This is a genomic window from Methylobacter svalbardensis (assembly GCF_037671525.1).
GTDB classification, from domain to species: Bacteria; Pseudomonadota; Gammaproteobacteria; order Methylococcales; family Methylomonadaceae; genus Methylobacter_A; species Methylobacter_A svalbardensis.
Genome location: NZ_JAWPOH010000013.1, coordinates 1 through 57671 on the forward strand (window position 1 = coordinate 1; position 57671 = coordinate 57671).

Below are 57671 nucleotides of genomic sequence, written 5' to 3' on the forward strand. Positions count from 1 at the left end.
ATTTTGGCGGTAGCCTTTTCCGCGTCAATGGTTTTCTTGGCGAAGTAAAAGCGAAAATCTAAAAACAAACAGGCCCAACGACCTTTAACTTGCTTCAGTAAGCCGACCGCGACAAAGTTTTGTGCCCACGGATACTGGCTTTGATTGGCTTTGGCGGCATGATCAAAGATTGTCTCGCAACCGAAGATGTTTTTTCCTATCTTTGGATTGATGCAGTCGTCTAGCGCCACTAACAGCCGGCCTTCTGTTTCAGGCGAGGGTATCAATCCCCAAACAGTCTGCCAAAGCTTTTGCCAAGGCAATGTCGAAGACGCCATAAACGTGTAAAAGCGCTTCTTTTTTATCTCAATACCGAACAAAGCTACCAGGGAACGCAGTAAGTTGGAGGTCATGGAGGAGGTGAACGGGACGATGACCGCCAGTAAGGTGTAGGCCAATAATGAGGCCCGCTCACGTCCTAGGTCGGTATCGGAAAAATGGGCTTGGAGTGGACGTAAAAGATCGCGTAGGATGAACATAAATGAGGTCGTTTTATTCGTATAATCAGTGGCTTATAGGCTAGCATTATACAGTAAAACAAGGCTTCGTTCGACAATAAGTTATTGTTTTTTAATGGGTAAATGAATTATTTGGGGATGCATTGACGTGTATTAAGAGTTGCTAAAAATTTTCGAAATTTTTTCCACTTTCTAAAATTCTTGCTCCTGAAAAACTGGGAAACTTCAGTTACTCAGAATACTAAACGTAACCGGCCCAGCCATTTCTCGGGCACCCTTGATAGCCGCCTGCATTGGCGACATACCTTGTTGGCGATAGTGGTAGAAATGTTCCCCCACTACGATTGCGTCATCGACCACGATCCCTAACGCAATAATGAACGCGAACAGGGAAATCATATTCAGCGATACGCCCAGCAGCGGCAGGAACAGGAATGAACCGAGAAATGCGGTAGGGATGCCCATCATTACCCAAAATGCCAGGCGTAACTCCAGAAACAGAGCCAGGACAATAAACACCAGCACCAGTCCTTGGGCGCTGTTACGCATCAGCAGGTCGATGCGTTGTTGATAGGCTTTTGAAGCATCGTAACGAATTTCGGCTTTTATGCCTTGCGGCAATTCTGCGTTAACGCGCGCTAACTGGCGCTTCACTGCATCGGAAATCTGTGTCGGTATTTGTTTGCCGACACGGTAAATTTGCAGCATGACCGCCGGTTGCCCATCAAAGGTGGCGGAATAATCGGTATCTGCATAACCGTCATCAATGGTGGCTATGTCGCCCAGCAAAACGACACTGCCGTTGGCGGCGGTAATAATGGGGATATTGGCGAATTGTCGGCCGTAATCCTTGCGTTCTTTCATGCGGATCAATATTTCACCGGTACTGGTTTTTACACTGCCGCCGGGCAAATCAACGCTGGCATTTTGAATGCGTTGGGCGATGTCCGCTAACGACAAGCGATAACGGCGCAAGTTTTCCTGGGAAACTTCAACGCTGATTTCCAGAGGTCTAATACCTTCCAGTTCGATTTGGGTAATATTGGGATCCTGCAACAGCTGATCGCGAAATTGTTCAGCCAATTCATGTAAAACCTGTTCCTTGGCATTACCGTACAGCACCAGCGACATATTCCGACGTTTTCTGGACAGCATTTTTACGTCGGGTTCTTCTGCATCCGCCGGAAAGGTGGTAATGCGATCGATCTCCTGTTGCACATCCTGAACCAGTTGCTGTATATCCGCATCGCTCTGAGCCTCAATAATGACCAGTCCCACACCCTCTTTAGCGTTAGCATTAACCTCGTCGATGCCGTCAATTCCGCTGATAGCGTCTTCAATAACCAGCAAAATGCCGTTTTCGACTTCTTCGGGACTGGCTCCCGGATAAATAACGCTGACGGTGACGGTCTCGGTTTCAAATTCAGGGAAAACCTCCTGCTTGATCGAGAACATAAACAGCAGGCCGCCTAAAATACAAGCGGCCATCAATAGGTTGGCTGCCACGCCGTGACCGGCCATCCAGCTTATCGGACCTTGATTTTCTTGGTTTTCTGTAGATTGCATAAATAATAAGGTTCAGGGCGAAAGATGAAAGGCTAAGGGCTAACTTTTTTGTCCTTCGTCTTAATACTCATACCTTGCACCGGTGCAGGTAAGTCGCTGCTGATAATTTCGGCATTATCGGGTAACTGGTCTTTACTCAGATAGATATGGCCTCGCTCAGACCAGAGCGGATTGATTTCCCTGATATCCAGTGTTTGTTTATCGGTCATCAGCCAGATTTGATGCCCGTCATGGACGATGGTTTCCGGGAGTTCGATCACATCGTCAAGACTGTTTCCCGCCAGTTCGACATGCACATAACTACCCAGCATTAAGGGCGGCGCATGTTTGTTGGACGCTTTTTGGCTGAGCGGGTCGTCGACTTCAATAATCACCTTTGCCATACGGCCTTCCGGTTCAATTTCCGCTTGCAGGCGTTTAATGATTCCGGATCGGTAAGTGTTTTTACCCCAAGCGGTTTCGTAAGTTATTTTGACTGGCGAACCTTTGTCGCTATTGATGTCGGGGATTTCAAGCCAGTGCAATTTATCCACGGAGACGGACGCATTGATCCAGAAACTGTCGGTTCCGACCAGTTTTGCCAACGGTGTCCCGGTTGAGAAGGCAGGCATCCACGCACCGATATTGGCATTTCGCGTGGTGATGATCGCGTTAAACGGCGCGAACGGACGGGTGCGTTCCAGATTCAGCTGCGCCTGTTTCAGCGAGGCCTCTGCCGCCGCCAGTGCGGCTTTGGCCGCATTCAAATGCGGTTTTCGCAACACCAGTTCCTGTTCCTGGGCGGTCAGCTCCGTGCCCAATAATTGAAACTCCCGTTTGACGATAGCTTGTTGTCCTTGTTCCAGTTTCAGGTTGAATTGCGCCTTGGCAAGCTCGTTTTCGCTTTGTTTGATGGTCAGCAGATAATCGGTAGGATCGAGCTGAACCAGTTGCTCGCCTTTTTTCAGCATACCGCCTTCAATAAAGTTGGGGCTGATACTGACGACCAAGCCGCTGATACGCGGGGTCAAATTGACGCTTTGTGAAGGAATCACTGTCCCCATTGCGTAAACAGCCGTTTGATGGTTAATGACGTCCGGTTTGATGGTCTCTACCAGCGGCGCACTGGCCTTGGGCGGGACGCGGTCGGCTCTCGGTTTGTGGGTCATCCAATAATAAGACAATCCGCTTACCGCAAGAATAATCAGCAGCGCAGGTAGCAGTTTTATCAGTTTTTTAAGCATGGGGAAGGGATAAGATAAAAAAATTAAGGATCAAGGTTCAGTTCCTGCCGCTCGCCAGGGCCCGGTAAAGATTGATCCGATAGTCGATGAGCTGTTGTTGTGCCAGTAAGCTGTTGCGTTCAAGGCTTTGCTGGCTGAGCAACGCCGATAACACCCGCAAAAAATCCATGGCGCCGTAAATATAACGCGAGCGGATCTGGGCGCTGGCCTGTTGGGATAATTGCACCTGTCTGTCGAGATTAAGCGCAAGCTGATATTGCTGGTGTTCCTGGATCAGCGCGTTTTCGACTTCCTTAACCGCATTGAGCAGGGCGGTTGCGTAATTATTCACCGCTTCGGCCGCAACGGCTTGATTGCGTTCAACTTCGGCGATACGGCGGCCGCCGTCTATTAACGGCATGACCAGATTGCCGGCAATCGTCGCCATCCAGTTATTGAACAGCGATTGCAAATCAGGGGAACTGGTGTCGATTCCTGCGGATAAACTGAGCTTTGGAAACCGGTCGGCAATCGCCGAAGCTATCCGTTGGTCGGCCGCCTGAATGCGAAAATAGGCCTTACGAAGATCAGGTCTGCGCTGCATCAAATCGGCGCTTAAACCGGTTTCGGGAATAGGCGGCAACGCCGGGAAGTTACCCTGTTCAGGTATAACAACGGTACCGGGCGATTTGCCGATTAAAATAGCCAGTTGGTTTTCCAAAACCCTAATGTTGGCGATAACGCTTAGCTGACTGCCGATCACAAATTCCAGTAACTGGCTTTGTTGGAAAACATCGGCAGCGGTCGCTTGTCCGAGCCGGAAGCGGGTGGTTACCATCGAAACGTTATCGCGGTTAACCTTTATCTGGCTGTCAAGCAGCTTTAATTGCTGGCGTTGTTCGACCAGCTTATACCAGCTACTGGCTATTTCCGCCGACACCGAAATGGCGGCGCTGGCAACGTCTTCTTCGGCGACTTGGGAGTCCAATTCGGTTGCATGAATATTGGCGCGAATACGACCCCATAAATCCAATTCATAGCTGGCAGCCAGTCCCAAAGTGAAATTATTGAGTGCGGGGGTGTTGGTATTTTTTTGTGCGGCGCCAAAACTGCCGTTGATCTCGGGGATCAGTTCGGCGCCGCTTTTTTTGGCAACGGCCCGAGCCTGTTCCAAGCGGTTAAATGCCGCAAGCAGCGTGAAATTTTCATTCAGCGCCTGATCGATTAAGCGATTAAGTTCCGCATCATTAAACGCCAGCCACCATTGATTGGGGGTTTTGGTCTGTCCGGTGACGGAAAATTTTTCCGGTAAATTAACCGGCGTCGGAACATCTTTAACATCGACGGAACAGGCAGTCGTTAAAGGCAGTAACAACAGCAGGATTAGTTTTGTGTAGGTCACTATGTTAATGCCGGTTGTCATGTCTAATCGCGGCCATACCGGCCAGTGAGAATTTCACCACATGCTCGGCAAAAGCTTCTGCGTCGCTTAAGTCCATGACATAGCGACGGGTTTCATCGTTCAACTTCATGTTTTTAACTTTCAGCAAGTGAAAACATTGCCCGATGATGCTGGCATGACAAAACTGGAGTTGTTTGTCGGTCGCATTATCTCCCAGTACTTCCTTGATTAGCGCCATCAAGGCTTGACGTTCCGGGTTGATTTCCTGCTCCATGATTTTTTGCAACAGGCTGGTTTGTTGCGCCATTTCCTTGTGGACGATCGCAAAAAAACTGGAGTTGGGGTCGGCAATCCGGGCAATCAATGATTTGATTCGTCCGGCCAGACGCACTTCAGCGGAGGTCTCGGGATCAATGCCGCCGTCAGAGGAATGGTTGCGCAAGTCTTCCTGAAAAGCATAGCGCCAGGCTTCCAGGTACAGGTTTTCCTTGTCGCCGAAATGATAATTGACCGAGGCGATATTGGTTTCGGCTTGCTCGCAAATTTCCGCGATAGTGGCATCCTGATAACCTTTTTCGGCAAAAATCCGGCTAGCAGTGACCAGCAAGCGCTGGCGAGTTTTTAGCGGCGGAATCATTTTAGTGGGCATGGATAAAATCTAATGTACATTTCAAATAGACGATTGAAATATACATTAGAAAAAATGTTTTAACAACAGCCGTTGAATATTCAACCGGCAGTTTGTAACCAGCAGGTTGTCCGAGAATAGAAGCCGTAGCTATGGAAAATCGTTTTGAGAATACAGGCGGTAGAGCAAGGTATGGAGTAGTTGCCGGGTAGGATCTCTATTCTCGGACAGCCTCCTGACCTGATCATTCCAGGCTGTGCTACCCAATCAGTTTATTAAAGCTTTAAGGCTTTTTTGATGGCGCTAGGCCAAAGGGGGAGGTGAATGCTTGTGTTTTCAATGGCGCTTTTCACGACCAAATAAGCCAAAGACCAATATTGCGGCAACTACGATGCCCGTTAATATCATATTTTGTCTGGAGGCACCGAATATATAAGCAATGGCAGCACCCACGCCCATTCCCAGTCCGGTAAATGCCAAACTACGCATGACTCGGCATAATGAACAATCTTGATGGTAAGATTTCATTGATTTTTTATCTCGTCGTTGGTTTCAATCGGGTAAAGTCATTTTAAATTATCGATATCAATGTTTGGTAACATCTTTATTTCTTGTTATCGTATAAATGATCAGGTATACGATAATTTTTTAAAGAAATTGCAGAGGATGTGGCCACATTAAGTTTATTCACACAATGTGAACCTGAGTGTCTTTGTTGCCTAAGTTATCCAGCCAACTGATGGTGATTTTATCGCCGACCTTGCCGCCTTTCAGCATAAAAGCAAAAAAAGGGTCTTTGGAAATATTGGCACCCGTTTTGGCGGTAATAATAAGGTTTTTATTCAGTTTTACCGTGAGTTCCTGAATAAAATGTGCGGGAATTAATGTGTTGGTTTTGGCGTCGCGATTACGGCCATGTTCCATCGGATGGGCTATCAGTATCCTGATTTGGGTTTTGCCGTCCTTGCGCTTAGTGCGTATTTTGATGCTCGACATCTGAATTCTAGCAACCGCCCAGAGTGACGATGACTTTTTCTCCGGCGCTGTAAAATCCTTCGCTGGTCTCTACGATGACCAGAACCGCAGATGATTCGGCTATTTTTAAGCGGGTCGATACAAAAGGATCGAGGTCTGGCGATAATTCAAATTTGGCGGCCAAGGGTGTCGGGTTTTTTTCGACCAGTATCGCAATGCTTTCAACCTCTTTCAGGGTACTGGTGACCGTAATGGGGACGGCTGCGCCATTGACCGCTATCTTGGGAAGCAGGATGTCGATTTTATCGGATGCGATGATTTCTTGGTCTTTGAATAGACGCTTTAGGGTCTGCTGTAGGCTAGGGGTCGATGTGGTATCGGGGAGCCATTTTGCCGTTGCCTCGGGTGAGAATAGCAGTCCGCTGGTTGCGATAATTGAATAAGCACTTAAGGCAACAGACTTCTTGATGAATGCTCTGCGATTGTCGGTCATGATCTATTATTCCGGCTTGATTTAAAGCATTTAATCGCTAAATAAGACCTGGTAAGCCCTAGCCGATTGTTCCGGTTGATCGTCGAATAGTCCACCGATAACGGCTAATAAATCGGCTCCTGCGGCAAGTAATTGTCCGCCATTTTCCGGCAAAATGCCGCCTATGGCGACGATCGGAATAGTCAGCGCCAATTTTGCCTGCCGTAATGTTTCAATATGGGCCGGCGCGGCCAGTGGCTTAGAGTTGGACGGAAAAAAACGCCCGAAAGCCACATAAGTGGCGCCTTGTGTTTGCGCTGTTATGGCTTGCTCGACAAAGTCATAGCAGGACACGCCGATAATGGCATCTTTGCCCAACCGTTTTCTTGCCTGCGCAATCGCGCCGTCTTCTTTGCCGAGGTGAACGCCGTCAGCGCCTGCCAGTATCGCCAGTTCGACGTTATCATTGATCAGCAACGGGACGTTATATTGATGGCAGACTTTAACCAGTTTACGGGCAAGAAATGGCGCATCAACAGGATTTTTGTCCCGATATTGCACGACGGCGGCGCCGCCCTTAATAGCCGCTGCAACTTCGTTGATAATGGTGTCGCCGGATTTGTTTTCGGTCTGGGTGATTGCGTAAAGCCCGCGAGTAGGAAATTTCATTGCCCGCACCCTTTCGGGCGCTTTGCGTGCCAATCCGCTCCCGGAGGTTTTGTCATGCATCTTCATCCATCCAGAAAAATCGGTTGGGAATGTGCTGGCCTCTGCCCGGTTGGTAAGCGGTATTTAATGAATTCCAGGTGTATTCCTGCGCTTCGATGACCGCTTGCAACGGCTCCAGGCCGTGTGCGATCAAAGCGGCAATGCCGGAAGCCAGCGTGCAGCCGGAGCCATGATAGCTGAACGGCAATCTATCCCAGGTGTAGGTTTCCCAGCTGCGCCGGTCATGGAACAGCCGGTTACTGACCGACGGCGTAGCTTCATGGCTGCCGGTAATCAGCACATAGTCGCAGCCTTTTTCCAGCAAGGCCAAGCCGCAGTCATTAAGGTCGGTCAATCCGGTCAGTTTGCGAGCCTCTTCGCTGTTGGGCGTTAACACAGTAGTGCAGGGCAGTAGTAAATCGACGAGGGTTGTTATCAGTCGATTGTTGGACAATTCAGCGCCGCCGCCTGCCGCCAATACCGGATCCAAGATAACCGGAATATGCGGGTGCTGTTTGACTATCGCATGAATGGCGACTGCGGTTTCATGGTGGCCGATCAAGCCGATTTTAAACGCCTTAACCGGCAGGTCGTCCAGTAAGGTGTTGGCCTGACTGATAATGGCTTCCGGGCTTTGCGGAATAAGTTTTTTGACATTCCGGGTGTCCTGTTCGGTTAAGGCGGTGATAACGCTGGCGGCGTGACAGCGATGGCTGACCAAAGTCTCAATATCCGCCTGAACCCCGGCGCCTCCGCTGGGGTCATGGCCGGAAAATGAAAGTACAACGGGGCGGTTTACGCTCATGCTACTTATTGAGTATAGTTATATGGCTGTTGCGGGTAACCTTGTTGTTGAGGATAGCCCTGCTGCTGCGGGTAACCTTGTTGTTGAGGATAGCCTTGCTGCTGCGGGTAACCTTGTTGTTGAGGATAGCCTTGCTGCTGCGGGTAACCCTGTTGTTGAGGATAGCCCTGCTGCTGCGGGTAACCCTGTTGTTGAGGATAGCCCTGCTGCTGCGGGTAACCTTGTTGTTGAGGCTGTTGCTGTTGTTGTTGAGTAGCACCGGCATTTGTATTGGCGACAATAGCCAACTCTACCCTGCGGTTTTGCGCCCGGTTTGCCTCATTCACATTGGACACTTTCGGCATTCTCTCTCCCATACCCTGTTGGGTGAGACGGGATAAGTTGACGCTATGTTGAGCCAAATAACCCGCAACACTGGCGGCGCGTCGTTCAGATAAGGCCTGATTATAACTATCCGTGCCTACATCATCGGTATGCCCGGTTACATTAATGGTTGACTCGGGATATTGATTTAATACCTTGGCGACAGAATCTAAAGCACCTTGTGCTTCCGGCGTTAAATTTGCCGAATCGAACGCAAAAGTAACATTGCTCGGCATGGTCAAATTAAGCGTATTTTCTGCTGTTCTTTGCACCTCGATACCGGTACCTTGCAACGATTTTTGCAGCTCTTGTTGCTGGTGATCCATATAGGCTCCTACAGCCGCGCCAACGAGGCCACCGGCTACAGCACCCAATCCGGCATTTTTAAGATCGTTGCCACCGAACAGTGTTCCCGCGCCTGCGCCGACTGCCGCGCCCAATCCGCCGCCCATAGCTGTTTTGCCGAGACTGGATTGCCCTGTATAAGGATCAGTGACGCAAGCCGTCAAAAGAACCGAACTTATACCTACCATCAATAATTTTTTTTTCATAAGAATATAACCTTGGGTTAGTTTGGGGATTTTAGTGGATTATTTTGACGGCAAAGTCAAAAGCACATTGGCATCAGGCCTCTAAAGTAAAGTGTATTTCGTGCGCATTAACAAAGTTATTCTATCAGTCCTTTCATGATTGATGCGATAATTTTTCAGTAAAACCCGTAAAGCCCCTTCCTTCAGGTCATAAGTATCTACACAAGTTTAATGACTTATAAAACAATTGGTTAAATTCGATTATTCATGATTTCTGGTTAACAACTGACTGCATTGAGTGTCAAAACTCACCTCGTAAAGGTGATTATCTTTATGAAAAACCGACTATATTTCCCTAACCAACTGATTATATATATTTAAAGTTGTGTAGATACCTATGCCTTCAGGTAGGGGATATTGAATTCTTTTACATTTTCTATAGCAATTTATAGCAAAAAATAACCATTTTTTTCAGCTTAAATCGTTTCATTTCACAACAAATACTTGCCAAGAATTTAGATTTCATTAAACTTTGGCTCACTTTCAACCTAATCGTGAAAGGAGCATTGAGAGTTGGCAATGCTATACGAACGCAGAGCTTATGTAAGACTAATCCGAATCTATCGGGGCAGCAGTTAGTGTTGAAGCGTTTAGATGAACATAAATACTTTTCTATGGAATTCACAACTATAAGGGCGCTTTTGATGCGTTGCTCACGGATTGCAATGGGCGGAGATCGTCCGATCATTGCAGTGCATGCAGCTTTTTTTGTAAGTCTAAGACATCTTGCAAGCGCGGTTCTAACTCATGCTGCAATAAATGCAATAATTGTTTATGCTGTTCAATACAAAATGGCTTTAACTCGCATATCTTATATTTCATGGCGATAGCTTCGCTAAGCTGCTGTTGTTGCATATAGATGAAATGTAATGTTTCATATCCGGCCGTTAAATAGGGATAAGTTTGAACGCCGTCAAGCGCAACCTGTTCCGCTTCATCATATCGCTCTACAGCAATTAAATTTTTCACATGAATATAGTAATTTATAGGCTTGTACGGATCAGTATCGAGTAGTTTTTTGGTGAAATTAATTATATAGTTATAGTTGGTTTTGCTTATGTTCTTGCTAATTTCCTTCGCAAAACTGTGCATTCCAGTACTAATATACTCAGGATAATGCTCTTTAAAATGACAGGATATTTTATTAAAAATACTAATTGCTTTTGAATAATTCCTTTTATGCACATAGGCTAAACCAAGATAGGATAATGATAAATAGTCTGTATGATTATTTTTTAAAGCGTCCCTGGCATGAATGATAGTTTGTTCAAAATCTTCTAAAGCGAAATAATTTTCAGCAAGATTCTGATAAACTTGCGCTCTTTCTTTGTTAGTAGAGCATTTTATTAATGCGCGTTTATTAATAATAAGAGCATCTTGTGCGCCTCTTGCATATCGAGTTATCTCGGCTAACTTAATTAAAATAGTAGCTGAATTATGTTCACAAGTATGCAAATATTGATGATAATACTGTATGGCCTGAGTCAGGTTTCCCTGCTCTTCCAGTTGATCGATATTAGCCAAATCAAGTGCAGGGGAATCGTAGCTGTGAATATCCCTGGTTATAATGATATTGCAGCCGGTTTCAAACCAAGTTCCGAACTTATCAACGACACAAAACCTTAAGATAGCCTCGGCTGATTCGTTTAGTTTATTTACATGATAAAAAGTGCTGCATTTTTGACCCGGCTTTAAAGCAATATCAAGAGTTACTTTATTTTCAGCATATAAAATAGCCCTGCCTAAATTGGATAACCAATGATGTGTTATCGATAGTTGTCCCGCAGGCCATAAAATTTGACTGCAATTGGTTATCTCGACCATAAAAATAATTTTTTGGACGCTTTGCTCATGTAATTCAGCCTGAATATTACATTGTTTAGCAAGATCAGGTAGTGGCTCAACCCTCTCGTTTTCCAATATATTTTTAATGCGAGACTCAATGCGTTCGGCCACAATCATTGCTGATATATAATATAATTCTGGATAATGTTGACTCTCTATGATGTCCAATGTCCAACCGCCAGGATAATATTGTTTTAAAATATCTGATTGATCCAGTCGTGATAATTCGTTAATTAGACCATTTTCATGAAAAAGTAAAAAAGCAATATTACCTGAATAGGTACAAGGTAAGCTTTGATCGACCATAATCAATAAAGGCACAGACTTTTGTTTTGCCAACAGTCGAGTGGCTATTTCAAAAGCCAATAAACCGCCTGAACAATATCCGCCTAACAGGTAAGGGCCGGAAGGGTTTAATTTAAGTATTTCACCGGCATAATAATCCGCTAATGACGAAAAATTATTTTCATTTAATTGAATGATATTGAATCCTGAAATTAAATCATAAAATGGCCTGTTTTTTATATGTGCGCCGAGATACTTTCCTCCATTAACAAAATATAATGGAATACCGGATAAATGCTCATTGTAAGGAAATATCAGCGGATGGTCAGGGTGCTGTTTTTCTTTTTTTCCGTTAGCATAAGTCAATAGACGTTTAAAATCATTATCAGCCATCCCATATTGATTTTTTTGCTGTGATTGAGCTGAGTTTGTTATGGACTGAAGATGAATGGCCTGCTCTTCGATAGTGTAACTTTGCAACAAACCATTAGCCGGAAAAGAGATGGCCAATTCTTTTTCTATGAATACGGTTAACTGGAAAAACAGAAAAGAATAACCGCCCAGATCAAAAAAATTGTCATGCCTGCCAACGGAAGGGATGCGTAGTATCTTTTTCCATATACGAGCCAACTGCCGCTCCAATTTTCCTTGGGGGGCGGTAAAGGTGTCTTCAGACGTTTGCGGCGTTTGTTCCGGTTTGGGTAATGCGTGTCGATCCAGCTTACCGTTCGGCAGTAACGGTATGCTTTCCACGATGACAAAGGCAGATGGCAGCATATAGCTCGGCAACTTCTCTTTGAGAAATTGACGCATGACAGCTGCATCCGGGGGATTATCTTGCATCTCGGGCACCAGATAGGCAGTCAACCGTTGGTCACCCGGCTGATCTTCCCTCATGATAACCGCTGCCCCGGCTATTCCGGAATACTGTAGTAACACAGCTTCAATTTCACCTAACTCGATGCGGTGACCGTGCAGCTTAATCTGCTGGTCAATACGCCCCAAAAATTCGACGGTGCCATCGGGCAGATAACGCGCCAGATCACCGGTTTTATACAAGCGCTCCTGAATGTCATTGCTGAAAGGATTGGCAATAAACTTTTCAGCGCTTAATTCGGGGCGATTAAGATAACCTCGCGCCAATCCATCGCCACCGATATGCAACTCGCCCGCCACACCCACCGGAACCGGTTGCAAGTGTCTGTCCAGTATATAAAATTGGGTATTGGCAATGGGACGCCCAATAGGCGTGACGCCGGTCAAGAAAGTGTTGCCAGATAAACGCTGCACCGATGACCAGACGGTTGTCTCGGTCGGGCCGTAGAGATTCCATAACGCTTTGGATTTCTTTCGTAAACGTAAGGCCAAATCATGAGGCAGCGCTTCGCCGCCGCATAAAATTTTCAGTTGCGGATTGCCTGCCCAACCTGCCGCCAGCAATAAATGCCAAGCCGCCGGTGTGGCTTGCATGAGGGTAATAGCGTCAGTTTGCTGCAATGTTTTGGTTAAACCTGACCAACCCTCGGCAGTGAAAAGATCATGGCTGACAATGACGGTTTTTGCGCCGCAGATAAGCGGCAGATAAATTTCCAAGCCGGCTATATCAAAAGACGGTGTTGTAAGGCCCAGTAAAACATCTTGGCCGTTTATATCAAGCAGCTTGGCCATTGCCGTTAAAAAATTGACCATCGATCGATGATTAATTTGTACGCCTTTGGGCTTTCCGGTGGAGCCTGAGGTATAGATGACATACGCCAGGTTTGCACAATCAAGGTCAACTTCCGGCAAAATGGGCAGGCTTTCCGGTAACGCTGAGTCCAGATAAATCGGTTGTATTCCGTTATTTAACGTCAATGCATTCGTGACCGAAGCAAATTTTTTCTGGGTTAACAACAGCGACGCTTTTGAATCGTCCAACATAAAAGCCAGACGTTCCAATGGATAAGCCGGATCAAGCGGCAAATAGGCGCCGCCCGCCTTCAATATGGCCAGCAGGCCAATCACCAGGTCAATACTGCGCTCCAGACAAATCGCCACCAGACTATCCGCTTGCACGCCCAGTGTTCGCAGGTAATACGCCAAGTGGTTGGCTTTGTCGTTCAGCGCCTGATAACTCAGTTGTCGGCCTTCAAAAACCAGCGCGATGGCATCCGGTGTTCTGGCTACTTGTTGTTCAAAAAGTTGATGAATACAGCTGTCTTTCGGATAGTCGGATTGGGTGGCATTCCATTCGACCAATAACTGCTGACGTTCAGCGGCAGTCAGTAGCGGCAATTTGGCAATGCTGGTTTCCGGGGCTTCAACAATGGCTTCCAGCAAGGTCTGAAAATGACCTATCAGCTGGTTAATGGTCCCGGCATTGAATAAATCCGTGCTGTATTCAATCGTCCCCGTTAAGCCATCGGGATACTCCCTCAATGACATCAATATATCAAACTTGGCTGTTGAATGGGGTACAGCAAGCCTGCTGATGGTCAATCCGGGCAATTGCAAGTCTTGGGTAGCGGGTTGCAAAATCAGCATGACCTGAAACAACGGATGTCGGCTGGCATCTCGCGGCACATTCAATTCAGCCACCAGCTTTTCAAAGGGCAAATCCTGATGGCTGTAAGCGTCCGAGCAGGTTTTGCGTACCCGGCTTAATAGCTCATTAAAACCGGGCGCGCCGGATAAATCAGTTCGTAGTACCAGCGTATTGACAAAAAAACCGATCAGATTTTCAAGTTCCTGCCGGTTACGTCCGGCAATCGCAGTACCGAGCACAATATCGTCCTGGCCGCTGTAACGATGTAACAGTACTTGCAGGGCTGCCGACAAGGTTATGAATAAGGTCACGTGTTGCTGTCGGCTCAGAGTTTTCAAACGCCGGGTCAATGCTGCTGACAATTGAATGTCTGCTTGCGCACCCCGATAAGTCAGCTGTTTTGGGCGGGGCTTATCAGTCGGCAATTCCAATACGGCCAGACCGGTCAACTGGGATTTCCAATAGCTGAGTTGTCTTTCCAGTACCTCGCCCTGCAGCCATTCGCGTTGCCAGACTGCGTAGTCGGCATACTGAATGGGTAGTTCAGGTAAATCGGCAGACTGGCCTTGGCTAAAAGCCCGATAAAAACTAGCCAATTCTTGCCTGAACACGCCCATAGACCAGCCATCAGAAATACTATGATGCAGGGTGACCATCAGGATATGTTCCTGTTCGGATAATCTGAGCAACAAGGCGCGTATTAATGGGGCTTGTTTAAGATCGAACGGTTTATTGGCTTCTGTCTGGAGTCGGCGTTGGATTTCGCTAGCCCTATTTTCTTGAGGCAATTCTATCAAGGCGCAGGCAAAGGGTATTGACGTTCTGATGACCTGAACCGGTTCGCCGTTTTGTTCGACAAAACAAGTCCGCAGGCTTTCATGGCGAGCGACAATTGCCTTGAGGCTCTGTTGCAAGGCAGGAACATCCAGTTTGCCATTGAGTCGAACAGCCCAAGAAATATTATAAAGACCGCCGATGCCGAGTAAGCGGTCTAAAAGCCAAAGTCGTTGCTGGGCATAGGAGACGGGAAAAATGTCATCATTTTCAACAGGGTCTTGTAAACAGGGAGTGTGATTGTGTTCTTGAAGATGGCTCATGTTTTTTTATGGATTAATGCTTACGGGGCAATACTTTGATAGGAATGATTACCTGGGGGTTTTGTTGTTTTAGCAGAGCTTCCAAGTGTGCCGACAACTCAGCAACGGTGGCGGCTTCAAACAATAGCTGCAGTGGAAAATCGACTTGAAATTGTGTATTAACCTGCGCGATAAATTGCATCGCTAACAAAGAATTCCCGCCTAAGGCTAAAAAATTGTCATCAATACCGACGCTTTCAATATTGAGCAGCTCTTGCCAGATGGCAAGCAACTGTTTTTGCACTTGGGTTGGCGGTAATGTGCCGTGTTGTTGGCTGGATTTGCTGTCTTGCGGGCATAATTGCGTTGCAAAGTAGGTCGCCATCTTATGCCGTTGCACCTTGCCGGTAGGGCCTTTGGGCAAATGGTCGCTGATTACAATACGGTAAGGCACTTTAAATTCAGCCAATTTTTGCCGGATATAATGCCTGAGCGCTTCGGCTTCTACTTGGCTTTTTTCAGTTAGGACAACAGCGGCAGCGACATTTTCACCTAAGGTCGCATGAGCTACCGAAAAAGTAACCGCTTCTTTAATGGCAGGATGCGCTAATAGGACTTGGTCAACTTCGTAAGGCGATATTTTCTCGCCACCGCGATTGATGATTTCTTTAATACGACCGGTAATGAATAAATAGCCGTCTTCATCGAGATAGCCTAAATCCCCGGTACGAAAACCCTGTGCACAAAATGAATCCCGATTAGCCGAGTCATTATCAATATATGCGCCGATGACCGTTGGCCCTTGAACGGCTACTTCGCCCTCAATCATTGAAGGCAGGCTTTGTCCAAGATCATCAATGACACTGATTTTACAAAGGCCGTAACTGATGCCCACTGAACCTTGTTTGCGAATACCGGGAGGCATGGGGTTACTGCTAATATGCACCACTTCAGTCATACCGTAAGCTTCAATAACGGGAACTCCCAGGATATTTTCCAATTCATTGATTAAAGAAACTGCTAACGGCGCTGAACCTGAGCGAATGAAGCGTAATGATGGGTTTGTCTGAAAGCCCGGCGTTTTTTTAACTTGATCTAAAACAGCCAGATGTATCGTCGGTGAGACGGAATACCAGCTCGGGTCGTAGGCTTGCAAATAAGCGACGAAAGTTTCGGCTCGAAACTCTGAGATATACACACAACAGCCGCCCGTTGCCAAAGGCACTAAAACACTCGAAATTAAGCCATGTGTATGAAATAAAGGCAGTGCATTTAAACAGCAATCCTGCTCAGTGAGTCCCATAAACTCGGCAACACTAATGCAAGTTTGGCAAATAGCCTGTTGCAAAATAGGAACCAATTTGGCTTTAGCGGTTGAGCCTGATGTATATAACATCAGGGCAATATCTGTGGCACTGGCAAAACCAGAGTTCATAGCAGGCAATCCGGTATCGCCGCGCAATGAAAAACTACCCGCTCCTTGAGAAAGCTCTGGAATAAGTTCAATAACCGGTATATGCAAACGTTGTGCAATTAAGATTCTCATTGCAGAGTTTGAGTTAGATAAAATAATCAGTGCGTTGGGTTTAAGGTCAGATAAATAGCGTTCCAATTCTGCGTCGGTACAACTCGGATTCAACGGCGCAAATGACGCACAGGAACTCACGGCAAGAAAAGCAACCGCAGCTTCCGGGCTATTGGGCAAAATGGAGGCAATGCGGCTTCCGGAGCCTAAACCCAATAAGTTTAATTGTTCGCGGATATGCTGGGTTAGAGTTAATAAATTCTTATAGGTTAATGGTAGACGCGCTGGCGCTATAATCGCCTCTTTATTAGGTGCGCAGGTTGCCCAGTAAGAGAACAATTGAATTAAACTTTGGGGTTCGGTAGCTGGAAACATTGATGTGTATTTTAAATTTAGGCTGAACAGAGAGGCTGATTATTGAATCACGTATCGGCTCGTTCTGGGACAAGCGATGGTGTTATCACTTCTATCACAAAAGGCTGATGAATAGTTTGAACATATTTTAAAGCTTGCTCTAAATCGCTATGCTGATTGACTTTTATGCCGTTTATGCCAATGGCGGCCGCAAAACCCACCCAATCTATTGTGGGCAATTGCACCATGGAATAATTTTGAGGCCCTAAATTAGGGCCAATAGTGGCATAAGCTGCATTGTTGCAGATAATAAAAAGGACGGGGATTTGATAACGCGCTACAGTCGCTAACTCCATGCCGTGCATTCTCATGCAGCCATCACCGGTTATAGCCACGACCTGTTGTTCTTTATTGGCAAGTTGTATACCTATTGCCGCAGCAAGACCCCAGCCCATTGGCGCGGTAGTTGCCGGATTAAAGAAGGTATTGGGTTGTTTGACCTGCCAGTAACGCCCTGATAATTTCCGGTGCATGCCTGCATCGGCAACCAAAATGCTATCGCCAGGGAGCCGTTGTTGTAGTGTTTGAATGAGGGGAATGAGCAGAATAACGGGGTTTGAGAAAGAGACGATAGGTGTCTCTTCAACGGGTTTATTCGCTGTTAAGGTGTTAAGCCAATCCATGCGATAAGCTGCTGAATCGCTTAACGGTTGTAAAGCGGTATCTGCATTAATCAGTGCGACTAATGCAGAAAAGCTATCTGTAATTAATTCTATATCAGGTTGATAAGGGTGCGATGCCGGGGTTGATACCGTATCGATACGGACTAATACTCGACCGGGGGCATTGAGCCGTTTATCCCATCCAAGCGTATCCCGTTCATTTAAATCTGTACCTAAAATCAATAATAAATCAATTTTTTCGGTAAAAATAATGGCATCGGCACAGGTATTTCCGCCATAGCCGAAATTACCCAAGTTAAAGGGAGAGGTCTCCGCGATGACACCTTTAGCGCCTAATGTCGTAACCATAGGCAAGGCATAGGTTTTTGCAAGAAGCATCAGTAATTGTGCAGATTCTTGCGTATATAAGCGCTGGCCAACCACAATCAGGATTTTTTTGGCTTTATTTAAAGCGGCTATAACCTTATGCAGTTTAGCCACTGATATGTCTGGATGCGGTTGATCGGAAATGACACAGGGAAAAGCCGAATGTTGTGCAAGGATGTTTTTGGGTATGGATAAATGGGCAGGAGCCGTGTGCAACAATATGGCATCCCAGGCTTGGTTCAACTGGGTGATTAATTCCTCTGCTGTTGTTACGTTAGCGGCGTGATGCAATGCCGCAGAGAATAACGCACTGTCTCGACAAGCGCTGGAGCCGCCATCCTGAAATGCGCCAATGCCTTGTAAATCAACAGGTACGTTTCCGGTAATAAATAATACACGGCTGTTGTCCATGCGTGCAGTGATGGCCGCTGTTAGCATATTGCTGGCACCGGGACCACCTATGCTGATGCAAACAGCGATTTTTTTTGTTGCGCGGGCATATCCATCCGCCATATAGGCAGCCCCAAGCTCATGATTGGCGACGATAACCTGGATTTGATCTGTAGACGCTAACGCATCCAATAACGCTGCAATCTGGCTGCCAGGCACCAAAAATACCAAGCGGATTTGTCGTTGTTTCAACCACTCCACAACTAATGAGGCGCCATTATCCGTTGGTAGTCGTTCAGCTGTCATTTTCATGCCATGTAGCTGCCGCCGTTTACATCCAAACTTACACCGGTGATATAGGAGGCTTCGTCAGAAATAAGAAAAACAATCGCACCAGCCATTTCTTCGGGTTGCGCCAGTCGATGTAAAGGGATAGTCGCTAAAATATGTTCGCGTTCCTGAGCGGATAGCGCCTCCCATTTGCCTTTTGCCCGTTCCGTTAGTGCTATGCCCGGAGCGACAGCGTTGACGGTTATACCGAAGCCGCCCACTTCCGAAGCAAGATGTCGGGTAAGCCCGAGTAAACCGGCTTTAGCACTGGCATATTGCAAACCGCCCAGTCGGCTTTTATCCCGACCAGCCAATGAGGAAACGTTAACAACGCGGCCGTAACGTTGCGTTTTCATGATCGGAATCACCTGCTTACATAACAAGAATGCGCTTTTCAAATTAAAGTTATGCGTGTGGTCCCAATCCTCATCGGTAATGTCTTCCAAATAGCGTAAATGAGAAGCCCCACCTATGTTATTAACCAAGCCATCAATTCGACCGAACTGTTTTAAGGTTTTGTTGGCTAGGCATTCGGCAGTGGCGGGAAGCGTGGCATCGCCTGCTACCACAAGCGGCGTGTGTCCAAATTCACTGAGTTCTTCTTTTAACTGGTCTAAACGTTCGATGCCGCGCGCATTAATGACTAATTGGGCACCCTCTTTAACCAGTTTTTCGGCTGCAAATTTACCGATGCCCTCTGAAGCACCGGTAATGATAATAATCTTATTTGCAAAACGCATGATTGAGTTTCTCCGGTTTGATGAAAAATTGTAGGCTTGTTCAAGCTATGATACCCGGATAACTTTTTCAAACACAGTCATGGTGCAAGCTAACCGGAGCTGCTAACTAAATTGATCGGGTGTTCAAGATAGGTAGTTTTCATTCTTAATCCTTATCAAACTCATAGTTAAGCTTTATTCTTTGCGATGTGCCGGTCTGCGTCTCAACATTCAGGGTTTTAGTCAGTTTGCGTTTTAACACCAATACCGCTTGTTTATTGAACAGGCCGACTTTGGCGCCCACATAGAAATCCGGTGTCAGGTATTGGCCTACGGTAGCCAATGTATCCTGTAGCGTTTTTCCTTCTTTAATTTCAAACTCGTCAACGCCCAATTTGTCGGCAATCCAGGATACCTGGCCGGCTCCGTAGGATAAGGCCGCGCTGGCAACCATATTGCCTTCCGCTTTGCTTACTTGGTTTAACGCCCTGCCGGTCACTAAATAGGCCAGGGCTTCGGCTTCCGGCAGGGCGGGTTCCGAATAGATACGCGTTTGCGGCGCTTCCAAGGGGCCGGTCAGGCTGAGAATGGCGGTAACGTCCTGGCTTTTCGACACGCGTATGGCTTCTAAATCCAGCCAGGGTTTATCGACAGGACCGTTAAACAAGAAGCGTCCTTTGCGCACGGTCAGTTCCTGCCCGTAGCGTTTATAACGGGCTTTGTCCATGTCGACTACGCCGTACATGGCGGTTTTTTCTCCGCTTTTGGCGATCTTCAATTTGCCGGAGAGCTTGGTTTGCAGACCTTGTCCCGAAAAGCTGATCTGCTTGCCGAGTTCAACTTCAATGTCGGCATCAATATTGATCGCTGCCGCCGTCTGTTTCTCGGCTTTTTGTTCGCCGAGAATCACTTCATCGGGACTGACTTTCACCGCATTTTCAGGGATGTCCTTTAGCTGAAAGACGGCTTTGGGGATTTTCAGTCTGCCGCTCACTTTGCCTTGCCTGTCGGCAAACAGCAGCTTTAATTCCGGCGAAACGGCTATCTGCGCTTCGGGCAGTTTGGCGACGTCAAAGTCCGTTCCGTTCAGCATTATTTCTGCAGCACCTTGCAGGTCGGCAAAGCCGTCGAGATTGATGAAACCTTGACCTGATTTTGCCGAGCCGCTGAGCTGAATGCGTTCGGCTGCTGCAAGTGCCTGGAGTTTGATCTCGCGAATTTCCAGGCCCAGCTCAGTCATATCTACAGCGCCGCCGCTGAAACTTATGGTTCCGTTAGCAACCGGTGTGTCGGGGCTACCCGTTAAAGTTAAATCGACTTTAAGGGCGCCTTTTATATTCGATAACTGCGGAACAAAAGGATTTAACAGGGATAATTCAGCCATCGAAGCAGTCACTTGACCCGATAGTGCCCGGGTTTTTCCGGTGTCCAGTTGCAGTCTGGCGCGCACATAATCCTGGGCGGCCAAGGCCAGATTAAGGTCGACTGAAACAATCTCCCCGTTAATTTCGCCTGACAACGACGATGCGCCCAAGACAATTTTTGTGCTCGTTTCTTTGGTCTTTAAGGTAACGGTCATGGCGGGCATCGTTAATTGGTAATTGCCGCTCAACAAGCCCTTTTGCTGCTGTATGTAAGCGTCGGCATTAATAAGGCCGGTTATCTTCATCTGTTCCGGCAAGTAGGCCTGCATCAGGCTAGTCGGCACGTTTGTGGCTTTAGCTTTAAAGCCAAAATCGCCGTTGGCAGGGTAACGCCCCTGCAGGCAAATAGCGGCGGCTTGCTGGGTCAGGCAGGTTTCTGACAACCTTGCATCGATGCCGACGGGGCTTTGCTCAATGCGGATAAGCATGTTGTTGCTAAGTTGCCAGCGTCCGAAATCCCTGGAGTTTACATCCAGTTTGAAAAAATCACCCTGCCATACATCGCCCTGCAAACGGCCTGTAAGCGCAGTTGATACATCGCCATAAGAAGAACGGATGTCGGCGTTAAAACGATGCTGGTCAACTGTGCCGAAACCGTCGATCAGCAGTTTTTCGATTTGAGTGGTGCCGGTTTTGATGGCTCTGACAGACAGCTGTATGTTGGAAGTCTTGTTGCCGTCGGCCTGATAATCGATGTCGATGGCTAACCGTTCGGCGCGGTGCCCGGAAAATCGCAGGCGCTTTCCGCTAGCCTGAAATTTTACCGAGGGATTTTTCCAGGGGCCCTGCAAATGCCCGTCACCTTTCAGACTGCCGCCGAGACCCGGCCATAACGATTCCAGCTTAGGGGCGTCGATAGCCAAATCGAGCTCAGCTTGTTCCTGTCCCAGGGTGCCGTTGACGGCAATTTTATTGGCTCCCGAAACCAGCTTAAGGGCATCGACCTTGAGTTGTTCGCCAGCCAAAAACAGTTTGCCGTTTGCGCTAACCGGATAGCCTCTTAGCTTGCCGGTCAGTTTGCTAATATCGGCATCCAGTTGCAAAGCTTCGCCAGCGAGTTGTCCTTTAACACGGGCAGTAAAGTTGAGGCTGCCGGGCAGTTCGGGCACCAGGATCGCGGGATTGAAATCTTGACCGGCGGCTTTCAGGTCGAAAACCGTGGCATCTTTCCACGATATATCGCCGTCGATCTGTAATGCCCCGGCCGTTGATTTGAGTTCCAGTTTTTCAATGGTCAAGGCATCCATACTGCCTTTGCCGTTAAACGCCAGTCGGGCGGCTTTGGGCAAATACGGCTGGGTCAAATCCCCGCTTAGCTTAATCCGGTAATCACTGAGCAAGCCGCTCAGCTCGAAATTTCCTTGTTCGCTGCTGACTTGCGGCGCATCGCCTGTCGGCGGCCAGTTCAGTTTTTGCCAATCGCCGCGCAAGTTTACTTTCGGTTCGCCCTGCAAATCATCCAGCTGGCCTTTTAAGGTTAATGTAAACGGCGATGCCAACCGGCTATCGAAAGCCAGCTGCCGTAAATCGCCGTTGATTGTGGTCACCGCCTGCCACAGGCCGTTGTCTGCTGTGGCAACTTGCCAATCGGCAGTCAAGTGCAATGGAAAACCTTTGCCCAGCCCCATTTGTCCCTGTGCCGTCAGCTCTGCCGGTTCGGCATTGACGGACAGTGAAACGATGTTGAGACGGCCCTGTTCGGTAAAGGCCGACAACTGCAGTTTTTGCAGATGTTGCCGCTGCTCGCCTTGCTGAATGGTAAGATTCGTCAGCAGCAAGTTTTCAATGGCAATCTGCAACGGCAGAAGCAACTCGGCATTCAAGTCGAATGTTCCGGGTTCTGCCTGCGTGGTCTCAGTCAGGTTAATGTTGATATTATTGGCTGTCACATCAATAATTTTAAACACTCCCGAGAACAGCTGAGAAGGCTGCCAAGTAAATACAAGCTTGTTGACAGCGACTGTTTCCGTGTCGCTTTCATAGCGCAGACCGGTCAACGTGATACGGTCAAGCAAGCGGCCTTCAATATTTTCAACCGAGACTTGCGCCGGTAAAACGGCTTGCAGCAGCCAGCGGCTGCCGCTTGAACTGGACATCAAGCCGAGCAGGCCGACCGGTATCATCAATACCAGCATCAGGCCGAGCAGAGCTAAGCGTTTTTTCATAGCCTTGCGCCTGCGGCAAAATGGATTTGAAATGACGAATCCGCATCACTCAAAGGTATGGCAAAATCCAGCCGGATCGGGCCGATAGGCGAATACCACCTGACCCCAAAACCCGTACCGGCTTTGATGCTGATATTGTCGGGATTGAACGCGTTGCCGCCGTCGATAAATGCCGCCACGCCCCAGTCGTCAAGCACAGGGTGCTCGTATTCCGCGCTGACTACGCTTAAGAACTTGCCTCCCACCACGTTGCCCAGCGGGTCTTTCGCGCCCAGTTCCTTATAAGCGTAACCGCGTATGCTGTTCATCCCGCCGGCATAAAACCGGTATGATGTCGGCAGCCGGTCGAACTGGTCGACCAGCATGGCGCCCTGTTCGGTTCGGGCGATAAACCTGCCGCCCCAGGGGAAGGGATGCATCCAGACGGCGGCTACGGAAGCTTGCGCAAAACTGACATCGGACAGCGGATTTTTATAGCTTCCTGCCAGATTAAACTCCAGACGATAGCCTCGGGTAGGCCGCGTCGGGCTATCGGAAACAGAACGCAACCAGCTGCCGCCAGGCACCAATAAAAGCACTTGCCTGGATGTTGCACCGATGGTGAAATCTTCGTAGACGGAGTCGATAAAAAGCGTCTGTTTCCAGCCGTTGTCGAAGGCATGTTTTAACCGTGCGGAAAGTTTCGCCGATAGCGATTTAAAGGTATCGGTATCTTCCCGCTTGAAGCCTCCGCCGAAACTGAAAAAATCGCTGACCGGATTGTCCAGGGGTACACTGTATTCGGCATCGGCCGTCGACAGCACCGGAGAGAGGTCGATATTGGCATTAAAAAAGTGGCCCCGGCGATTCACTCGACGGTTGATATACGTCGCACTCAATAAAGGCCCGATGTCGGTATCGAAACCCGCGCCGAGACTGTAATGGTGCTTTTTTTTAGGGTGCAGCTTAAGTGAGACCGGCACCTGATGCTGGTGGATGTTTTCGATGTCCGGACGTATGTCTATCATGTCGAAATAATCGCTTTTTGACAGCGTGTTATGGGTGTTGGCCAGCTGCTCGCCGGAATAATAATCGCCGCTTTTGATCGGAATCAGTTTCTGTACAAAATCCGGGTCTAAAATATCCTGATCAATGCTGATGTCGCCAAACACCATGCGTTTTCCCGCATTAAACACCAGTGTGATATGTGCCTTGTTGTTGGCTTTGTCGATTAACAGCTGTTTTTTTGAAAAACTGCTTTTTAGATAACCTTTTTCCAGTGCCAACGATTGAATCCGGCTTTTCATCTTTTCATAGTGATCGTGACGTAGCGGCTTTCCCTTTGCGGTCAGCAGCTGATTGCGCAATTTTTGGAATTCGGGGTCATCATCGGCATCGCCGGTCAGGGAGATGGCAATATCGCTAATGATGACCTGTGGTCCGGAGTTAATAGCAAAGTCTGCCTGCCAGCATGGGTCATTGAAAGCCAATGATTTTTCGATAACGGGATGGTAATAACCCAAAGCCCGTAACGCCTGGCTTATATCTGCATCGGCCTGGTCGAATAAATCGCGTATTTTCCATTCCGGCGCTTCGCAGTTTTCTTTTGTTAGCGACAGTAAGAATTCGACGTTTTTTTGGGCTTCGCTGTTCAGTCCTCTGACAGAAACATCTGCCCTCACAACGGGAGTTGCTAAACACAACAATAGTAGGAATAGGATAACTCTGACAGAGACAGAAATCGCTCGCATAATGAGTTCAATAATTTATTCAACAACGCCGGATGACATGGCGTAAGGACATGATTTCAATAGTTAACGGACATTAATCAGCGCCTGTGCCGTGGGTGTTGATTTTCAGGTATTCGCCGTCCCGACATAGCGCAGCATAGTGTTTGGATACGATTCAATGGCAACCAGCGTAACACGGCTTCCTGCCATTGCGGGGGGGTATTTCGCCCAGTATGTCGATGCTTGCGCGCACATGAGGCTTTAAATATCTTGAGTCGTGCTAGTTTAAATTGAAAAGCGGAGGGAGGATATAAGTACAAATACGGCATGACTAGCTGGCGCTTAGATGTGGTGTGAAGGCGAAAGCCGGATTTTCATTAAAGCCGCTGTGGTATGCTTATTCTCCATAAAACAAGTGGCAAAAATCAGTGCAGCTAACAGAAACAGGTAATCAATCTTATTTCGATAAAAATAAAGCCAGGGAGAAAACCTGTGCCGTTTGGTTAAAAGCGCAAGGCAAAGCGGTTCGCAAGCCCATTTTATTTGCCGCTATTGCGGGCATTACCAACGGCTTGGGCGTGATTGTTCAATCGGCAACCCTGGCTTATATCCTGCAAGCCGTCATTATTGACCAGTTGCCGTGGGCGTCTTTAATTACCCTATTCATCGTGCTGGCTGCCGTTTTCATCCTGCGTAGCGTGTGCGTTTATCTGTACCAGATATGGGGGTTTGAAGCCGGAGCTCAAGTCAGGACATCGGTAAGACAACAGTTGTTCGGCCAATTTTTAGTGCTGGGTCCCGCCGCCGTCAAACAACGGCAAAGCGGTGAACTGGCTGCCGTTACCTTGGAGCAGGTTGATGCGCTGGAAAATTATTTTTCGCGTTATTTGCCCCAGCAAATGATAGTCGGCGTATTGCCGCTGATCATGATTAGCGTGGTCATGCCGGTCAACTGGGTGGTCGGGTTGATATTTTTAGTGACCGGGCCGCTGGTGCCGGTTTTTATGGCCTTAGTCGGCATGGGCGCTGCCTCCGCCAATCGCAGCCAGTTTTTGGCGATGGCAAGAATGAGCGGTTATTTTCTGGATCGCTTGCAGGGATTGTCCACATTAAAGCTGTTCGGCCAGGCTACCCAGGAGCTGGCCAACATCGATAAGATTGCCGATGGTTTTCGGGAAAAAACCATGGCGGTATTGCGTATTGCGTTTTTATCGTCGGCGATTCTGGAGTTTTTCAGTGCGGTTGCGGTCGCCCTGGTGGCGGTGTATGTCGGGCTGGGCTTATTGGGACAGATTTATTTCGGCCCGGCTGAACACATCAGCTTAAGCGAAGCGCTGTTCGTGCTGCTGCTGGCGCCTGAGTTTTTTATGCCGCTCAGGCAATTGGCGATCAATTATCATGACCGGGCCGCAGCTTTGGGGGCGTCTGACGCTATCCTAACGATACTGGAACAAGACGCCGAGGTGTTGGAAGCAGATGATAATGGCGTAGGATGTGCCGACGAAGGAGGCGCATCATTCGCGAATGATGCGCTTCGTACCTCGGCAGCACCCTATGGTGACAAGATCAACCTCATCGATTTTAACAAGATTAGCAAATCTTACGGCAAGCGGCAGGTCTTAACCGACATCAATCTGCACATTGCAACCGGTGAAAAAATTGCCCTGATCGGCGAATCGGGCGCAGGAAAAACGACGCTGTTAAATCTGTTGCTGGGTTTTGAGTCCCCAACCGAAGGTCGGGTTTTGCTTAACGGCCAAACGGTTAACCGTGAATGCGCCGCGAAAGCCATTGCCTGGGTGGGACAAAACGCCTACATCTTCCACGGCACTATCAAAGACAATATCGCGCTGGCCGATCCGGATGCGCCTGAACAAAACATTATTGATGCGGCGCAGGCGGCCGGAGTCGCTGAATTCAGCGCGCAATTGCCGGAAGGTTTGCTTACTCCAATTGGCGAGCGGGGCTATGGCTTGTCAGGCGGACAGGTGCAAAGAATCGCGCTGGCCAGGGCATTTTTAAAAAATGCCGACATTATCCTGCTGGATGAGCCTACCGCCAATCTCGATGCCGCCAACAAAACGCTGCTGTTGGATGTGATCGATCAGTTGTTTATAGACAAAACCCTGATTATCGCCAGTCATGATCCGGAAGTGATTCATCGAATGGACAGACGGATAAAGATGCAGCAAGGACGGCTGGTGTGATGAAAGATTTATGGTTTTTCCTGAAATTATTCAAACCGCATAGCGCCTGGTTAGCGGGCGGGATAAGCCTGTCATTGCTGACCGCATTGGCCTCCATCGCGTTATTAACACTGTCAGGCTGGTTTATCAGCGCTTCCGCGATAGCGGGATTGGTCGCGATTGACGGCAATACGCTGGCTTTCAATTTCATGCTGCCTGCCGCGCAAATACGCGCTTTGGCGATCAGCCGCACGTTGGGTCGTTACGGCGAGCGGGTAGTGACCCATGAAGCGACGTTTCGGGTATTGGCGGGCATACGCAGCTGGTTTTTCCGGGAGCTTATTCCGTTGGTTCCGGGGCGGTTGTCGGCCATGCGCAGCGGCGATTTGCTGTCACACATGACCGCGGATATAGACGCGTTGGACGCGTTGTATTTGCGCTTGCTGGCTCCTGCCGTTGTCGCAGTGATTGGCGTAACCGCCGTTACCGTCTTTTTGGCTTTTTATGCGCCGGTAATCGGCCTGGCTACAGGTCTTATGCTGTTGATTGCCTCGGTGTGGGTGCCGTGGGTTTTCAATCGTTTGGGACGTGCCGGGGCGGAAGAAATCGTCGTATTGGCGGCAAATTTCAGGATTCGGCAACTCGATATGATTCAAGGATTGGCGGATTTAATCGCCAATCAGGCTTACGGGCGGTTTAGCGATAAGCTCGGGCAGTTTTCCGATTTGATGATTAACACGCAACGCCGGAACAACCGTTTATCGGCGATTTCTTCGGCCTTCACCTTGTTGCTGTCGCAGCTAACATTATTGATGGCGTTGATGCTTGCGGCGATTTCATTTAAAGACGGGCTGTTATCGGGAGCGGATTCAGCCTTGGTTGTCTTTTGCGTGATTGCGGCTTTCGAGTTAGTGACGCCCTTGCCGCAAGCCATGCAAATGCTGGCGAAAACCCGAAAAGCCGCCCGGCGTATCAGGCAGGTCACGGAAATGTCGCCGACAGCACCCCAGCCGAATCAGCCGTTAGCATTGCCGGGCAGTTATGATTTGCAGTTAAACGAGGTGAGCTTTCGCTATTCGGACCAGCAGGGCAGGGTGCTGAAAAATATCAGCCTGACTATTCCGCAGGGCAGTAAAGTCGCCATAGTCGGCCCTAGCGGTTCGGGAAAGACCACCTTATTGCAATTAATCATGCGTTATTATGACCCTGAACAAGGCAGTGTTTTATTGGGTGGACAAAATGTCAGGCAACTGGATGCCGATGAATTCATGAGCTGTTTTGGCGTGTTGTCCCAGCGCAGCCAACTGTTTGCCGCGACGATTAAGGAAAACCTGTTGATTGCCAAACCGGACGCCTCGGCAACGGAACTGGATATTGCCGTTAAAATCGCAGGATTGGAAAAATTTATCGGTTATCTGCCTGAAGGTCTTGATACCTGGGTAGGCGAAAGCGGCGTGAAAGTGTCGGGTGGGGAAGCGCGGCGTATCGCCCTGGCGCGGCTGTACCTTAAAGACGCGCCGGTATTGATTCTGGATGAACCCACCGAAGGTTTGGACAGCGATACGGAACGGGATGTATTCAAAGCGCTGGTGAATTTTGCCGGGGATAAAACCGTGGTCATGGTGACTCACCGTGAAGCCGGGTTGGGCTTGGTCGATGTTGTCTATGGCATGGAGCGTGGCGTTTTGCAGGCTTTTTAACAAGGCGAGGTTTGATAATATATCCGGTCTATCATTCACCGCGTAGACACGAAGCTTGTATTTTCTCTTCGTGTCTTGGCTGTGTAAAAATGAGTACTAGGATTTTTGTTGGTGACATCAATGGTGAAAACTTATCTTGCAATAAACGAGGAGTCCATATAGGGGAGTAGTATATAATTCCCACAAAAAAGATCGCGGAGGATGATAAGTCCTTCTGTTATCAGGGCATGAAGAGCACATCCTTTGTTGAAAAAGTTGAGCATCGCGTTACCTTCCCATTTCTTAGCAGTGTTGTCATAACGGTGCAATAATAATCGATACTTTATATGTTCCCGCTATGGAAAAAACGAGTTAAACGATGACCATTATTCAAAATCTGATACGTCACATACGCCTGCTGGAAATTGTCGGTGATTTGATACGGGTGCGGGCAGAAGGCGTTGCTTTTGGCGATATTGCCGTGGTTGAAAATATCGACGGCGAGTGTTCTCTGGCCAAGGTTGTCGATCTTGACCGGGACATTGTCAGTCTCCAGGTGTTCTCCGGCGGCAAAGGTTTATCGACCGATGCCAAAGTTAATTTCCTCGGCCGTCCGCTGGATGTGGTCTATTCCGATAACATCCTGGGCCGGGTATTTCGGGGTTCCGGCGAACCTATCGACGGCGGCCCGGAACTGCCGACCGATCCTCGCATTCCGGTGGGCGGCCCTACGGTGAATCCGGTCATGCGGGTGATGCCGTCGCGGATGATCGAAACCCAGGTGCCGATGATCGATTTGTTCAATTGTCTGGTGGAAAGCCAGAAAATCCCTATTTTTTCCATTGCCGGTGAACCGTTCAATGAGCTGCTGGCGCGTATCGGTTTTCAGGCCAATGCCGATGTCGTGGTGTTTGGCGGCATGGGACTGATTTTCGATGACTATCATTTTTTCCGCACTGCCTTTGAGGAACACGGGATTTTTCACCGCACCGTGATGTTTGTCAATCAGGCTTCCGATCCGCTGGTCGAACGCTTGCTGGTGCCCGATATGGCGTTGGCGGTAGCCGAAAAAATGGCGGTTGAGGACAATAAACGGGTGCTGGTGCTGCTGACCGACATGACCGCTTTTGCCGATGCGATGAAAGAATTGGGCGTGGCGCAGGAACGCATTCCGGCAGTGCGCGGACACATGGGCGACCTGTATACGCAACTGGCCTCGCGCTATGAGAAAGCCTGCGATTTCAAGGGCGCGGGTTCGGTGACGATCCTGAGCGTGACCACGATGCCCGGCGATGATGTGACCCATCCGGTGCCGGATAATACCGGCTATATTACCGAGGGACAGTTCTATCTGCATGATGGTTTTATCGACCCGTTCGGTTCGCTGTCAAGGCTAAAGCAGCATGTCGTCGGCAAAGCCACACGCGAAGATCACGGGCAGATCATGAACACCATGATCCGTTTTTATTCGGGTGCGGTGGAAGCGAAAAAGAAGCAGGCGATGGCCTTTGAATTATCGCTGTTTGATGAGAAATTGCTCAAATACGGCCATTTATTCCGCGAGCGCTTTATGGATACCCGGGTTTCGCTGCCGGTTATCGAAGCCCTGGATCTGTGCTGGTTGACGCTGGCTGAATGTTTCGAGCCCAAAGAACTGCTGATGAAGCAGAACCTGATTGATACATATTACCCGAAAGCCGCCTCGAGCAAAGCCGAGCCGCAAGATGCTGCGGACAAGGCCGCGTAAACGGCGATGGCAAAGCTTAAACTGAGCAAGCATGCATTACATGAGCAGCAGGAAAATTTAAAGTTGTACCAGCGGCTATTGCCCTCGCTGGATTTGAAACGGCGGCAGTTGATGATGGAAGCAAAAAAGGCGCAAGACCAATATGCGGCGGCGCAGGCGGCGGTGGAAGCGCTGGAAATTCGTATCGGCGAAGAGTTGCCGATGCTGGCCGACGAGGAGTTTCGTCTGGCCGGGTTGGTGCATTTAAAAAGTTACAGCGTCATTGAACAGAACGTCGTCGGCGTGAAACTGCCGTTTTTGGATAGCATCGAATGTGCCGTTGCCGATTATTCGCGGCTGGCCACGCCGCCCTGGGTCGATACCCTGGTGCATCGCTTGAAAGATGCCGTCGAGCAGCGGATACGTGCTGAAATTGCCGCTGAGCGCGTGTGTATCCTGCAAATTGCGGTGCGGCGCATCACCCAGCGGGTCAATCTGTTCGAGAAAATCCTGATTCCGACCGCCAAACAGAATATCCAGAAAATACGCATTTTCCTCGGCGATGCCGAACGCGCCAGCGTCATCATTTCCAAGCTGGCCAAGCACAAACAGCAACAACAACGCGAAGCAGAACTGGTAGCGGAGGCCGCGTCATGAGCATTGTTACCATGCATAAAGTGACGTTTATCGGCATCACTGCCGACCGCGAGCGTTTATTGACCGACCTTCAGCAAATGGGCTGCGTGCAGATTATTTCTTTGACCGACCAGAACGCCGAATTTGCCGAAACTGTGCCGACGGCGGGAGCGCGCGAGGCCTTGCTGTTTTTGCAGGCGTATCCGCAACGAAGACGGCAGGTGTTGGATAAGCAGCGCTTCAATGCCGTTAACGTTCAGCAGCATACATTGGCGGTCAGAAATCGCTTGCGTGATCTGGAAGATGAGCGCGACTTTTTGCTCAAGCGTATCCAGGATATCCGTCCCTGGGGCGACTTCGTATTGCCATCGTTGCAACAGATGGGTGAACATCGGCTTTGGTTCTACGCGGTTCAGCATAAGGATCTGTCGAAAATCGAAGCGTCGGCTTCCGTTTGGGAAGTTATCCGGCGCGACAACCGCTTATGTTACGTCATCGTGGTGGATAAGGAAGAGCCTTTGGATATGCCGGTTCCGCGCATACATCTGGGCAGCAAATCCCGGCACGAACTGGAAGCCCGGCTCGATGAAGTCGAATTCATCATCGAAGATGTGCAGGCGGAGCGGGCTTATTTGACCCGCTGGCATGATTTGTTCAGTCACGATCTGAATCAGCTGGAAGATCGCGCGGTGTGCGAGAGTGCGGCGACACAGGTCTACACGAATGATTCGGCTTTTGCCTTGCAAGGCTGGGCGCCTGCTGAAAGTCTGGCGACACTCGAAAGTTATGCCAAAGAACAGGCGTTTCATTTTGCCGCCGAAGCTTCCAAACATGAAGACAATCCGCCTACGCTGATGCGCAATCCATCCTGGTTGGCTGCGGGTGAGGATTTGGTGACTTTTTATATGACCCCGGGTTATCGAACCTGGGATCCGTCATCGGTCACCTTCGTTTCTTTTGTGATTTTTTTTGCGATGATCCTGTCCGATGCCGGTTATGCTACGGTGATGGCTCTGGTTTTACTGGGGCTATGGAAAAAAATGGGGGACTCATACTCGGGTCGCCGTTTCCGTCCGTTGATGTTGTCGGCGGTGATGGCGACCTTGATTTTTGGAATGCTGGTGGGCAGTTATTTCGGAGTAACGCCTAGCGACGCATCCTGGCCGGGAAAGCTGCATGTCCTTGAGATCAGCGACACCGAACGGATGATGATGATTTCGGTGGTGATCGGCATTTTTCACATCGTCTTGGCCAATGCGATGAATGCTTACCGTTGCCAACATTGGCAGGACAAGCTGCCCTCAATCGGCTGGATCGGCGTGATTTGCGGCGGCTTTGCGCTGGCGATTGGCGGTTCAATCAGCGCCGTCGATTTGCAAACTCCGGGCATAGCCTTGATCGCTATCGGCGCAGTATTTGTCGTTGGCTTTACCTCGCCGCGCGAAAAACCGCTAACCCGCTTTGCCCAGGGCATGTTGGGATTGACCAAATTGTCCGGTGCGTTAGGCGATGTGTTGAGTTATCTGCGCCTGTTTGCGCTGGGTCTCGCTTCCGGATCGCTGGCGGTCGAATTCAACAACATGGCCAGCGGCGTTTATGAGAGTTATCCTGGAATCGGCCTGTTTTTCGCGCTGCTGATACTGATATTCGGACATGCGGTTAATCTATTGCTTGGCATAACCAGCGGCGTCATTCACGGGCTTCGCTTAAATGTGATCGAGTTTTTCAACTGGGGACTCACCGAAGAGGGAACCTTGTACAAACCATTTAAAAAAGCAGAGGATAATCTATGGAACCGTTAATTTTGGCACTGGGTTGGCTGGGGCTGTATGCGCCTTTAGCGTTGGGCGCGGTAGGCAGCATGATTGGCTGTGCCCGTGCTGGCAGTGCCGCCTGTGGCGCTTTATTGGAAGTCGAAAGTGGCTATGGGCGTTATATCGGCGTGGCGGCGATGCCGTCCTCGCAGACTATTTACGGCATCGTCGTGACTATGGCCTTGCGCCGCGAACTGACTGTGGAAAATTCGCCCGGTATTTTCGGCCTGGGTCTTCTGGCCGGATTGGCGCTGATGTTCAGTGCCTCCGCTCAAGGCTCTGCTTGCGCCGCATCGATTAACGTGTCAAAAAACAAGCTGGAAATTTTCGGCATATCACTGGCACCGGCAGCGTTGGTTGAAGGCTTTGCCGTCTTCGCTTTCGTTTTCGCTCTGGTGCTGGCTGCGGGCATTCCGAAATAACCTCACGGGACTAACAATATGACCGAACAAGAACACATTAAAACCGGCGCCGGCGTTCAGGAGTTGGTTGACCGTATCCGGGATCAGGGCATATTGGCCGCGAACGAGCAGGCCGGCCAGATTATAAAAGACGCCGAGGCCAAGTCGGCAAAATTGCTTTTAGATGCGAAGCACGAAGTGGCGCAATTGCGGGAAAGCGTCCGTATTGAGATCGAGTCTAATCATGCCGCAGCCTTGGAAGCGCTGAAGCTGTCGGCGCGCGATACCGTGCTTCAACTCGAAGCCAAGGTTTCGTCGGCATTTGAGGTTTTCGTGCAACGGCTGGTGACATCGGCCACCAGCGACGAGCAATTTATTAAATCCTGTGTCTTGGTGTTAGCCGGTCATGTTGAACAAGAGCTGATCGGCGACAAGGATGTTCAAATCCTGATTTCCGAATCGATATTGATGGGCCAGCCCAACGAGAAACTAAACGAGCTCACCAATCAGACCATCCTCGGGCTGTGCAGCGAGATGCTGCGCGAAGGCGTTGAGCTGATTCCATCCAGCGAGATTGGAGGCGGCGCCAGTGTGCGCCTGGTTAAAGAAAAACTGGAGATTGACCTGTCCGATAAGGCCATTTCCAGGTTGCTCTACCAGCGTATTTTGCCCCGTTTCAAGGCGATATTCGAAGGCAGCGAATAAGCGTTATGGCCGAGCCTTACATTACGCTGGTCTCCAGTTTTCCTTATCTGCCGCCGTTTGAGCAGGCCGATCGTTCGCCGATTACCCGCCTGAGGCTGGAACAGCGATTGCATAATCTGGATACGGACGAGGCTCGTCAACTGGCCAAAGCGGAAGCGTTGGTCAGCTGGCGTATGTCGTTGGCCAAACCGAAAACGGATGCAGAGATGGTGTTACGCAGTCGTGCCGCGATGCAGGACATCAGTCAACCGGCTTTGCGCGCCTTTATCGAATTCAGGATTGATCAGCAAGTGATACTGGCCGGTTTACGCCAGCGTAACGCCAGTGCCGATGCGTCGGTTTTAGAGCCGATTTCCGGTGCGAGTCGCTGGGTGCGCCATATTGCGACGCACTGGGGAGATCCGAATTTCAAACTGGCGGCGGTTTATCCGTGGATAGCCGAAGCGCGAAGTTATCTTGACGGCAACAATGCCTGCGCTCTTGATAGCCTATTGATGCGCGTCATTTGGCAACGGCTTGGCCATATTGCAGAAAGCAATAAATTTGGATTCGAAGCGGTATTCGCCTTCGTTTTTAAATGGGACATCCTTCAAGCCTGGCTGGCGCGCGATGCAGCGCAGGCGAAGAGCCGATTTCAAGATTTGATTAAAGAGATAAAAAATGACAGCTGAACAACGGGTATTCAGAACCGCCAAGATAATAGGGGTCAAGGAAAGTCTGGTGCTTATCGAGGTTGATGAGAATACCTCAATCATGAAAAATGAGCTGGGCTATATTTGTGTCGGCGACGAACGGCTTAAAGCCGAGGTGCTTCGCGTGCGGCGGCGTACTGCGGATATGCAGGTATTCGAGGACACGCGCGGCGTGCGTGTCGGTGATAGCGTCGAACTGACCGGAGAAATGCTTTCTGCAGTATTAGGCCCCGGATTGCTGGGACAGGTTTTTGATGGCCTGCTTAATCCGTTACATGCGTTGGCCGACAAATACGGTTTTTTTCTGCCCCGTGGCGTAACCATCCCGCCGCTCAATCTGGATAAGAAATGGGCGTTTGAACCCTGTGTCACAGCAGGTGACCGGGTGAAGCCGGGCGGCGTTATCGGTATCGTTCCCGAGGGCGAATTCAGACATAAAATCATGGTGCCTTTCAATCTGCCGGAAGCGGTCGAAATCACCTGGATTCGGGGCGGCAATCTGGGTGTCGAAGAAGTCGTTGCCCGTTACCGGTCCAGCAAAGGGAAAGAAAAGGAACTGACGATGTCTCAGCGCTGGCCGGTGCGCAAACCGATACCGGAAGCGCTGATCCGCCGCAGTTATGCGGAGCGCCTTTATCCTTCCGAACCGATCACCACCGCGACGCGTATTATCGACACCTTTTTTCCCATTGCCCAGGGCGGTACCGGCTGTGTTCCCGGCCCTTTCGGCGCAGGAAAAACCGTATTGCAAAGCCTTATCGCCCGTTATTCGACGGTTGACATCGTCGTTATCGTTGCCTGCGGCGAACGCGCAGGCGAAGTGGTCGAAACCATCACCGAATATCCGGAAACCAAAGATCCGCGTACCGGCGGCACGTTGATGGACAGAACCGTTATTATCTGCAACACCTCATCGATGCCGGTCGCCGCGCGTGAAGCTTCGATCTATACCGGCATTACGCTGGGCGAGTATTTTCGGCAGATGGGCTATAACGTGCTGCTGATTGCCGATTCCACCTCGCGCTGGGCGCAGGCCATGCGCGAGACCTCGGGGCGTATGGAAGAAATTCCCGGCGAAGAGGGCTTTCCCGCTTATCTGGATTCGTCGATAAAAAACGTTTACGAACGCGCTGGCGTACTCCGTTGCCCGGACGGTTCAATCGGTAGTTTGACCATGATCGGCACCGTCTCCCCAGCAGGCGGCAATTTTGAAGAACCGGTCACGCAATCGACCTTGGGCACGGTAAAAACGTTTCTCGGATTATCCTCCGACCGCGCTTACCGGCGATTTTATCCGGCTATCGATCCGCTTATTTCCTGGTCGCGTTATCTTGATCAACTGGACGATTGGTTCAGCAAAAATATTGACGTAAACTGGGTCGATAACGTCAAAGCCATGCAAGCCTTGCTTGAACAGGGTGACGGCATTTATCAGATGATGCAGGTTACCGGCGAAGAAGGTATTACCGAGGATGATTTCGTCACCTGGCAAAAATCCTTATTGCTGGACATGGTTTATCTCCAGCAGGATGCTTTCGATGAGGTTGACGCCTGCATGTCCAGGGAACGGCAGTTAGAGAGTTTTCAACTGTTGAAAGGGCTTATCGATGCCAGCTACGACTTCAAGGATAAAGATGCAGCCAGGGACTTCTTTACCGAACTGACCAGCCTTTATAAAAACTGGAATTACAGCGCGCCGAAGTCGATTGAATTCGATCGTTACCGTAAGAGCATTGTCGAGCTGGCGGCTTTGCACGGTTACCTTGCAACAGGGGACGATTAACCGCTGCTGAGCTTGTGCGCGTATTATCTAAATCGCAATTACTCTGCTATCGAATACGCATCGCCGCTGTTGTCCTATCAAGGCGTTTTTCCGTCAAGCCACGACGGGCTTCGCTGTTTTACATTCCACCCATTCTACTTTACTATCATCGTCGCTTTTCTGAGGGAAAAATATGCAAACATTTAGACAACAATTTAAACAAATTCTGACTTTTTTTCTTTTCATCGCCATTTTTTCGGGTTACAAGCCTGTTTTTGCTGAGACAAAGGATAAAGATACGCATCATGTCCAAAATAGCCTGGATTGGCCGGGTATTTATTACGGTTTTACGCCCTGTGCTGATTGCAATGGAGTTAAAACGACACTCGCTTTAAACAAAAATAACAGTTATATCTTGATTACCCAATACGTTGGCAAGTCAGAAAGAGAGTTTGTGGAAAAAGGGAAGTTTACTGCGGATAGCAAAAGCAATACGATCGTTTTAACGCCGCGTAATAGCGCAACGACACAGCAATATTTTGTCGGCGAAAATACGCTCATTCAGCTCGATAACAATGGCAATCGAATCTCTGGAAAACTCGCTGAACGCTATATTTTGCGCAGAACTGATATAGCGCAATCATCGCCGTCGCATTCGTCGCATTCGTCGCATTGAGCAGTTTATGCTTCAACTGTTTGACATAGCATGAGCGGTTTAACGCGTAAGATGGCAAGCTATGGAGTAGAGGCATAGCCCTACTCATCATTAATACCGCTGTGATGGGTTTCACGTTGTTCTACCCGTCCATGCGGCTTCAATTATTTTACTCTGGCTCCAATTGTTCACGAATACATACACTATCACCCGGTAAAACATCAACGTTGTGAGCGGGTTTGCGGATTGGTCTTATTCAACGTTTCACCGTTATCTTGCAAGCCCCCGTATTGGGGAAGCTTTGAGGTTGAGTTATGGCACCCGATGAATGACTCGTCTGGCGGTAGGCACAAAAAACATGAGCCTGCTCTACTTGACTTTATGATAATCTATATAAGGATTATTTTAAGATATTACAATAACTCATTGAAACTATAAGCGGTAAGTCTTTAAACTGAGAAGAAAAATAATATGCCCGTTCAAGAGAACCCCGCTATCCGCTTATTGCTTTCTGACGATCACGAATTGATCAGAATCGGCCTGAGGACATTATTTCAGTCGGAACCCAACCTCCAATTGGCTGGCGAAGCCGATAATTTTGACGATACCCTGCGCCTTGCTCGGTAACTTTCCCCGGACCTGATTCTCTTGGAAATGAAGCTGAAGGAAGGTTTTGTCACCGAACGCATTCCGGAACTGCTGTCAGCTTGCCCCTCTTGTAAAATCCTGGTGCTCACCACATGCACTGAGTGCGAAATGCATTTATTAGCCTTGCGGCTTGGCGCGGTCGGCGTCTTTATCAAAGACCAGTCCGCTTACCTCCTCCTGAAAGCCATTCATAGCGTCCATTTGGGTGAAGTGTGGTTTGATAATTCACTTGCATCCGGTCTGCTGCAAAGTTTCAAGCAGGATGCGTCCAAAGCCCACGCGGTTAAGCCTCCAATAGAAAATCTGCTCACCGGCCGGGAGCTCGCCGTCGCGCGTCTTGCGATTCAAGGGCTGCCTGCTAAAAAAATCGCCGCGCAACTGTTCATCAGCGAAAAAACCGTGCGTAACCAGCTGGTCGTTATCTACAGCAAACTGGGCGTGGCCAGCCAGGTCGAACTGGTGCTGCAGGCCGGGCGCCTGGGGTTTGCTCTCCCCGGTTTAGCCGCTGCAAAGTCGGGATAATTGTCCCTAAGCTGCCGGGACAATTGCTTCTTGTGAAAACGCCGGTTATTTGTCAAATTAAAGCACAACTGCAGACGATAAGGATTCTTACTTATGTTGATGCGCGAGAATGGTTTTAGTGAGGGACAGCGGGGGAAGAGACGCTGGTGTGGCTTGTTTCCGGTGTTGGTCCGAGGCCAGTATTCCGGCGGCCGGTTTTTTGAAACCCATACCTTGGTCGACAACATCAGCGATGGCGGTTTGTATCTGCAACTGCCGGGCAACCTGCTGCCCGGTGAGCGCTTATTTAGTTTGACTCGCTTGCCGGGCGGAGCCTCTTTGGCGGCGCTGGGCCGTATAGTTCGCCAGGAAACCCAAGGGCATGGCCTAAGTGGTCTGGCGGTGCGTTTTTCGCGCAGCCGACTTATTCCGGCACCGTCTCCTTCGGATTAGTGGCGAAAGCTTACGTATTGTAAGCCCGTTAAAAATAATTGCATTGACGACAGAGGGAAATTAAGGGCTGTGAGACCGGGATAAATGTCCCGGTTTAGACTGTAAAAACGGGATATTTAGCTGGTGATAATCGGGAGATTTGGCCGTTGTTGGGGGAGGGGGAATTTGTTTCAATATAAGCGAAATGTTTATACGGTCAGGATTATTGGTTACGTGCTTAAAATCAATCGAGTCTGCCCTTACTAATCTGTTTGTTAATCAACGATAAAGTGGAGAAATAAAATGAAAGCAGGAAGATACTTTTCAGTGGCAATGACCGCAGGTTCAGTGCTGTTGGCAGCAATGGCTCTTACAAGCAATGTGTACGCCGGTGATGTTACTGGTGATTTCAAAGTTGTAAGCGCTACCTATTCAAACAACGGAGATGAGAATGGCGGTGATGTTACCGTCTCCGGTACGGTCAATCACGGGGCCATTCAAAGCAAGAAGTCGGTTGTGGTCGAAGTGACTTATGAAATTGCCTATACGTACAGTACGACCAGCACTGAAACGCAGACTGTGTCTGTGCCGGGTGTGTGTACTGACACCACATATTATAATAGTCATGTAAATCAATGCTCGCATGCCAATCAAACATCGTCCATTCTCTGGATAGGCTCAACAACGACCACAACTGCCACTGTCACCAATAATTTTAACGGCACCAATGGAATGACCGCAATTACGGAACCCACCGTGGTGAATGGCCGCCTCAACCCGAAGGGCAAAATCACGGGCTACAATTGGCTTTCTGTTACATCGCTTGTTCCCAGTGCGCTCGTTCCGACACTCCCGGCTGGGGCCACATTGGTCGATGCTGTAATTACCGATGTCTTTTACACCGCTTATCTGAAAGATGCAGATGGTTCCGAGATTGCTGATACAGTGATTTCTGACATACTATTCTAGTCGCGTAGATTGAGTTGCCTGCTTTTCCAGGCATTTGATGTCGATGACCGCCTTCCGGGCAACCGGGGGCGGTTTTTTTATGGGCATGCGAATTAGTATCGCAGAACACCGACATCAGACCGCCGTTGTGTAAGGATTGCCTGTTGGCAAATATACCTTACAGCGTTGTCGAAGGCTGGGCGGTTAATCTGTCCTCAGGTTCGACAGGGCTCTTCTGAGCGTAGCCGGAGGACTTACCTTAGCCGCGATAGGACGCAATAGCGAAGCATATTTATTGCGCCCTACGTGCTGGCCGTCAGTAATGGAGCACTGGAGCTTATACAAGATACGGTTCCCAATCAGGCAATTAGGAACCGGCAAATCTTATATTATTCTTTTTTTGTATCGGTTGTGGTGGTAGAGGTCGATTCTTTAGTTCTAGTTGGTTCTTCAGCCGGAGCTGGAGCTGGTGTTGTAACGCTTTCGGTGGTGGTAGAAGTAGAGGTGGATTCCTTTTCTTTGCTACAGCCAGCCAATAACGCCAAAGCAACTAAACCAGCCGCAATAATTTCTTTATTTTTCATAGTGTTATCCTATTATAAGTTTTATTAGACGGTTTCTTAACCGAGGTTGTAAGCCAAAACCCGTAAATCATAGACTTAACTTTTCTGCCATTTATTAGAGATATCTTGTCATTTTCTAATAAGCAACTGATATTATAAGGCATTTTAAGATTTATGGAGTTTGAGCTTACGTCCTATTTTGATGATAATGTAGCTTACAGCAATGTGTCAATTGTTCAAGGTGATGCATAACAAAACTCACCTGCAATTATTACGTGATTATGTGCAATTCGGCCGCAGAATCACCTGACGGAACGAGGCGCATCATTTATAAATCATGCGCCTCGTTTCAATTAAACAGATGCTTCTCCAGTCGAGGAAATATCCTCTGCATGAGCATTTTTGAAAATTTCTTTTGCCTGATCACGCTCTTCGCTGCTATCCGTATGTACAGAAATCAAGGCGCTTCCGCCCTTGATTTTTCCTTCATAGCGTTTGGCTTCATACTCCGGAATACCCAACCCGATTAAAGCGCCAGCCAAACCTCCAGTGGCAGCACCTACTGCCGCACCGCTCAGTGCTCCCATAATGGGTCCTGCGGCGATTAACGGACCTACGCCTGGAATAGCCAGAGCGCCGATCCCGGCTAACAACCCGAGCACAGCGCCAGCGCCTAAACCCACGGTCCCACCGATAGCAGTCCCTTCCGGCGCTTTGGTGTGCCTCTCATGAGCAAAATCCTTGGTCGTGGATTTGTCGGGAAACAGCACGGAGATATCATTAATTGAAAAGCCTGCTGTCTTCAGGTTATTAACAATGATCTCTGCCTGTTCGATATTTTGGGCGATACAAAAAACTGCTTTCTTCATGTCCTTCCTCCTGGGCCTTTATGGCGCTTTAATTTCAAGTTGATTATCTACCTTCACTACACCACGTGTTTTCTTGGCGATTTTTTGGAGCGTTTTGCTTTCTGCTTCACTTGCTACAGGCCCACGCAAAGTTACTACGCCACTCCGGGTGATGATTTTTGCATTCTGCGCATCAATTGATAGCGACTTATCTCTAACCACGGTTTTACGTATTTGAGCCGTGATTTGGATATCTTTTTTGGTTTCCTTTTGGTCTTCTGGGGTTAAGGTAGCGTTATCCTTGTCGCGAACATTACGCTCGGTATTTTCCAATTCTGAATTAGCTGCCAAATGGAATGAGGTATTTTGTTCGGCTAGAACAGGACCGGTCATCATTATTAGACTGCCCGTTAAAGTGAAAATAACTAGCAATAATCGTGTAAACATAGTGTTCTCCTTAATAATAGGCGTTTCTTTATTAACATAATTGAACAGTATCCATCGAATAGAAGTTGATGGTCTTTTATTACGCGGCTTTCAGATGTGTGACGGCTACTTCAGCAGGTTTCTTTATAAAGCTGACATGCTTTAGCTTGCCGTGATCAATAGTATCATTTAGGTACCAGCGATGCAGGCCATTCAGGTTTTCAACGGCGATTTTATCATGAGCCTTCGCATGATTAAGCGCTTCTGACATGTGGTTTCCTCCGGCATAAACTCGTTTTATTTGCCTTGTTTACTATCTTTCTTAAGATCACCAAAATTACCCTGAGCCTTGCCGACATTCTTTTGGATATTTCCTTCTATCTTCATCCCTTTGTCGTCCAGTATCTTGCCGGTGACTTCCTTACCTTTGGCAATCCGGCGGTTATTGGTATAGCCGTACCGCCGGAACCCTTGACAACAGCGTTAAGTCAAAATCATAAAAGAAACCAACGATCAGCTTTGAGTCTTCTCCCAGTCCTTGACCTGCTTTTCGGCTTCCTCTTTTGCGATCCCATATTTCTCTTGAACCTTACCAACGAGAATGTCGCGTTTTCCTGCGATTTGATCGAGTTCATCATCAGTCAAATCGCCCCATTGCTCTTTGACCTTACCTGTGAATTGTTTCCAGTTACCAGCTACTTGATCCCAGTTCATGTCTATTCCCCTTATTGTTTATAAAAAATTAAACTTCCCCTAACAGGCAAATTAAGCTTAGAAACGAACAATTACACGTTTCGCTATAAGCTTGAAAAATAATTTAGCATTGGGATCAGAAAATGTCTGTACGGTAACAGACATAATAATTCAGGCCTTGTAACGGCTTGCATTGTGCTTGCTGTTACTGTCGCTTCGTTAAAAGTCTGGGCTTTATAAGCCGCTCTTTGTTGTTGCAACTCTGATCAATTCATCTACTTCATTCGTCGTAGTAGCAGATTCTTCAGGGGGCGCAGAATATTCAGCAACACCTACAGTCGCTTCAACAACCAGGCCAGGCGCTTTAACGCGATCTGAAATTTCATTTTTAACCCGTGCCGCGATTTCCTCGGCTTTTTTCAATGGAGAACCCGGCATCGCAATAAGAAAATCCTGTTCATCCATTCTTGCGGCGATATCAACGCCCGACCTGATGTCTTCTTTAAAACAATCGACCACGCTACGTAATATGGCATCCATTTCAGAAGCGGGTAAATTATTCCTGGCGTTAAAATCCTTTAAGCTGATAAAAAGAATGGAAAAAGGAAAGCCGTTGCGTTTGGAGTTCTCGACTTTTTCCTTTAACCGGCCCAGCATCGTGTCTTTGGTCATTAACTGGGTTAGCGGGTCTAAGGGGATATGTTCTTTATCCCATGTTTCCTGTGCCTCCAGTCGAAGCACGTTGATAATGCCTAATGAGCAGGCCAGTAATAATCCAAGTATCCAGGTGAAATACCACATAGCAACCTCCTAATAAGCCGAATGATCGTTCTGATGAATGTGTTCCAGCGTTATTTTGCCGCGCAACACACGGAACACCCAAGTGGTGTAAGCCACAACGAGGGGTAAAAAAATCACTGTCGTCCAGAACATGATTTTTAAGGTGGTAAGGCTGGAACTGGCATCCCACACGGTCAACGAACTGTTCAAAGCTGAACTTGACGGTATCAGGAACGGAAACATCGACACGCCCGCTGTTAAAATGACTGAGGCCAAGGTTAATGAACTGGCTATAAATGCCAGCCCCGGACGCTCGATTTTTGACAGTATTATGGTCACCGTTCCGGTAATAAAAGCCAGCGCTGGAATAACCCACAACACAGGATAATGTGCATAGTTATCCAGCCATAATCCCGGTTCTTTAGACACTATTTTTGCCAGCGGGTTGGACGGCGCGTTAGGAAGAACTTCGGAGCTGATCTGGTAACCGTCAATATTGGCAACCCAGATGCCCGCCAAAGCAAAAACGGCGAGTGATATTATTGCAGAAACAGTGACCACTTTTTTACAGCGCTGATGAATGTCACCCTCAGTCTTAAGCTGTAAATAGACCGCACCGTGCATAATCAGCATCGATAAGCTAAGCAGCCCGGCCGCCAACGCAAAAGGGTTTAATAATGCCCAGAACGAACCGGTATAAAAAATACGCATATCGTTATCGAAGTGGAACGGTACGCCTTGTAATAAATTGCCGAAGGCCACGCCGAAAATCAACGCCGGTACGAATCCGCCGACAAACAACGCAATATCCCAGTTGCTGCGCCATTTTTGGCTGGGCAGTTTACTGCGGTAATCAAAGCCTATCGGTCGCAGAAATAACGCGAACAAGGTTAACAATAAGGCAAAATAAAATCCTGAAAACGCCACCGAATAGGCGATAGGCCAGGCAGCAAACAAGGCGCCGCCTGCGGTGATAAACCAAACCTGATTGCCTTCCCAGGTTGCGCCGATGGAATTGATAATCACGCGGCGTTCGCTATCGTTTTTCCCTAAAAAGGGTAATAGGATGGCTACACCCAGGTCAAAACCGCCGGTAATAGCAAAGCCGATCAATAAAGCGCCTAACAAAGCCCACCAGATCAAGCGCAGGGTTTCATAATCGAAAATCATAGTGATGCTCCTGTGGCGATTTCAAAATGGTAACGGCCTTTATGCAGGCTGCTCGGACCTAACTTGATAAACTTGAGCATCAAGAACATTTCGATGATCAAAAAAACCGTATATAAACCGATATAGCCCGCCAGACTCAGGTATAAATCCAGTTCGGTTAAGGATGATGCGCTTAAGAATGTCGGTAAAATCTCCGCAATAGCCCACGGTTGACGGCCAAACTCTGCCACAAACCAACCCAATTCAGAGGCAATCCAGGGTAAAGGCATCATATAAAGGCTGGAGCGTAATAACCAATCCTGTCTGCATTTACGAATTGAGCTGGCGATAACCGCAAAAATAAATATTGCCAGCATAATAAATCCGCACGCCACCATGATCCGGAAGGTCCAGAATAAAGGCACGACTCTGGGGATAGAATATTGCGCTGCCAGTTCTATTTGTTGAGCGGTTGCGTCGACCACGTTCTCCGTATAGCGTTTGAGCAATAGACCATAACCCAGATCCTGCTTGTAGCGGTCAAACTCGGCACGGACAATGGGATCCTTGCTGCCCGCTCTTAAGGTTTGCAACAGTGAATAGGCCTTCATGCCGTCACGAATGCGCAAGCGATTTTTTTCCAGAATCTCCGATATACCGGTAATCGGCTCATCGATAGAGCGTGTGCCGATCAAACCCAATACCCAGGGAATTTTGATTGCGTAGTGCGTTTCCATGGCTTCCTGATCCGGTATGCCGATGACCGTGAATGCAGCGGGGGGCTCTACGGTATGCCATTCGGCTTCGATAGCCGCCAGTTTGGTTTTTTGTACTTCGCCATCGGTATAGCCGCTTTCATCACCCAAAACAATGACTGACAGGATGGCTGCCAGGCCAAAGCCTGCGGCGATGGTATAAGAACGCTGTGCAAAAGCGGCATCCCGGCCTTTCAACATGTAATAAGCGCTGATGCCCAGCACGAAAGCAGAAGCCGTGGTGTAACCTGCGGCCACGGTGTGGACAAATTTAACCTGGGCGGCCGGGTTAAATAACAGCGAACTAAAGCTGGAAATTTCCATGCGCATGGTTTCATAATCGAACTCCGCTCCGACCGGATTTTGCATCCAACCGTTAGCCACTAAAATCCATAATGCGGATAAGTTACTGCCTAACGCAACCAGCCAGGTCACCATTAAATGTTGCCCTTTGCCTAGCTTATCCCAGCCGAAGAAAAACAGACCGACAAATGTGGATTCCAGAAAAAACGCCATCAAGCCTTCGATCGCAAGCGGTGCACCAAAAACATCACCGACATAATGCGAGAAATAGGACCAGTTCATGCCGAATTGAAATTCCATGGTCAGACCGGTGGTCACGCCCAGCGCGAAATTGATGCCGAATAATTTCCCCCAGAACTGGGTCATATCCTTGTAAATTTCTTTGCCGGTCATCACATAGGTCGATTCCATAATCGCCAGTAAAAACGACAATCCCAATGTCAACGGAACAAACAAAAAATGGTATAAAGAAGTTGCCGCAAACTGCCAGCGCGATAAATCAACCACGGCCTCTGAAATCATAAATTCCCCTATGGGTTAAAGTTCTGTAGACCAGAACTTGAGATGAATGACATTGGATATAAAGTATACCAATACCGCTTGCGTTTAAAACAACACATTTAAAAAACAACTTTTGTTTGAATCTTATTTTACTCTAACAATTTAACTTGGTTGCTAAGATAAAATTGTGTTATTGTTAATTAGAAGATACTAATATAGTAATTTATTTTTAAGTCTTGCGGTACTGTTGTCTGATCGGTTACGGGAAATAATTTTTCTTTTTTTACTGCTCGGTAGATGTACTTTGAGATTTCCAATTCACCTTGGCTAATTAAAAGACACAAGGCACGTAATAATAATTCTTAATCAGGAGAATATCATGGCTCGTATAGTAATTTTAGGGGCAGGCATTGGCGGGGTTCCAATGGCTTATGAAATGAAGGAAACGGTAGGCAAAAATCATGATGTGATTGTAATTTCCGATAGTCCTACTTTTCATTTTGTGCCATCAAATCCCTGGGTTCCACCAAAATGGCGAACACCTGAAGAGTTGAAGATTGAATTAGCCCCGGTTTTTAAAAAGAAAGGCATAAAATTTATTCAAAAAGCCGCATCGAAAGTCGATCCGGTCAATAATCAGGTTCAATTGGAAGATGGCTCAGCCGTCGCTTACGACTTTCTGGTTATTGCTACAGGGCCGCGTCTGGCCTTCGATGAAGTTCCCGGTTTAGGACCTGATGGCTATACCTCCTCAGTCTGTCATGTCGATCATGCCGAAGTTGCTATAAAAGATTGGGATAAATTCATCGAAGATCCCGGCCCGATTGTGATCGGTGCGGTTCAGGGGGCATCCTGTTACGGCCCGGCATATGAATATTTAATGATTCTTGAAGCGGAATTACGCAAAAAGAAAATCCGCGATAAAGTGCCGATGACGTTTGTTACCGCAGAACCTTATATCGGCCATCTGGGTTTAGGTGGAGTAGGGGATACCAAAGGCCTGCTGGAAAGTGCGTTGCGCGACAAGACCATCAAGTGGATAACCAATGCCAAGGTCGACAAAATTGAACCCGGCATGATGTATGTTACCGAGGTTGATGATGAAGGCAAGGACAAGAAAAAACATGAGCTGCCCTTCAAGCATTCAATGATGCTGCCTGCTTTTACCGGCGTTGATGCGGTGCGTAATGTCGGTGTTGAAGGCTTGGTTAACCCGCGCGGCTTTGTTTTGGTGGATGAGCATCAGCGCAATCTTACCTTTAAAAATATCTATTCTATCGGCGTTTGCATTGCCATTCCGCCGGTTGAAAAGACGCCGGTACCGGTTGGCGCGCCAAAAACCGGCTATATGATCGAATCGATGGTGACCGCCACCGCGCACAATATTGCCGAGGAACTGGTCGGCAAAGAGCCGTCACATAAAGCGACGTTGAATGCTTTATGTCTGGCCGATTTTGGCGATTCAGGAGTGGCTTTTCTGGCCAAGCCGCAAATTCCGCCGCGTAATGTAACTTGGTCGGCCGAAGGTAAATGGGTACATCTGGCTAAAATCGGTTTCGAGAAATATTTCATGCGTAAAATCAGAAAAGGCATCAGCGAGCCTTTTTATGAAAGGTTGATGCTCAAATTAATAGGCGTAGTTCGGTTAAAAGGAAAGTAAGATGACTATTGATCGCGTAGTTTTTGCCGTTGCCGGCAGTTTTATCCTAATCAGCTTGTTGCTGGCGCATTACCATTCCGAATTGTGGCTATGGTTTACGGCCTTTGTCGGCGCTAACTTGTTGCAGTCGGCATTTACAGGGTTTTGCCCGATGGCAATCATACTTAAAAAGTTAGGGGTTAAGCCGGGCAGCGCATTCTGATTGCGCTGGTTCCCACGTTCCAGCTTGGGAATCAGCGAAAAGAACCAAAGACTTTTGCCGCACTCTTAACAGGTACGTGAAGATTATGCTTCAAACAATAAAAAACAAACTGGCATTAAGTCTATTACCGATGCTCATGCTATCCAACTTGTCAGCCATAGCGGATCATGCTCCCAAATATCCGGCTGAAAAAGCCGTACCGGAAAAATCAATCAGCCAATCTTTTACGCTGGATCAGGCTATTGATTACGCATTAGCCAACAATCCCGACTTGCAAATTACCGCAGAACGCATCGGGCAAGCCGAAGCCCAATTAGGCGTTGCCTTGTCTGCGTTTTATCCGCAAGTAACCGCCAAGGTTGGCTACGATCATTCCAACAATCCCGCGCAGGTCTTTTCGATGATTGTGGCGCAAAGGGATTTCAATGCCAATTCGATCAATAACATCAATAATCCCGGTTATCGACAAAACTTTCGCCCCGAAATCATAGGAAAATTGTCCCTGTTCCGTGGCGGTCAGGATTATCAAAACAGTAAAGCGGCGGAGCTGGGCATAAGCGCGGCGGAGTTTGAACGCTCAACCGTGCGCAATGCCTTGATTGAAGCCGTAACCGCTTCATATTATGCGTATTTGGCCGCTCAGGAAGCGCATAAAGTCGCCCAAGATTCCATTTTGGCAATTACCAGTGAGCTAAAGCAATCAAAACTAAGGTATGAGGCCGGAACCGTACTTAAGTCCGATGTTTTATCGCTGGAAGTGAAATCGGCTGAAGCGCTGGAAGCCGAAATCAGGGCCGCCAACGGCATCGAACTATCCAAAGCCGGCATCGCCACCTTGCTTGGCCTATCAGCGGATCACGCGTTTACTGTCGCATCGTCATCTTTGATGTTACCCGAACCCAAAATGACGGCATCGTTTAACGACTTGCTCGAACTTGCGATGACGCAACGCCCGGAAGTCAAAGCGGCCGCCAGTCAGGTGGAAATCAGTCAGCGTAGGGTAAAAAGCGAGCAGGGCGCTTATTTGCCGAAAGCCGATGCTTATGTCAGTTACGGTCAAAACAGTCAATCCCCCGGATTTTCCAGCAGCAAAGACAATGTCACTGCCGGCGTCAGCGTCGAAATGGATTTGTTTTCCGGGTTAGAAACCAAAAATCGCGTCAGCATTGCGGAACGAAAAGCCGCCGAGGCACGGGAAACGGAACGCAAAACCAAGCTGGCTATTGAACAGGAAGTCAAAATTGCTTTCCTGAAACTGGAAGAAGCCTTGGCGCGCATGCGCGTTACCGAAGCCTCGGTGCGATCTGCCGACGAAGCGTTAAGACTGGTTAATGAGGAAAGACGCGCCGAAACAGTTACGGTCACCCGTTATATTGAATCGGAGGTTGCCAGAAATAAAGCCCACTCCAACACGATTGCAGCGCATTACGATGCCCTGAGTGCTGAAGCCGCATTGAAAAAAGCTGTTGGCGACTGGAAATAAAACTTAAACAGCGATTTGTCCACGAAAAGTACGAAAGACACGAAAAATACTAAATGAACCATTTATTATGTTTCGGAACCATTCTCCATCGAATATTTTCGTGCTTTCCGTGTCTTTCGTGGACCAAATGATTTTTCTAAGATAAAGAGAATCTTATGTCTCAAACCGAACCCAAAAATAGCAACAAAATCGCCATTATTTCCGTAGCCGTTTTAGCCTTGATCCTGTTACTGCTTTATATGCAAGGCAGTTTTGTCAGCAAAGTGTCGCCAGGAATAAACCCATTGCCCGGCGATGCAAACGCGCAGAAAAATGATACGGCTGTTGTCGAAAAAAAGCAGGTTGACAATCTTCTTACCTGGCCCGGCACGGTGAGATCAAGAACCGTTGCCAATATCGCTCCTAGAATGACGGCCCGGATTATCGAGATCAAGGTCAATGCGGGCGACAAAGTCAAAAAAGGCGCCGTCATCGCCCGCTTGGATGAACGCGACGTTAAAGCTCAGGAAAATGCAGCCCTGGCCGCGCTCGCCGGAGCCAATGCTCAAGCCAATCGCGCCAAAGCAGACGAACAGCGCACCCGCAGCCTGTACAGCAAAGAAGCGGCGACCCGAGAAAACTTTGATGCGGTAGTCGCCAGGGCAAAAGAGGCGCAAGCCGGCGTGAATCAGGCTGCAAGTACGGTCATTGAAATCAGATCCCATCTGGCCGATACGCTGTTGCTCGCTCCTTTTGACGGCACAGTTGTTAAACGTCTTAAAGAGCCAGGCGACATGGGCCTGCCCGGCGTACCCGTGGTGACCCTGCAAACATCGCAAGGATTAAGGCTTGAAGCCGACGTGCCGAGCACTTGCGCCGGACGCTACAGTATCGGTATGGATGTTACGGTGCGTATCGATACCTTGGGCCTAACAACCCGTGCGCAAATTGACGAGATCAGCCCCGAAGTCGACCCGCAAACCCGCACCCAGCTGATCAAAATCGGACTGCCTGCCATCGAAGGCCTGCAACCGGGATATTTCGGCTGGCTGGAACAAGCCTGCGGTCAGCATGAAGCCTTGTTGATTCCCGCCAGCGCCGTGCACCATATCGGTCAGCTGGAAGTCGTCAAGGTATTATCGGAAGGCCGGGAACTCATGCGTCATATCAGAACGGCCAAAGCTTTCGGCGAGCAAATTGAAGTTATTTCCGGCCTGCATGCCGGCGAAACCGTCATAATCCTTTCACAGCAGGCGCAATAATGGACGACCTGCAAAACCAAACTCCTAAGCGCGGATTGACGACCAAGATTGTCGAAATTTTCACCACCTCCCAGCTTTCGATACTGTTCCTGATTATTTCGCTGTTGGCCGGAGCGGCGGCGTTAATCCTTACGCCCCGCGAAGAAGACCCGCAGATTGTCGTGCCGGTTATGGATGTGCTGGTCGAATATCCGGGAGCTTCCAGCGAAGAAGTCGAAAAACTGGTGTCCACGCCGCTGGAGGTTTTGCTCAAACAGCTTGAGGGCGTCGAATACGTTTATTCGGTCTCCAGACCCGGTGCGGCGTTGGTTACCGTGCGTTATTTCGTCGGTCAGGATTTTGAAGACAGTCTGGTCAAGACCTGGGACAGGCTGATGTCCAACCAGAACCTGATTCCTCCGGGCGTAACCCACTGGAAAGTGTCGCCGGTTGAAATCGATAACGTGCCTATCGTGCTACTGACACTTTCCGCTCAAAATAATAATTACGATTCGATGGCTTTAAGGCGTATCGCCGACGAGCTGATCATTTCCCTCAGGAGTGTCGGCGATGTCGGCAAAAGCTGGGTCGTCGGCGGCGAGCAGCGGCGGGTTTCGATTTACGCCAACCCTGCCGCACTGGCCGCGCACAGCGTAACCTTGCTTGAAGTCACCCAGGCGCTGGCTGATGCCAATGTCAATCTGCAAGTCGGCAGCATCGAACGCGGCAACCGCGAAATCCTGCTGGAAGCCGGGCCGCATTTTGAATCATCGGCAGAAGTCGGCGCGACCGTCATCAAAAGCGTTGCCGGGCGGCCCGTTTACCTGCGCGATGTGGCGCGGATCGAAGACGGCCCGGCCGATGTCGACCATTACACCCGCATCGGCTTTGGCCCTGCGGTTGATGAGATGCCGACGATAGGCCATGCCACCGGCAACAAGCCGCAAGTCGGACAGGAACGCCAGATGGTCACCATTGCCGTTGCCAAACGCAAAGGCAGCAATGCCGTACACGTCGCCGAAGCCGTTATCGCTACCGCGGAAAAACTGCACGGCACGCTGATCCCCGAAGATATTTTGCTGAGCATCAGCCGCGATTACGGCGAAACGGCCAACCACAAAGTCAATGAACTGGTTAAGCATTTGAGTTTTGCGATCGTGATTATCGTGGTGCTGCTGGCTTTTTCGCTGGGGCTGAAAGAGTCGTTCATCGTGTCGATTGCCGTGCCGATGACCTTGGCGCTGACCTTGTTGCTGGATTATCTCTCCGGTTACACGATCAACCGCGTCACCTTGTTTGCGTTAATCCTGTCGCTGGGTTTGCTGGTCGACGACCCGATCGTCGATGTCGAAAATATCCACCGGCACTATAAATTACGCAAGGAATCGCCGCTGCAAGCGCTGTTGACGGCGGTCGACGAAGTCAGGCCGCCGACCATCCTGGCGACTTTTACCGTGATCGTGTCGTTCCTGCCGATGTTTTTCATCACCGGCATGATGGGGCCGTATATGGCGCCGATGGCTTTTAACGTGCCGATAGCGATGATTGTTTCCCTGATCGTCGCCTTTACCGTGACACCGTGGGCGAGCTTCAAACTACTGCAAAGCGAATATCATAACCACAGCGATGAAGCGCCGTTGGAGCTCAAACAAACTTTTATTTATCGGACCTATAACGCCGCACTCGGGCCTTTTCTGGCGACCTCGGGACGCGCCAAATTATTTTTGCTTATTGTGTTGATAGCCTTTATCGGCTCAACCCTGCTGGCTGTTACCCGCGCCGTTCCGCTTAAATTATTGCCGTTCGACAATAAAAACGAACTGCAAATCATGATCGACATGCCGCGCGGTTCGACGCTGGAACAAACCGATGAAGTTGCGCGCGCCCTGGGCAGTTATCTGGCCACCGTCAACGAAGTCACCGATTATCAAACCTATACCGGTCTTGCCGCGCCGATGGATTTTAACGGCATGGTTCGCCACTATTATTTACGCAGCGGCGGTTATGTCGGCGAAGTCAGGATCAATTTACTGGCTAAAGACCGGCGGGAGCAACAATCTCACGAAATCGCCTTGCGCATTCGGCCGGACATAGAACGGCTCGGCAAAAAATACGGCGCAAACCTTAAAATTGTGGAGATTCCGCCGGGGCCGCCGGTGCTTTCCGACTTGGTCGCCGAAGTCTACGGCCCGCCGGAAGCCAGCATTGACAGCTTGGTCGCCGTATCCAAACGCGTTCGGGCCGATATGGAAAAAACCGAAGGCGTGGTCGATGTCGACGACTATTCCGAAGCGCAACATGACAAGGTGCATTTTCACCTGGACCGGGAAAAGGCGGCCTTGTCCGGCGTCAGCGTCGCGCAAGTTGCCCAAACCCTGCGCATCGCCGCCGCAGGTCAGACGGTCGGCATCGTGCATGTAGACAGCGAACGCCAACCGCTGGAAATCACCCTGCAATTGCCGCGCGCGCTGCGCTCGTCCATTGCCGATTTATTGGCGTTGCGCGTTAAAACCGGGCAGGGCGATTTGATACCGTTAAGTGAAATAGGTAGCGCCAGCATGGAAAGCGAAGACCAGCCCATTTTTCACAAGAATCTGCAACGGGTGAATTATGTGATTGCCGGAATGGCGGGACGCAGCCCGGTGGAAGCGGTTTTCGATTTGAATGACAACCTTGCCGAACGACCTTTGCCGGAAGGTTATAGAGCCGAATTGGCGGGGGAGGGCGAATGGAAAATCACCGTCGATGTATTTCGTGATCTTGGCTTGGCTTTTGCGGCCGCACTGGTGATGATCTATGTGCTGCTGGTCGGGCAAACCGGATCGCTGAGCGTGCCGCTGGTGATGATGATCGCCATTCCGCTGACAGTAATCGGCATCATGCCGGGCTTCTGGCTGCTTAATCTGTTTGCTGCGCCTATTGCGGGTTATCCCAACCCGATATATTTCACCGCCACCGCGATGATCGGCATGATTGCGTTGGCGGGTATCGTGGTGCGTAACTCGATTATCCTGATCGACTTTATCGAACGCATCCGCGCCCGTGCCGATGTAACTCTGGCAGAAGCCTTAATTGAAGCCGGTGCGATACGCTTGCGGCCGATATTTTTGACCGCTGGAGCGGCCATGTTCGGTGCGTTTGTGATTATTTTTGACCCGATATTTTCAGGGCTGGCTTGGAGCTTTATTTTCGGTATTTTTGCCTCGACTCTTTTTTCATTGTTAGTGATTCCGGTGGTTTATTTTTTGATTAACAAGGAAGCATGATTAAGCGTTATGAGTTGAAATAGGCTTGCCGGATTTTATCCGCCCGATATCACTATCGGTTACCGTAGGAGATTTATATGACGCAACGTACACTTTCATTTCCCATTAGCGGCATGCACTGTGCGGGCTGTGAGGCGGTTATCTGTGCTGCGGTAAAGGAACTGCCGGGGATCGACACGGTTAGTGCCGATCACGTAACAGAAAAGGTGCAGGTTCAATTCGATGAGTCCCTCACTTCACCGTCAGCCATTCTTGCCAGTATAGAAAGTAAAGGCTATAGCTATGGAGTCCAAGTCGACAAGGTTTCATGGGGTCCACGCTTAAAACATATCGCCGTATTTTTGGTGCTGCTGGCTCTGATAGGTGGCATCGCCTTCTGGGGTAAAAGCCTGATGCCTGGATTAATGAAGCAATTCGATGCCCGTCTTGGCTATGGCGTAATCTTCACCGTGGGATTTCTCACCGGCTTTCATTGTATCGGTATGTGCGGTGGTTTTGTGATGAATTACACCCAAGGCGTACAAGGGCGCGGACCGCGAGCAGTATTTTTTGCCCATTTGTCCTATGCGCTGGGCAAGAATCTCTCCTATGCGCTGCTCGGTATGGTATTTGGTGCGTTGGGCGCCGTTCTCACCATTACTCCCCACATGCGTGGGGTCGCTGCACTCGTGGCAGGCATTTTTTTAGTGCTGTTTGGCTTGAACATGCTCAAGCTGTTTCCCAAATTTCGTCTTCCGTTCCTGCGTTGCAAATCGAGATCAGTCACGCAACGAATCTTTCAAGATATCAAGCCCAGACGCAACCCTTTCAGCGTCGGATTTTTGAGCGGTTTTCTACTCGGCTGCGGCCCGCTACAAGCTATGTATATCATGGCGCTGGGTACCGCCGATCCTGTGGAAGGGGCTTTATTGCTGCTGTGTTTTGGCACCGGCACCCTGATTCCTTTGTTGACCTTCGGTGTGTTCGCTAGCGCACTCAGCGGCAAGACCCAAAATCAATTACTGTCCGTGTCCGGTATTCTGGTTATTCTGATGGGGCTGATGATGACAGATCGCGGACTCAAACTAACCCAGTCCGGTTATAACTTCGCGACAGTTGTAGAGCGGTTTTCGGCGCCGCGACCCGGAGATATTACAATCATGCGGTGACAATCCCTATCTAAACGGGACGTCCTTTTATTGAGTTTTTTTTCAACCATCAAGATCGAGGTTATTTCATGTATTACATAGTTGAAACAGACAAGTCATTCGACCAGGCATCGGCAGACCTTGAATCAGCCGTTAAGCATCATGGCTTCGGGGTGTTGCATGTCCACGACCTGGGCGCCACGCTTCGCAGCAAAGGCATTGTTTTTGATAAGGAGTGCAAAATTTTTGAAGTCTGCAATCCGGGGCAGGCTGCAAAAGTTTTGTCCACCGATATGCGCTTGAACATGGCGTTGCCGTGTCGTATATCGGTGTTTACGGAGAAAGGCAAAACCATGATCGGCCTTATCAAGCCGGTGCAAATGCTTTCGGCGCTCTCTGAGGATGCGGCGTTAGTCGAAGTTGCTAAAGAGGTTGAGGAGAAAACCATCCAGATGGTTGACGAGGCGAAGTGAGTCTCGGCACATAAACAGTTTCATGGGTCTATCTGACAGGCGTGGCCAATGTAGGGGTTGCATTGGTCATATTCGCCATTTTCCATAAACCCCTTGTTTTCAGGAAACAGTTATGTTGAAAAAAATAGTGATAATGTCCGCGTTAACCGGTGCTTTAGCACTTTCACCCAGCCTGACTTTGGCGGCTGATCAGCTGCAAACCCAGCAGCAGGAGCAGGTATACGGCAGTGAATTGATGACGGAGCAAGAGCGGGAAGAGCATCGATCCAAAATGCGTAGCGCGAAGACTGACGAGGAGCGGGAGCAATTTCGCATCGAACAGCACGAGCGTATGAAAGAGCGAGCTAAGGAGCGCGGGATGACCCTTCCCGACGAGCCGCCAGTCAGGGGCGGTGGTATGGGGCTCGGTGGCCGCATGGGTGCCAGCGGCGGTCGCAACCGCTGACCAACGTCAATCCGCAAATACTCCAGGCGGGACGGGGTTGCAAACTCCGTCCCGCCTGGGATCTTCGTTAGTAGAACTCGCCTGCTGAACTACCACGCGGGACGGGGTTTGTAACCCCGTCCCAAACGTTTGATACCGCCGTTATCGTTATTCCATGAAAGAAATCTCTTCCGAGGGAAACATACCCGCTAATGCTTTGATACAATTGCTCACGATCCAATTAAAAAGGAAGCGCCCCATGCCATGCCGTCCCGACGCGTAGACGCCGAGCTGAATGCCGGAACTTACTATCTCACTCTAACCATTCAACGTTGGTATTATCTGTTTGACCGTTATAACCGCTGGCAAATTATGTCCGATTCGATCCGTTATTGCCAAGATAACAAAGGGCTGGAATTGAACGGTTATGTTTTTATGTTAAACCATATCCATCTCATAGTTACTTCGCCAGATATGGCGGGATTTTTACGAGACTTCAAACGATTCACTACCGCTAAATTCAAGGCCAATCTCGAAACCACCGAGCCGAGTGTTTTGAAACTGTTTATTGATGCACAGGGAAGTTACCGGTTTTGGATGGAAACTAATGCCCCGAAGAAGATCGAGAACCCTGCTTTCTATCTTCAAAAGCTTAACTATATTCACGAAAATTCGGTACGAAAAGGTTATGTTTCCCGTCCTGAACATTGGCTTTGGTTATCGGCCAACCCGGCTTCGCTGCTCCTTACCAAATTGCTTGCGACATGATGTTCCACGCTTGACGACTGACAGCCGGATAGAGCATGTTGCCCAGTTCGAAAAATTTTGCGCTGGAAATGTATAGCCGCTTAGCTCGGGCATCGTAAAAACGTTAAGGACGGGGTTGCAAACCCCGTCCCGCTTGGTACGGGCATGCTGTTTATGCCCGACAATTTCGATGGTTAAATATGGAAATGACAATTGGTTTACCAACCGTCGTCCCTTTATCGAATTCCAAAATGTCGGGCAACGATAAAACTGTTGCCCGACCTACAAGGCTGAACCCTACCGTTTGCGTCCTGACACGTTAAACAATTAAATCGTATCAGAATGAGGCGTCTGTTTTTCAGGCGGGATGGACTTTTCCAGCTTACGGCGAAATTCGTCCAATTGCTTGATTAATTCTTCACTGAAGGATTTGATCTGTTTTTCAAACAGCGGAATCTGTTGTTCCAGTTCCTTGTTGATGGTATCGCCAATCGCCCGCAAGCTTTTAAAAAGCTCGCCGAAAGGCAGGATCGAAAGATTATTCAGCGTTTGCTGATAATCAACTTTCCATTGATCGTTTTCTTTTAATAAAACGGTGTCAAACGATAAAAGCTTGTCGCTTTCAGGCTTTTTCAAGGTCATGCTCGTCGATACCGTTGCATTGGGACCGTTGATAACAACTTCCCCCGTCTTTAGTGACGCACCTTCCAGGTTTTGCTGTTTGGTCACCAGATGTTGGGTCTCCTGTGTAACGTGTGTTCTGGCGGATTCAAGATTGCCTTGCGCCATCGCCTCCCAGAAAGCCAGGGTGACCTGTTCGGGGGTTAATACGGCCTGACAGCCGCTCAGCATGAACAATAGACTGAAAAGCCCCGCCAATCCGGCCAGGCTTTTCGCTGCCTGATGGCCAGGAAAGATTTGTAATAGCACGTTAGTCGTCATCACCGAAGACTCCAGAAATTTACAGCAAACTCAAAAAACAAGTTTTAGAAAGATAGGGTTGCCGGAACGCCGGCTTCCGAATAGGAAACAGTCTAAGGATTTCAATTTATTTTATGACGCCGAAACCTTCCCTATCCATAGTACCCATAACCCTTCGAAAGTTCCAGTTTCTTCCGATACAATTGAGTCTGACAAACGCGTAAATCTCGCTAGATGGCCAGACTCACTATAGTTTTCGTGGATTAATTGCGGACGGTGGGCAGATAGACTTACTTCCTGCGCCGCTCAATCATGTTGTACAAAGCCATCCCGGCCACCATGGCCGCAACGAATATCCAGGCTTTGGGTTGCCCTGCGGCAGCACTGACAACAGCAGGCCCAGGGCAAAATCCTGAAAGCCCCCAGCCGATTCCAAAAACCAGGCTGCCTATTAGCAAACGTTTATCCAGCTTGGATGCGGCGGGCAGTTGCATAGGCGCTCCCAGCAAACTGCGTTGGCGTTTTTTGGCGATAGCAAAGCCCCCGGATCCGACCAGGACTGCGCCTCCCATCACGAATGCGAGCGTCGGATCCCAAGCCCCGGCTAAATCCAGAAAGCCTATGACCTTGGCCGGATTGGTCATTCCGGAGACGATAAGACCCAAACCGAATATCAGTCCAACAAAAAATGCGTTAATAGCCAACATGATTAAAGTCCCGGCAAATGGCGAGTCAGATAGAC

At 48.9% G+C, this 57671-nt stretch carries 51 protein-coding genes (1 of these 51 running past the window's edge); 23 read left to right on the top strand and 28 right to left on the bottom strand.

Going from position 1 to position 57671, the window contains the following annotated elements; translation table 11 throughout:
* The 17 genes from RW114_RS07210 to RW114_RS07290 all read right to left on the bottom strand — a co-directional run.
* The coding region (locus RW114_RS07210; RefSeq protein ID WP_340122065.1) for a hypothetical protein at positions 1-518 on the bottom strand (518 nt) is incomplete at its 3' end.
* A 204-nt stretch (positions 519-722) separates the two neighbouring features.
* Entirely contained in the window at positions 723-2063 is a 1341-nt protein-coding gene (locus RW114_RS07215; RefSeq protein WP_340122066.1) for an efflux RND transporter permease subunit, read from the bottom strand.
* A gap of 32 nt (positions 2064-2095) precedes the next feature.
* The gene (locus tag RW114_RS07220) at positions 2096-3286 is read right to left on the bottom strand and encodes an efflux RND transporter periplasmic adaptor subunit (protein WP_340122067.1); all 1191 of its coding nucleotides are present in this window, start codon (positions 3284-3286) and stop codon (positions 2096-2098) included.
* A 37-nt stretch (positions 3287-3323) separates the two neighbouring features.
* Positions 3324-4667, bottom strand: a complete 1344-nt coding sequence (locus tag RW114_RS07225) for an efflux transporter outer membrane subunit (RefSeq protein WP_340122068.1) — start codon at positions 4665-4667, stop codon at positions 3324-3326.
* A 4-nt stretch (positions 4668-4671) separates the two neighbouring features.
* Positions 4672-5316, bottom strand: a complete 645-nt coding sequence (locus tag RW114_RS07230; RefSeq protein WP_340122069.1) for a CerR family C-terminal domain-containing protein — start codon at positions 5314-5316, stop codon at positions 4672-4674.
* A 315-nt stretch (positions 5317-5631) separates the two neighbouring features.
* A complete protein-coding gene (locus RW114_RS07235) occupies positions 5632-5823 on the bottom strand; it encodes a hypothetical protein (protein ID WP_340122070.1) in 192 nt (63 codons plus the stop codon).
* A gap of 159 nt (positions 5824-5982) precedes the next feature.
* The gene (soxZ, locus tag RW114_RS07240; protein ID WP_340122071.1) at positions 5983-6291 is read right to left on the bottom strand and encodes a thiosulfate oxidation carrier complex protein SoxZ; all 309 of its coding nucleotides are present in this window, start codon (positions 6289-6291) and stop codon (positions 5983-5985) included.
* 7 nt (positions 6292-6298) lie between these two features.
* Positions 6299-6763 carry a thiosulfate oxidation carrier protein SoxY gene (gene soxY, locus RW114_RS07245; protein ID WP_340122072.1) on the bottom strand — a complete coding sequence of 155 codons (465 nt, stop codon included), beginning with the start codon at positions 6761-6763 and terminating at the stop codon, positions 6299-6301.
* A gap of 30 nt (positions 6764-6793) precedes the next feature.
* Positions 6794-7411 carry a thiamine phosphate synthase gene (gene thiE / locus RW114_RS07250; RefSeq protein WP_340122138.1) on the bottom strand — a complete coding sequence of 206 codons (618 nt, stop codon included), beginning with the start codon at positions 7409-7411 and terminating at the stop codon, positions 6794-6796.
* A gap of 52 nt (positions 7412-7463) precedes the next feature.
* Positions 7464-8255 (bottom strand): bifunctional hydroxymethylpyrimidine kinase/phosphomethylpyrimidine kinase, encoded by a 792-nt coding sequence (gene thiD / locus RW114_RS07255; RefSeq protein WP_340122073.1) that lies wholly within the window; start codon positions 8253-8255, stop codon positions 7464-7466.
* Positions 8256-8260: 5 nt separating this feature from the next.
* Complete coding sequence (locus tag RW114_RS07260; RefSeq protein ID WP_340122074.1) at positions 8261-9169, bottom strand: YiaD family glycine zipper/OmpA-like lipoprotein; 909 nt, start codon at positions 9167-9169, stop codon at positions 8261-8263.
* Between the two features lie 723 nt (positions 9170-9892).
* Entirely contained in the window at positions 9893-14959 is a 5067-nt protein-coding gene (locus RW114_RS07265) for an amino acid adenylation domain-containing protein (RefSeq protein ID WP_340122075.1), read from the bottom strand.
* A gap of 13 nt (positions 14960-14972) precedes the next feature.
* Positions 14973-16838 carry a non-ribosomal peptide synthetase gene (locus RW114_RS07270; protein WP_340122076.1) on the bottom strand — a complete coding sequence of 622 codons (1866 nt, stop codon included), beginning with the start codon at positions 16836-16838 and terminating at the stop codon, positions 14973-14975.
* A 47-nt stretch (positions 16839-16885) separates the two neighbouring features.
* A complete protein-coding gene (locus RW114_RS07275; RefSeq protein WP_340122077.1) occupies positions 16886-18562 on the bottom strand; it encodes a thiamine pyrophosphate-binding protein in 1677 nt (558 codons plus the stop codon).
* Between the two features lie 2 nt (positions 18563-18564).
* Positions 18565-19326 carry an SDR family NAD(P)-dependent oxidoreductase gene (locus tag RW114_RS07280; protein ID WP_340122078.1) on the bottom strand — a complete coding sequence of 254 codons (762 nt, stop codon included), beginning with the start codon at positions 19324-19326 and terminating at the stop codon, positions 18565-18567.
* Positions 19327-19471: 145 nt separating this feature from the next.
* On the bottom strand, positions 19472-22894 hold the full coding sequence (locus RW114_RS07285) for a translocation/assembly module TamB domain-containing protein (protein WP_340122079.1): 3423 nt from the start codon (positions 22892-22894) through the stop codon (positions 19472-19474).
* Positions 22891-24555: an autotransporter assembly complex protein TamA gene (locus RW114_RS07290; RefSeq protein ID WP_340122080.1), complete on the bottom strand. Its 1665-nt coding sequence runs from the start codon at positions 24553-24555 to the stop codon at positions 22891-22893. Before RW114_RS07290 ends, RW114_RS07285 begins: the two co-directional genes overlap by 4 nt.
* Before the next feature lie 476 nt (positions 24556-25031).
* On the opposite strand from RW114_RS07290, the gene cydD reads away from it, so the two are divergent.
* The 14 genes from cydD to RW114_RS07360 all read left to right on the top strand — a co-directional run bounded on the left by cydD (position 25032) and on the right by RW114_RS07360 (position 39409).
* Positions 25032-26810 (top strand): thiol reductant ABC exporter subunit CydD, encoded by a 1779-nt coding sequence (gene cydD / locus RW114_RS07295; protein ID WP_340122081.1) that lies wholly within the window; start codon positions 25032-25034, stop codon positions 26808-26810.
* Positions 26810-28489, top strand: coding sequence for a thiol reductant ABC exporter subunit CydC (cydC, locus tag RW114_RS07300; RefSeq protein WP_340122082.1), 1680 nt, complete (start codon positions 26810-26812; stop codon positions 28487-28489). The genes cydD and cydC overlap by 1 nt, the downstream gene beginning before the upstream one ends.
* A 358-nt stretch (positions 28490-28847) precedes the next feature.
* On the top strand, positions 28848-30215 hold the full coding sequence (locus RW114_RS07305; protein ID WP_340122083.1) for a V-type ATP synthase subunit B: 1368 nt from the start codon (positions 28848-28850) through the stop codon (positions 30213-30215).
* A 6-nt stretch (positions 30216-30221) separates the two neighbouring features.
* Positions 30222-30851 carry a V-type ATP synthase subunit D gene (locus RW114_RS07310; protein ID WP_340122084.1) on the top strand — a complete coding sequence of 210 codons (630 nt, stop codon included), beginning with the start codon at positions 30222-30224 and terminating at the stop codon, positions 30849-30851.
* Positions 30848-32632 carry a V-type ATP synthase subunit I gene (locus tag RW114_RS07315; RefSeq protein WP_340122085.1) on the top strand — a complete coding sequence of 595 codons (1785 nt, stop codon included), beginning with the start codon at positions 30848-30850 and terminating at the stop codon, positions 32630-32632. The genes RW114_RS07310 and RW114_RS07315 overlap by 4 nt, the downstream gene beginning before the upstream one ends.
* Positions 32620-33066: an ATP synthase subunit C gene (locus tag RW114_RS07320; RefSeq protein ID WP_340122086.1), complete on the top strand. Its 447-nt coding sequence runs from the start codon at positions 32620-32622 to the stop codon at positions 33064-33066. The genes RW114_RS07315 and RW114_RS07320 overlap by 13 nt, the downstream gene beginning before the upstream one ends.
* Positions 33067-33084: 18 nt before the next feature.
* The gene (locus tag RW114_RS07325; RefSeq protein WP_340122087.1) at positions 33085-33750 is read left to right on the top strand and encodes a hypothetical protein; all 666 of its coding nucleotides are present in this window, start codon (positions 33085-33087) and stop codon (positions 33748-33750) included.
* Between the two features lie 5 nt (positions 33751-33755).
* Complete coding sequence (locus RW114_RS07330; protein ID WP_340122088.1) at positions 33756-34421, top strand: DUF2764 family protein; 666 nt, start codon at positions 33756-33758, stop codon at positions 34419-34421.
* A complete protein-coding gene (locus RW114_RS07335; RefSeq protein ID WP_340122089.1) occupies positions 34411-36225 on the top strand; it encodes a V-type ATP synthase subunit A in 1815 nt (604 codons plus the stop codon). The genes RW114_RS07330 and RW114_RS07335 overlap by 11 nt, the downstream gene beginning before the upstream one ends.
* A gap of 172 nt (positions 36226-36397) precedes the next feature.
* Positions 36398-36880: a copper resistance protein NlpE gene (locus tag RW114_RS07340; protein ID WP_340122090.1), complete on the top strand. Its 483-nt coding sequence runs from the start codon at positions 36398-36400 to the stop codon at positions 36878-36880.
* A gap of 450 nt (positions 36881-37330) precedes the next feature.
* The gene (locus RW114_RS07345) at positions 37331-37486 is read left to right on the top strand and encodes a helix-turn-helix domain-containing protein (RefSeq protein ID WP_340122091.1); all 156 of its coding nucleotides are present in this window, start codon (positions 37331-37333) and stop codon (positions 37484-37486) included.
* 27 nt (positions 37487-37513) lie between these two features.
* Positions 37514-38029 carry a LuxR C-terminal-related transcriptional regulator gene (locus tag RW114_RS07350; RefSeq protein WP_340122092.1) on the top strand — a complete coding sequence of 172 codons (516 nt, stop codon included), beginning with the start codon at positions 37514-37516 and terminating at the stop codon, positions 38027-38029.
* Between the two features lie 93 nt (positions 38030-38122).
* Positions 38123-38461, top strand: coding sequence for a PilZ domain-containing protein (locus RW114_RS07355; RefSeq protein WP_340122093.1), 339 nt, complete (start codon positions 38123-38125; stop codon positions 38459-38461).
* 282 nt (positions 38462-38743) lie between these two features.
* Positions 38744-39409, top strand: a complete 666-nt coding sequence (locus RW114_RS07360; protein ID WP_340122094.1) for a hypothetical protein — start codon at positions 38744-38746, stop codon at positions 39407-39409.
* 368 nt (positions 39410-39777) lie between these two features.
* Here the strand turns inward: RW114_RS07360 and RW114_RS07365 are convergent, their stop codons facing one another.
* The 8 genes from RW114_RS07365 to RW114_RS07405 all read right to left on the bottom strand — a co-directional run bounded on the left by RW114_RS07365 (position 39778) and on the right by RW114_RS07405 (position 45427).
* Positions 39778-39972 (bottom strand): hypothetical protein, encoded by a 195-nt coding sequence (locus RW114_RS07365; RefSeq protein ID WP_340122095.1) that lies wholly within the window; start codon positions 39970-39972, stop codon positions 39778-39780.
* A 332-nt stretch (positions 39973-40304) separates the two neighbouring features.
* Positions 40305-40820 carry a hypothetical protein gene (locus RW114_RS07370; protein WP_340122096.1) on the bottom strand — a complete coding sequence of 172 codons (516 nt, stop codon included), beginning with the start codon at positions 40818-40820 and terminating at the stop codon, positions 40305-40307.
* 18 nt (positions 40821-40838) lie between these two features.
* Positions 40839-41246: a BON domain-containing protein gene (locus RW114_RS07375; RefSeq protein WP_340122097.1), complete on the bottom strand. Its 408-nt coding sequence runs from the start codon at positions 41244-41246 to the stop codon at positions 40839-40841.
* Positions 41247-41325: 79 nt separating this feature from the next.
* Positions 41326-41496 carry a hypothetical protein gene (locus RW114_RS07380; RefSeq protein ID WP_340122098.1) on the bottom strand — a complete coding sequence of 57 codons (171 nt, stop codon included), beginning with the start codon at positions 41494-41496 and terminating at the stop codon, positions 41326-41328.
* 242 nt (positions 41497-41738) lie between these two features.
* Positions 41739-41939 (bottom strand): CsbD family protein, encoded by a 201-nt coding sequence (locus RW114_RS07385; protein ID WP_340122099.1) that lies wholly within the window; start codon positions 41937-41939, stop codon positions 41739-41741.
* A 213-nt stretch (positions 41940-42152) separates the two neighbouring features.
* A complete protein-coding gene (cydX, locus tag RW114_RS07390; RefSeq protein WP_422614796.1) occupies positions 42153-42719 on the bottom strand; it encodes a cytochrome bd-I oxidase subunit CydX in 567 nt (188 codons plus the stop codon).
* Between the two features lie 9 nt (positions 42720-42728).
* Positions 42729-43868: a cytochrome d ubiquinol oxidase subunit II gene (gene cydB / locus RW114_RS07400; protein WP_340122100.1), complete on the bottom strand. Its 1140-nt coding sequence runs from the start codon at positions 43866-43868 to the stop codon at positions 42729-42731.
* Positions 43865-45427 carry a cytochrome ubiquinol oxidase subunit I gene (locus RW114_RS07405; RefSeq protein WP_340122101.1) on the bottom strand — a complete coding sequence of 521 codons (1563 nt, stop codon included), beginning with the start codon at positions 45425-45427 and terminating at the stop codon, positions 43865-43867. Before RW114_RS07405 ends, cydB begins: the two co-directional genes overlap by 4 nt.
* Before the next feature lie 358 nt (positions 45428-45785).
* Between RW114_RS07405 and RW114_RS07410 the strand changes: the two genes are divergently transcribed.
* The 9 genes from RW114_RS07410 (at position 45786) to RW114_RS07450 (ending at position 56029) form a co-directional block, all read left to right on the top strand.
* Positions 45786-47066, top strand: a complete 1281-nt coding sequence (locus RW114_RS07410) for an NAD(P)/FAD-dependent oxidoreductase (RefSeq protein ID WP_340122102.1) — start codon at positions 45786-45788, stop codon at positions 47064-47066.
* 1 nt (position 47067) lies between these two features.
* The gene (locus tag RW114_RS07415) at positions 47068-47268 is read left to right on the top strand and encodes a YgaP family membrane protein (RefSeq protein WP_104429437.1); all 201 of its coding nucleotides are present in this window, start codon (positions 47068-47070) and stop codon (positions 47266-47268) included.
* An 85-nt stretch (positions 47269-47353) separates the two neighbouring features.
* Positions 47354-48751: a TolC family protein gene (locus RW114_RS07420; protein WP_340122103.1), complete on the top strand. Its 1398-nt coding sequence runs from the start codon at positions 47354-47356 to the stop codon at positions 48749-48751.
* Positions 48752-48906: 155 nt separating this feature from the next.
* Positions 48907-49992 carry an efflux RND transporter periplasmic adaptor subunit gene (locus RW114_RS07425; RefSeq protein ID WP_340122104.1) on the top strand — a complete coding sequence of 362 codons (1086 nt, stop codon included), beginning with the start codon at positions 48907-48909 and terminating at the stop codon, positions 49990-49992.
* Positions 49992-53237: an efflux RND transporter permease subunit gene (locus RW114_RS07430; protein ID WP_340122105.1), complete on the top strand. Its 3246-nt coding sequence runs from the start codon at positions 49992-49994 to the stop codon at positions 53235-53237. Before RW114_RS07425 ends, RW114_RS07430 begins: the two co-directional genes overlap by 1 nt.
* A 77-nt stretch (positions 53238-53314) precedes the next feature.
* Positions 53315-54385, top strand: a complete 1071-nt coding sequence (locus RW114_RS07435) for an urease accessory protein UreH domain-containing protein (RefSeq protein WP_340122106.1) — start codon at positions 53315-53317, stop codon at positions 54383-54385.
* A gap of 68 nt (positions 54386-54453) precedes the next feature.
* Positions 54454-54837 carry a DUF302 domain-containing protein gene (locus tag RW114_RS07440; RefSeq protein ID WP_340122107.1) on the top strand — a complete coding sequence of 128 codons (384 nt, stop codon included), beginning with the start codon at positions 54454-54456 and terminating at the stop codon, positions 54835-54837.
* A gap of 112 nt (positions 54838-54949) precedes the next feature.
* Positions 54950-55282, top strand: coding sequence for a hypothetical protein (locus RW114_RS07445; protein WP_340122108.1), 333 nt, complete (start codon positions 54950-54952; stop codon positions 55280-55282).
* Positions 55283-55633: 351 nt separating this feature from the next.
* Entirely contained in the window at positions 55634-56029 is a 396-nt protein-coding gene (locus RW114_RS07450; protein ID WP_340122109.1) for a hypothetical protein, read from the top strand.
* 306 nt (positions 56030-56335) lie between these two features.
* Here the strand turns inward: RW114_RS07450 and RW114_RS07455 are convergent, their stop codons facing one another.
* The 3 genes from RW114_RS07455 to RW114_RS07465 form a co-directional block, all read right to left on the bottom strand.
* Positions 56336-56950: a nuclear transport factor 2 family protein gene (locus RW114_RS07455; protein WP_340122110.1), complete on the bottom strand. Its 615-nt coding sequence runs from the start codon at positions 56948-56950 to the stop codon at positions 56336-56338.
* A 269-nt stretch (positions 56951-57219) separates the two neighbouring features.
* Positions 57220-57636 carry a DUF6691 family protein gene (locus RW114_RS07460; protein ID WP_340122111.1) on the bottom strand — a complete coding sequence of 139 codons (417 nt, stop codon included), beginning with the start codon at positions 57634-57636 and terminating at the stop codon, positions 57220-57222.
* Between the two features lie 2 nt (positions 57637-57638).
* On the bottom strand, positions 57639-57671 hold the end of the coding sequence (locus RW114_RS07465; RefSeq protein ID WP_340122112.1) for a YeeE/YedE family protein. Its footprint extends 405 nt past the window's final position; 33 of the gene's 438 nt are visible here — the last part of the coding sequence; the start codon falls outside the window, past its right edge; the stop codon is at positions 57639-57641.

Bases quoted from the DNA above. Each gene is read 5' to 3' on its own strand.
- RW114_RS07215 (WP_340122066.1), bottom strand. From the start codon at position 2,063: ATGCAATCTACAGAAAACCAAGAAAATCAAGGTCCGATAAGCTGGATG.
- RW114_RS07220 (WP_340122067.1), bottom strand. From the start codon at position 3,286: ATGCTTAAAAAACTGATAAAACTGCTACCTGCGCTGCTGATTATTCTT.
- RW114_RS07230 (WP_340122069.1), bottom strand. From the start codon at position 5,316: ATGCCCACTAAAATGATTCCGCCGCTAAAAACTCGCCAGCGCTTGCTG.
- RW114_RS07235 (WP_340122070.1), bottom strand. From the start codon at position 5,823: ATGAAATCTTACCATCAAGATTGTTCATTATGCCGAGTCATGCGTAGT.
- soxZ (WP_340122071.1), bottom strand. From the start codon at position 6,291: ATGTCGAGCATCAAAATACGCACTAAGCGCAAGGACGGCAAAACCCAA.
- soxY (WP_340122072.1), bottom strand. From the start codon at position 6,763: ATGACCGACAATCGCAGAGCATTCATCAAGAAGTCTGTTGCCTTAAGT.
- thiE (WP_340122138.1), bottom strand. From the start codon at position 7,411: ATGAAATTTCCTACTCGCGGGCTTTACGCAATCACCCAGACCGAAAAC.
- thiD (WP_340122073.1), bottom strand. From the start codon at position 8,255: ATGAGCGTAAACCGCCCCGTTGTACTTTCATTTTCCGGCCATGACCCC.
- RW114_RS07260 (WP_340122074.1), bottom strand. From the start codon at position 9,169: ATGAAAAAAAAATTATTGATGGTAGGTATAAGTTCGGTTCTTTTGACG.
- RW114_RS07265 (WP_340122075.1), bottom strand. From the start codon at position 14,959: ATGAGCCATCTTCAAGAACACAATCACACTCCCTGTTTACAAGACCCT.
- RW114_RS07270 (WP_340122076.1), bottom strand. From the start codon at position 16,838: ATGTTTCCAGCTACCGAACCCCAAAGTTTAATTCAATTGTTCTCTTAC.
- RW114_RS07275 (WP_340122077.1), bottom strand. From the start codon at position 18,562: ATGACAGCTGAACGACTACCAACGGATAATGGCGCCTCATTAGTTGTG.
- RW114_RS07280 (WP_340122078.1), bottom strand. From the start codon at position 19,326: ATGCGTTTTGCAAATAAGATTATTATCATTACCGGTGCTTCAGAGGGC.
- RW114_RS07285 (WP_340122079.1), bottom strand. From the start codon at position 22,894: ATGAAAAAACGCTTAGCTCTGCTCGGCCTGATGCTGGTATTGATGATA.
- cydC (WP_340122082.1), top strand. From the start codon at position 26,810: ATGAAAGATTTATGGTTTTTCCTGAAATTATTCAAACCGCATAGCGCC.
- RW114_RS07305 (WP_340122083.1), top strand. From the start codon at position 28,848: ATGACCATTATTCAAAATCTGATACGTCACATACGCCTGCTGGAAATT.
- RW114_RS07310 (WP_340122084.1), top strand. From the start codon at position 30,222: ATGGCAAAGCTTAAACTGAGCAAGCATGCATTACATGAGCAGCAGGAA.
- RW114_RS07315 (WP_340122085.1), top strand. From the start codon at position 30,848: ATGAGCATTGTTACCATGCATAAAGTGACGTTTATCGGCATCACTGCC.
- RW114_RS07320 (WP_340122086.1), top strand. From the start codon at position 32,620: ATGGAACCGTTAATTTTGGCACTGGGTTGGCTGGGGCTGTATGCGCCT.
- RW114_RS07325 (WP_340122087.1), top strand. From the start codon at position 33,085: ATGACCGAACAAGAACACATTAAAACCGGCGCCGGCGTTCAGGAGTTG.
- RW114_RS07330 (WP_340122088.1), top strand. From the start codon at position 33,756: ATGGCCGAGCCTTACATTACGCTGGTCTCCAGTTTTCCTTATCTGCCG.
- RW114_RS07335 (WP_340122089.1), top strand. From the start codon at position 34,411: ATGACAGCTGAACAACGGGTATTCAGAACCGCCAAGATAATAGGGGTC.
- RW114_RS07340 (WP_340122090.1), top strand. From the start codon at position 36,398: ATGCAAACATTTAGACAACAATTTAAACAAATTCTGACTTTTTTTCTT.
- RW114_RS07345 (WP_340122091.1), top strand. From the start codon at position 37,331: ATGCCCGTTCAAGAGAACCCCGCTATCCGCTTATTGCTTTCTGACGAT.
- RW114_RS07350 (WP_340122092.1), top strand. From the start codon at position 37,514: ATGAAGCTGAAGGAAGGTTTTGTCACCGAACGCATTCCGGAACTGCTG.
- RW114_RS07355 (WP_340122093.1), top strand. From the start codon at position 38,123: ATGTTGATGCGCGAGAATGGTTTTAGTGAGGGACAGCGGGGGAAGAGA.
- RW114_RS07360 (WP_340122094.1), top strand. From the start codon at position 38,744: ATGAAAGCAGGAAGATACTTTTCAGTGGCAATGACCGCAGGTTCAGTG.
- RW114_RS07365 (WP_340122095.1), bottom strand. From the start codon at position 39,972: ATGAAAAATAAAGAAATTATTGCGGCTGGTTTAGTTGCTTTGGCGTTA.
- RW114_RS07370 (WP_340122096.1), bottom strand. From the start codon at position 40,820: ATGAAGAAAGCAGTTTTTTGTATCGCCCAAAATATCGAACAGGCAGAG.
- RW114_RS07375 (WP_340122097.1), bottom strand. From the start codon at position 41,246: ATGTTTACACGATTATTGCTAGTTATTTTCACTTTAACGGGCAGTCTA.
- RW114_RS07380 (WP_340122098.1), bottom strand. From the start codon at position 41,496: ATGTCAGAAGCGCTTAATCATGCGAAGGCTCATGATAAAATCGCCGTT.
- RW114_RS07385 (WP_340122099.1), bottom strand. From the start codon at position 41,939: ATGAACTGGGATCAAGTAGCTGGTAACTGGAAACAATTCACAGGTAAG.
- cydX (WP_422614796.1), bottom strand. From the start codon at position 42,719: ATGTGGTATTTCACCTGGATACTTGGATTATTACTGGCCTGCTCATTA.
- cydB (WP_340122100.1), bottom strand. From the start codon at position 43,868: ATGATTTTCGATTATGAAACCCTGCGCTTGATCTGGTGGGCTTTGTTA.
- RW114_RS07405 (WP_340122101.1), bottom strand. From the start codon at position 45,427: ATGATTTCAGAGGCCGTGGTTGATTTATCGCGCTGGCAGTTTGCGGCA.
- RW114_RS07410 (WP_340122102.1), top strand. From the start codon at position 45,786: ATGGCTCGTATAGTAATTTTAGGGGCAGGCATTGGCGGGGTTCCAATG.
- RW114_RS07415 (WP_104429437.1), top strand. From the start codon at position 47,068: ATGACTATTGATCGCGTAGTTTTTGCCGTTGCCGGCAGTTTTATCCTA.
- RW114_RS07420 (WP_340122103.1), top strand. From the start codon at position 47,354: ATGCTTCAAACAATAAAAAACAAACTGGCATTAAGTCTATTACCGATG.
- RW114_RS07425 (WP_340122104.1), top strand. From the start codon at position 48,907: ATGTCTCAAACCGAACCCAAAAATAGCAACAAAATCGCCATTATTTCC.
- RW114_RS07430 (WP_340122105.1), top strand. From the start codon at position 49,992: ATGGACGACCTGCAAAACCAAACTCCTAAGCGCGGATTGACGACCAAG.
- RW114_RS07435 (WP_340122106.1), top strand. From the start codon at position 53,315: ATGACGCAACGTACACTTTCATTTCCCATTAGCGGCATGCACTGTGCG.
- RW114_RS07440 (WP_340122107.1), top strand. From the start codon at position 54,454: ATGTATTACATAGTTGAAACAGACAAGTCATTCGACCAGGCATCGGCA.
- RW114_RS07445 (WP_340122108.1), top strand. From the start codon at position 54,950: ATGTTGAAAAAAATAGTGATAATGTCCGCGTTAACCGGTGCTTTAGCA.
- RW114_RS07450 (WP_340122109.1), top strand. From the start codon at position 55,634: ATGTCCGATTCGATCCGTTATTGCCAAGATAACAAAGGGCTGGAATTG.
- RW114_RS07455 (WP_340122110.1), bottom strand. From the start codon at position 56,950: ATGACGACTAACGTGCTATTACAAATCTTTCCTGGCCATCAGGCAGCG.
- RW114_RS07460 (WP_340122111.1), bottom strand. From the start codon at position 57,636: ATGTTGGCTATTAACGCATTTTTTGTTGGACTGATATTCGGTTTGGGT.